General features: G+C 71.7%; 52 protein-coding genes, 1 tRNA gene and 1 pseudogene. 33 read left to right on the top strand and 21 right to left on the bottom strand.

Annotation, left to right across the window (positions count from 1 at the left end; genetic code table 11):
• Window positions 1-48: 48 nt before the first annotated feature.
• The 10 genes from QSK21_RS36270 to QSK21_RS32370 all read left to right on the top strand — a co-directional run bounded on the left by QSK21_RS36270 (window position 49) and on the right by QSK21_RS32370 (window position 11,085).
• The gene (locus tag QSK21_RS36270; RefSeq protein WP_352231356.1) at window positions 49-396 is read left to right on the top strand and encodes a mycothiol transferase; all 348 of its coding nucleotides are present in this window, start codon (window positions 49-51) and stop codon (window positions 394-396) included.
• Window positions 397-679: 283 nt separating this feature from the next.
• Window positions 680-1,786 (top strand): DegT/DnrJ/EryC1/StrS family aminotransferase, encoded by a 1,107-nt coding sequence (locus QSK21_RS32410; RefSeq protein ID WP_285701377.1) that lies wholly within the window; start codon window positions 680-682, stop codon window positions 1,784-1,786.
• The gene (locus QSK21_RS32405) at window positions 1,783-2,817 is read left to right on the top strand and encodes a Gfo/Idh/MocA family protein (RefSeq protein ID WP_285701376.1); all 1,035 of its coding nucleotides are present in this window, start codon (window positions 1,783-1,785) and stop codon (window positions 2,815-2,817) included. The genes QSK21_RS32410 and QSK21_RS32405 overlap by 4 nt, the downstream gene beginning before the upstream one ends.
• Window positions 2,807-4,393, top strand: coding sequence for a glycosyltransferase family 2 protein (locus QSK21_RS32400; RefSeq protein ID WP_285701374.1), 1,587 nt, complete (start codon window positions 2,807-2,809; stop codon window positions 4,391-4,393). Before QSK21_RS32405 ends, QSK21_RS32400 begins: the two co-directional genes overlap by 11 nt.
• A 3-nt stretch (window positions 4,394-4,396) precedes the next feature.
• Complete coding sequence (locus tag QSK21_RS32395; protein ID WP_285701372.1) at window positions 4,397-5,713, top strand: nucleotide sugar dehydrogenase; 1,317 nt, start codon at window positions 4,397-4,399, stop codon at window positions 5,711-5,713.
• An 8-nt stretch (window positions 5,714-5,721) separates the two neighbouring features.
• Window positions 5,722-6,939 carry a glycosyltransferase gene (locus tag QSK21_RS32390; RefSeq protein ID WP_285701370.1) on the top strand — a complete coding sequence of 406 codons (1,218 nt, stop codon included), beginning with the start codon at window positions 5,722-5,724 and terminating at the stop codon, window positions 6,937-6,939.
• Window positions 6,936-7,454 carry a hypothetical protein gene (locus tag QSK21_RS32385; protein WP_285701369.1) on the top strand — a complete coding sequence of 173 codons (519 nt, stop codon included), beginning with the start codon at window positions 6,936-6,938 and terminating at the stop codon, window positions 7,452-7,454. Before QSK21_RS32390 ends, QSK21_RS32385 begins: the two co-directional genes overlap by 4 nt.
• Window positions 7,455-7,486: 32 nt before the next feature.
• Complete coding sequence (locus QSK21_RS32380; RefSeq protein ID WP_285701368.1) at window positions 7,487-9,076, top strand: glycosyltransferase family 4 protein; 1,590 nt, start codon at window positions 7,487-7,489, stop codon at window positions 9,074-9,076.
• Between the two features lie 72 nt (window positions 9,077-9,148).
• The gene (locus QSK21_RS32375; protein ID WP_285701367.1) at window positions 9,149-10,522 is read left to right on the top strand and encodes a glycosyltransferase; all 1,374 of its coding nucleotides are present in this window, start codon (window positions 9,149-9,151) and stop codon (window positions 10,520-10,522) included.
• A gap of 2 nt (window positions 10,523-10,524) precedes the next feature.
• Window positions 10,525-11,085: a hypothetical protein gene (locus QSK21_RS32370; RefSeq protein WP_285701366.1), complete on the top strand. Its 561-nt coding sequence runs from the start codon at window positions 10,525-10,527 to the stop codon at window positions 11,083-11,085.
• Window positions 11,086-11,088: 3 nt separating this feature from the next.
• Here the strand turns inward: QSK21_RS32370 and QSK21_RS32365 are convergent, their stop codons facing one another.
• The 7 genes and pseudogenes from QSK21_RS32365 to QSK21_RS32335 form a co-directional block, all read right to left on the bottom strand.
• The gene (locus tag QSK21_RS32365) at window positions 11,089-11,706 is read right to left on the bottom strand and encodes an acyltransferase (protein WP_285701365.1); all 618 of its coding nucleotides are present in this window, start codon (window positions 11,704-11,706) and stop codon (window positions 11,089-11,091) included.
• Complete coding sequence (locus tag QSK21_RS32360) at window positions 11,703-13,679, bottom strand: glycosyltransferase family 2 protein (protein WP_285701364.1); 1,977 nt, start codon at window positions 13,677-13,679, stop codon at window positions 11,703-11,705. The genes QSK21_RS32365 and QSK21_RS32360 overlap by 4 nt, the downstream gene beginning before the upstream one ends.
• A 23-nt stretch (window positions 13,680-13,702) precedes the next feature.
• The gene (locus QSK21_RS32355; RefSeq protein WP_285701363.1) at window positions 13,703-15,502 is read right to left on the bottom strand and encodes a CDP-glycerol glycerophosphotransferase family protein; all 1,800 of its coding nucleotides are present in this window, start codon (window positions 15,500-15,502) and stop codon (window positions 13,703-13,705) included.
• 80 nt (window positions 15,503-15,582) lie between these two features.
• Window positions 15,583-17,004, bottom strand: coding sequence for a bifunctional cytidylyltransferase/SDR family oxidoreductase (locus QSK21_RS32350; RefSeq protein WP_285701362.1), 1,422 nt, complete (start codon window positions 17,002-17,004; stop codon window positions 15,583-15,585).
• Between the two features lie 240 nt (window positions 17,005-17,244).
• The gene (locus tag QSK21_RS32345) at window positions 17,245-18,333 is read right to left on the bottom strand and encodes an acyltransferase family protein (RefSeq protein ID WP_285701361.1); all 1,089 of its coding nucleotides are present in this window, start codon (window positions 18,331-18,333) and stop codon (window positions 17,245-17,247) included.
• A gap of 126 nt (window positions 18,334-18,459) precedes the next feature.
• A tRNA-Glu gene (locus QSK21_RS32340) sits at window positions 18,460-18,532 on the bottom strand.
• A 431-nt stretch (window positions 18,533-18,963) separates the two neighbouring features.
• Window positions 18,964-19,689 (bottom strand): annotated as a pseudogene (locus QSK21_RS32335) (metallophosphoesterase family protein); the annotation flags it as partial.
• 587 nt (window positions 19,690-20,276) lie between these two features.
• Between QSK21_RS32335 and QSK21_RS32330 the strand changes: the two are divergent.
• Window positions 20,277-20,618: a metallopeptidase family protein gene (locus QSK21_RS32330; RefSeq protein WP_285701360.1), complete on the top strand. Its 342-nt coding sequence runs from the start codon at window positions 20,277-20,279 to the stop codon at window positions 20,616-20,618.
• A 180-nt stretch (window positions 20,619-20,798) separates the two neighbouring features.
• Window positions 20,799-22,652 carry an MFS transporter gene (locus QSK21_RS32325; RefSeq protein ID WP_285701358.1) on the top strand — a complete coding sequence of 618 codons (1,854 nt, stop codon included), beginning with the start codon at window positions 20,799-20,801 and terminating at the stop codon, window positions 22,650-22,652.
• Window positions 22,653-22,830: 178 nt separating this feature from the next.
• Here the strand turns inward: QSK21_RS32325 and QSK21_RS32320 are convergent, their stop codons facing one another.
• Window positions 22,831-23,181 (bottom strand): PspC domain-containing protein, encoded by a 351-nt coding sequence (locus QSK21_RS32320; RefSeq protein ID WP_285701357.1) that lies wholly within the window; start codon window positions 23,179-23,181, stop codon window positions 22,831-22,833.
• Window positions 23,182-23,333: 152 nt separating this feature from the next.
• Between QSK21_RS32320 and QSK21_RS32315 the strand changes: the two genes are divergently transcribed.
• Window positions 23,334-24,485 (top strand): acyl-CoA dehydrogenase family protein, encoded by a 1,152-nt coding sequence (locus QSK21_RS32315; protein WP_285701356.1) that lies wholly within the window; start codon window positions 23,334-23,336, stop codon window positions 24,483-24,485.
• Window positions 24,486-24,673: 188 nt separating this feature from the next.
• A complete protein-coding gene (locus QSK21_RS32310; protein ID WP_285701355.1) occupies window positions 24,674-25,696 on the top strand; it encodes an aspartate-semialdehyde dehydrogenase in 1,023 nt (340 codons plus the stop codon).
• A 59-nt stretch (window positions 25,697-25,755) separates the two neighbouring features.
• Here the strand turns inward: QSK21_RS32310 and QSK21_RS32305 are convergent, their stop codons facing one another.
• Together QSK21_RS32305 and QSK21_RS32300 are read right to left on the bottom strand one after the other, a co-directional pair.
• Entirely contained in the window at window positions 25,756-25,971 is a 216-nt protein-coding gene (locus QSK21_RS32305; protein WP_285701354.1) for a DUF2277 domain-containing protein, read from the bottom strand.
• Between the two features lie 69 nt (window positions 25,972-26,040).
• Entirely contained in the window at window positions 26,041-27,078 is a 1,038-nt protein-coding gene (locus QSK21_RS32300) for an alpha/beta hydrolase (protein WP_285701352.1), read from the bottom strand.
• Window positions 27,079-27,331: 253 nt separating this feature from the next.
• Here QSK21_RS32300 and QSK21_RS32295 point away from each other — a divergent pair, with 253 nt between their 5' ends.
• From QSK21_RS32295 to QSK21_RS32280, 4 genes are all read left to right on the top strand, one after another.
• A complete protein-coding gene (locus tag QSK21_RS32295) occupies window positions 27,332-27,751 on the top strand; it encodes a T3SS (YopN, CesT) and YbjN peptide-binding chaperone 1 (protein ID WP_285701351.1) in 420 nt (139 codons plus the stop codon).
• 41 nt (window positions 27,752-27,792) lie between these two features.
• Window positions 27,793-28,551 (top strand): isocitrate lyase/PEP mutase family protein, encoded by a 759-nt coding sequence (locus QSK21_RS32290; protein WP_285701350.1) that lies wholly within the window; start codon window positions 27,793-27,795, stop codon window positions 28,549-28,551.
• A gap of 195 nt (window positions 28,552-28,746) precedes the next feature.
• Entirely contained in the window at window positions 28,747-29,133 is a 387-nt protein-coding gene (locus QSK21_RS32285) for a hypothetical protein (protein WP_285701349.1), read from the top strand.
• Window positions 29,134-29,147: 14 nt separating this feature from the next.
• Window positions 29,148-30,413 (top strand): D-arabinono-1,4-lactone oxidase, encoded by a 1,266-nt coding sequence (locus QSK21_RS32280; RefSeq protein ID WP_285701348.1) that lies wholly within the window; start codon window positions 29,148-29,150, stop codon window positions 30,411-30,413.
• A gap of 71 nt (window positions 30,414-30,484) precedes the next feature.
• Here QSK21_RS32280 and QSK21_RS32275 read toward each other — a convergent pair whose 3' ends face one another.
• Window positions 30,485-31,939 carry an aldehyde dehydrogenase family protein gene (locus QSK21_RS32275; RefSeq protein ID WP_285701347.1) on the bottom strand — a complete coding sequence of 485 codons (1,455 nt, stop codon included), beginning with the start codon at window positions 31,937-31,939 and terminating at the stop codon, window positions 30,485-30,487.
• Between the two features lie 133 nt (window positions 31,940-32,072).
• Window positions 32,073-32,393, bottom strand: coding sequence for a hypothetical protein (locus QSK21_RS32270; RefSeq protein WP_285701346.1), 321 nt, complete (start codon window positions 32,391-32,393; stop codon window positions 32,073-32,075).
• Between the two features lie 93 nt (window positions 32,394-32,486).
• On the opposite strand from QSK21_RS32270, the gene QSK21_RS32265 reads away from it, so the two are divergent.
• The 3 genes from QSK21_RS32265 (at window position 32,487) to QSK21_RS32255 (ending at window position 34,627) form a co-directional block, all read left to right on the top strand.
• Window positions 32,487-33,131, top strand: a complete 645-nt coding sequence (locus QSK21_RS32265) for a TetR/AcrR family transcriptional regulator (RefSeq protein WP_285701344.1) — start codon at window positions 32,487-32,489, stop codon at window positions 33,129-33,131.
• 100 nt (window positions 33,132-33,231) lie between these two features.
• Window positions 33,232-33,603: an effector-associated constant component EACC1 gene (locus tag QSK21_RS32260; RefSeq protein ID WP_285701343.1), complete on the top strand. Its 372-nt coding sequence runs from the start codon at window positions 33,232-33,234 to the stop codon at window positions 33,601-33,603.
• 13 nt (window positions 33,604-33,616) lie between these two features.
• On the top strand, window positions 33,617-34,627 hold the full coding sequence (locus tag QSK21_RS32255) for a caspase family protein (protein ID WP_285701342.1): 1,011 nt from the start codon (window positions 33,617-33,619) through the stop codon (window positions 34,625-34,627).
• Window positions 34,628-34,665: 38 nt separating this feature from the next.
• Here the strand turns inward: QSK21_RS32255 and QSK21_RS32250 are convergent, their stop codons facing one another.
• Together QSK21_RS32250 and QSK21_RS32245 are read right to left on the bottom strand one after the other, a co-directional pair.
• Entirely contained in the window at window positions 34,666-35,757 is a 1,092-nt protein-coding gene (locus QSK21_RS32250; protein ID WP_285701341.1) for an ATP-binding protein, read from the bottom strand.
• Window positions 35,757-39,797, bottom strand: coding sequence for a hypothetical protein (locus QSK21_RS32245; RefSeq protein ID WP_285701339.1), 4,041 nt, complete (start codon window positions 39,795-39,797; stop codon window positions 35,757-35,759). Before QSK21_RS32245 ends, QSK21_RS32250 begins: the two co-directional genes overlap by 1 nt.
• A 590-nt stretch (window positions 39,798-40,387) precedes the next feature.
• On the opposite strand from QSK21_RS32245, the gene QSK21_RS32240 reads away from it, so the two are divergent.
• Window positions 40,388-40,777, top strand: coding sequence for a cupin domain-containing protein (locus tag QSK21_RS32240; RefSeq protein ID WP_285701338.1), 390 nt, complete (start codon window positions 40,388-40,390; stop codon window positions 40,775-40,777).
• 7 nt (window positions 40,778-40,784) lie between these two features.
• Here QSK21_RS32240 and QSK21_RS32235 read toward each other — a convergent pair whose 3' ends face one another.
• The 5 genes from QSK21_RS32235 to QSK21_RS32215 form a co-directional block, all read right to left on the bottom strand.
• The gene (locus QSK21_RS32235) at window positions 40,785-42,158 is read right to left on the bottom strand and encodes a bifunctional DedA family/phosphatase PAP2 family protein (RefSeq protein ID WP_285701336.1); all 1,374 of its coding nucleotides are present in this window, start codon (window positions 42,156-42,158) and stop codon (window positions 40,785-40,787) included.
• A gap of 76 nt (window positions 42,159-42,234) precedes the next feature.
• On the bottom strand, window positions 42,235-42,873 hold the full coding sequence (locus tag QSK21_RS32230; protein ID WP_285701334.1) for a methyltransferase domain-containing protein: 639 nt from the start codon (window positions 42,871-42,873) through the stop codon (window positions 42,235-42,237).
• Between the two features lie 45 nt (window positions 42,874-42,918).
• The gene (locus QSK21_RS32225) at window positions 42,919-43,557 is read right to left on the bottom strand and encodes a TetR/AcrR family transcriptional regulator (protein WP_285701333.1); all 639 of its coding nucleotides are present in this window, start codon (window positions 43,555-43,557) and stop codon (window positions 42,919-42,921) included.
• A gap of 19 nt (window positions 43,558-43,576) precedes the next feature.
• Complete coding sequence (locus QSK21_RS32220) at window positions 43,577-43,816, bottom strand: hypothetical protein (protein ID WP_285701332.1); 240 nt, start codon at window positions 43,814-43,816, stop codon at window positions 43,577-43,579.
• Between the two features lie 2 nt (window positions 43,817-43,818).
• Entirely contained in the window at window positions 43,819-44,655 is an 837-nt protein-coding gene (locus tag QSK21_RS32215; protein ID WP_285701331.1) for an endonuclease/exonuclease/phosphatase family protein, read from the bottom strand.
• Window positions 44,656-44,769: 114 nt separating this feature from the next.
• On the opposite strand from QSK21_RS32215, the gene fdxA reads away from it, so the two are divergent.
• From fdxA to QSK21_RS32180, 7 genes are all read left to right on the top strand, one after another.
• Window positions 44,770-45,114, top strand: a complete 345-nt coding sequence (gene fdxA, locus QSK21_RS32210; RefSeq protein WP_285701330.1) for a ferredoxin — start codon at window positions 44,770-44,772, stop codon at window positions 45,112-45,114.
• Window positions 45,111-45,872, top strand: coding sequence for a helix-turn-helix transcriptional regulator (locus tag QSK21_RS32205; protein ID WP_285701328.1), 762 nt, complete (start codon window positions 45,111-45,113; stop codon window positions 45,870-45,872). The genes fdxA and QSK21_RS32205 overlap by 4 nt, the downstream gene beginning before the upstream one ends.
• Window positions 45,869-46,288 (top strand): hypothetical protein, encoded by a 420-nt coding sequence (locus QSK21_RS32200; RefSeq protein ID WP_285701327.1) that lies wholly within the window; start codon window positions 45,869-45,871, stop codon window positions 46,286-46,288. The genes QSK21_RS32205 and QSK21_RS32200 overlap by 4 nt, the downstream gene beginning before the upstream one ends.
• Window positions 46,289-46,519: 231 nt before the next feature.
• Window positions 46,520-47,668, top strand: a complete 1,149-nt coding sequence (locus tag QSK21_RS32195) for a glycosyltransferase family 4 protein (protein WP_285701326.1) — start codon at window positions 46,520-46,522, stop codon at window positions 47,666-47,668.
• On the top strand, window positions 47,647-48,939 hold the full coding sequence (locus QSK21_RS32190; RefSeq protein ID WP_285701324.1) for an MFS transporter: 1,293 nt from the start codon (window positions 47,647-47,649) through the stop codon (window positions 48,937-48,939). The genes QSK21_RS32195 and QSK21_RS32190 overlap by 22 nt, the downstream gene beginning before the upstream one ends.
• A gap of 134 nt (window positions 48,940-49,073) precedes the next feature.
• On the top strand, window positions 49,074-49,643 hold the full coding sequence (locus QSK21_RS32185; protein ID WP_285701323.1) for a TerD family protein: 570 nt from the start codon (window positions 49,074-49,076) through the stop codon (window positions 49,641-49,643).
• Between the two features lie 6 nt (window positions 49,644-49,649).
• Complete coding sequence (locus QSK21_RS32180) at window positions 49,650-51,299, top strand: TerD family protein (RefSeq protein WP_285701322.1); 1,650 nt, start codon at window positions 49,650-49,652, stop codon at window positions 51,297-51,299.
• Here QSK21_RS32180 and QSK21_RS32175 read toward each other — a convergent pair.
• Window positions 51,296-52,450 (bottom strand): low temperature requirement protein A, encoded by a 1,155-nt coding sequence (locus tag QSK21_RS32175; protein WP_285701321.1) that lies wholly within the window; start codon window positions 52,448-52,450, stop codon window positions 51,296-51,298. The genes QSK21_RS32180 and QSK21_RS32175 overlap by 4 nt on opposite strands.
• Window positions 52,451-52,505: 55 nt before the next feature.
• On the opposite strand from QSK21_RS32175, the gene QSK21_RS32170 reads away from it, so the two are divergent.
• Window positions 52,506-52,952 (top strand): hypothetical protein, encoded by a 447-nt coding sequence (locus QSK21_RS32170; protein WP_285701319.1) that lies wholly within the window; start codon window positions 52,506-52,508, stop codon window positions 52,950-52,952.
• A gap of 12 nt (window positions 52,953-52,964) precedes the next feature.
• Window positions 52,965-53,528 carry a DUF421 domain-containing protein gene (locus tag QSK21_RS32165; protein ID WP_285701317.1) on the top strand — a complete coding sequence of 188 codons (564 nt, stop codon included), beginning with the start codon at window positions 52,965-52,967 and terminating at the stop codon, window positions 53,526-53,528.
• An 18-nt stretch (window positions 53,529-53,546) separates the two neighbouring features.
• Here QSK21_RS32165 and QSK21_RS32160 read toward each other — a convergent pair whose 3' ends face one another.
• Complete coding sequence (locus tag QSK21_RS32160) at window positions 53,547-54,413, bottom strand: fumarylacetoacetate hydrolase family protein (RefSeq protein ID WP_285701315.1); 867 nt, start codon at window positions 54,411-54,413, stop codon at window positions 53,547-53,549.
• Window positions 54,414-54,550: 137 nt separating this feature from the next.
• Between QSK21_RS32160 and QSK21_RS32155 the strand changes: the two genes are divergently transcribed.
• Both QSK21_RS32155 and sigJ read left to right on the top strand, forming a co-directional pair.
• Entirely contained in the window at window positions 54,551-55,393 is an 843-nt protein-coding gene (locus QSK21_RS32155; protein WP_285701314.1) for an alpha/beta fold hydrolase, read from the top strand.
• The gene (gene sigJ / locus QSK21_RS32150; RefSeq protein WP_285701312.1) at window positions 55,393-56,262 is read left to right on the top strand and encodes an RNA polymerase sigma factor SigJ; all 870 of its coding nucleotides are present in this window, start codon (window positions 55,393-55,395) and stop codon (window positions 56,260-56,262) included. Before QSK21_RS32155 ends, sigJ begins: the two co-directional genes overlap by 1 nt.
• The last annotated feature ends 154 nt before the right edge of the window (window positions 56,263-56,416 follow it).

Raw genomic sequence — 56,416 nt, 5'->3', positions numbered from 1 at the left:
AGGAGCAGGCGCGGCGGTCGCTGGTGGCATCCAAGACGACGTTGCTGGCTGCTCAAGCACGCCACCTTCGTTGAGAAGGTGTGGTTCGACGAGGCGATCACGTGCCGGTCGCGGGACGAGATCGGCATTCCCGGGTCGCCCGATGAGTCGTTCGATCTGGGGGAGGTCGACACGATTGCTTCCGTCCAGCGGGTCCACAGGGAGGCTTGCGCGGCGTCACGTCGGGCTACCGCTGGGCTGGCGTTGGACGACGTCGTGCGAGGCAACCGGCGAGGTCCGCTGCCGCTGCGTTGGGTCTACCTGCATGTGTTGCGGGAGTTGGCCCAGCACTGCGGGCACGCGGACATCCTTCGTGAGCAGATACTCGGCGACGTCCCACGCGGGGACGACGTGTAGGTCGGTCCGTTGCCTCGCGGGCTCGGGTAGGTTTGTGCTCTATTGCTCCCTAGCATGTGGGTATCAGGGAGTGATGGGGAGGTTTGTGGAAGGTTCCATGAAGGGCGTAGGGACGGCCTGGCTCTGAGGGTTGGCTGACAATCGTCACTCGCCGTGGTTGGGTTTGGCTAGAATCCGACCGTTAGGTGTGACCTTCCGCGAATATGTGCGCTGATCATTGCGCTCCGTTTCCCCCGTTGAGGAAGTCGCCCGCTTACGCAGTCGTGCCATGAGGAGCGTGTGCATGCCCGAGGAAGAGGAGCGGCCGATCCCCGCGGCGCGTCCCGTGATAGGGGATGCGGAGATCGAGGCCGCGGTACGGGTACTTCGTACCGGACGGGTCGTCCAGGGGCCCGAGGTCGCGGCCTTCGAGGAGGAGTTCTCCGCCCTGGTGGCGGGACGGCATTGCGTCGCGGTCAACTCCGGTACGTCGGCGCTGCACCTGGCCCTGATGGCGCTCGGTATCGGACAAGGGGACGAGGTGATCGTGCCCTCGTTCACGTTCGCTGCCACGGCTAATGCCGTGAGGCTGGTCGGCGCGGAGCCTGTGTTCGTCGACATCGAGCCGGGGTCGTTCTGCGTGGACGTCGATGCGGTCGCGGCGGCCATCGGGCCGCGGACGGCGGCGATCATGCCCGTCCATCTGTACGGGCATCCGGCGGCGATGGATCGGATCGGCGCGCTGGCGGAGCGGCATTCGCTCGCCGTGGTGGAGGACGCGGCGCAGGCGCATGCCGCGCAGTTGAACGGCTCGCCCGCGGGCGCCATGGGGACGGCCGGGTGCTTCTCCTTCTACCCGACCAAGAACATGCACACCCTTGAGGGCGGCATGATCACCACGGCGGACGCGGAGACGGCGCGGATGCTGCGGTTGCTGCGTAACCAGGGCATGGAGCAGCGCTACGCCAACGAGGTCGTGGGCGCGAACGTGCGGCTCACCGATGTCGCGGCGGCCGTCGGGCGCGAGCAGCTCAAGCGGCTTCCGGAGTGGACGGAGCGGCGAAGGGCCAACGCCGCGTTCCTGGACGCGAAGATCACCGGGGCCATCACCCCGCCCGTGGCGCCGGGTGTGCGACACGTCTACCACCAGTACACCGTCCGCGTGCCGGACGGCCGCCGGGACGCGGTGCAGAAGCATCTGGAGTCGCGGCGGATCGGGAGTGCCGTCTACTACCCGACGCCCGTCCACCGGCTCCTGCCGTTCCTGAAGGACGGGAAGCCGGATCCGCGCTGGGACCTGCCGGAAACCGAGCGGGCGGCTGCGGAGGTGCTGTCCCTGCCAGTGCATCCGTCGCTCACCGAGGACGAGCTGGCGCGCGTCGCCGACGCCGTGAACGAGGCGGTCGAGTGAGCGCCCCGCTGCGCGCCGGCCTGGTCGGGCTCGGCGTGATGGGACGTAACCACGCGCGGGTCCTGTCGGGGCTGGACGGTGTCGAGCTGGTCGGCGTGGTCGACCCGGCGGGCAAGCCTGAGGGCGCGCCGCACGGGGTGCCGCTGCTGGACGAGCTGGACGAGCTGCTGAAGCTCGGCGTCGACTACGCGGTGGTGGCGTGCCCGACCGCGCTGCACGAGGAGGTCGGGCTCGCGCTGGCCGAGGCCGGTGTGGGAGCGCTGATCGAGAAGCCGCTGGCGGAGTCGGTGGAGGCGGCCGAGCGGCTGGTGAAGGCGTTCGAGTCGCGCGGCCTGGTCGCGGGCGTCGGGCACATCGAGCGCTACAACCCGGCGTTGCAGAGCATGCGGAAGCGGTTGGAGGCCGGTGAGCTGGGCGAGGTGTTCCAGGTGGTCACCCGCCGGCAGGGGCCGTTCCCGCACCGCATCTCGGACGTCGGCGTCGTCAAGGACCTCGCCACCCACGACATCGACCTGACCGCGTGGGTGACCGGCCAGGACTACGTGTCGGTCTGCGCGCACACCGTGGCGCGCAGCGGACGGCCGCACGAGGACATGGTGTCCGCGGTGGGGCGCCTGTCCGACGGCTCCATGGTCAACCACCTGGTGAACTGGCTGAGCCCCCTCAAGGAGCGGACGACGGTGGTCACCGGGGAACGCGGCTGCTTCGTCGCCGACACGCTCACCGCCGACCTGACCTTCTACGCCAACGGGGAGCTGAGCACGGAATGGGAGGCGCTGCGGACGTTCCGCGGCGTGTCCGAGGGCGACATGATCCGGTACGCGATCCCCAAGCGGGAGCCGCTGCTGGTCGAGCATGAGCGGTTCCGGGACGCGGTCCTCACGGGCGCCGCCGGCGGCGAGCCTCCCGCCGACATCGTGACGTTGCGGCAGGCGCTGCGGACGGTCGAGGTGTCGGCGGCCGTTCTGGAGTCGGCGAAGCTCGGCCAGACGGTCGCGCTTCCGGCCCCGGGGGTGGCCGGTGCCGTCTGACCGGGTCGACGTCAGCGTCGTCGTCGCCGTCTACAACACCATGCCGTACCTGACGGCGTGCCTGAACTCGCTGGTGGAGCAGAGCATCGGGCATGACCGGATGGAGGTCATCGCGGTCGACGACGGATCCACCGATGGCAGCGGCGAGGAGCTCGACCGGTTCGCCGAGAAGCATCCGAACCTGTTCACGGTGCTGCGGCAGCCGAACTCCGGTGGCCCGGCCCGTCCCAGCAACCGCGCCCTGGACGTGGCGTCCGGCCGTTACGTGTACTTCGTCGGCGCCGACGACTACCTCGGGCCCGAGGCGCTGGAACGGATGGTGGCGGCGGCCGACGAGTGGGGGTCGGACGTCCTGGTCGGGAAGATGGAGGGCGTCAACGGGCGCTCCATCCACCAGGGGCTGTTCGACGGGAACCGGCCCGACCTCGACCTGTACGACTCGCCCCTGAAGTGGCTGCTGTCGAACTGCAAGCTGTTCCGCCGCGACCTGGTGGAGACGCACAAGCTGCGGTTCCCCGAGGACATGCGGATCGGCAGCGACCAGCCGTTCACCATCGAGGCGCTCGTCCGCGCCAAGAGGATCTCGGTCCTGGCGGACTACACCTGCTATTACGCGGTGACGCGCGAGGACGGCGGCAACATCACCCAGGGCGAGGTGGAGATCTACACCCGGCTGGAGTGCGCCGAACGCCTGTTCCCGTTCATCGCCGGAATACTCGAACCCGGCCCGCGACGGGACGCGATCCTGCACCGCCATACCATGTGGGAGCTGACCAAGCCGCTGCGGGAGAACCTCCTCGAACTCGACGAGGACGGCCGCAAGGACGTGTGCGCGCGGGTCGCGACCATCGTCGACCGTTACGTGACCGATGACGTGATGGCCCTGTTGCCCATCTGGCGCCGCGTCCGGTTGCGCTTGGCGCAGCGCGGCGACCTGGAACGCCTGTACGAGGCGATCCGGGCCGACGCCGCCAAGACCGCGTACCCGATCACGCTCAAGAAGGGCCGCGTGTACCTCGGCTACGTGGGCTTCGAGGATCCCGCCGCCGGCCTGCCCGACGACCTGTTCGAGATCACCAAGGGGCTGCGCAGGCGCCTGAAGGAGCAGGTCAGGGCGGTTGAGGCGAAGCGTGTCGGAAACGACGTCAAAGTGACCGTGCGCACCCCGTTCACCGGCCCCGACGCGGACGACCCCGCGACGGTCGGCCTCGCGCTCGCCCCGAGGGGCGTCCAGGAACGGACGCCCGTGGAGGGCACGACCCTCACCCGCGACCCCGGCGGGCAGGGTGTGACGCTGACCGCGCGGATCCCCCTGATGCCGCTGATCGCGTCGGGCAGGGGCAAGCACACGCTGAGACTGATCGTCCGGACGTCCGCGGAGGACTACGATGTGGCGATCCCGGCCGGTATGACCGCCGTCAAGGGGATCATGTGGCACCGGGCCATGCCGTACCTGCTGACGGTGAACGGCGACGCGCGCGGCTCCACCGCGATCCTTACACGCAGGATCGGTCCCCGTGCCGTCGCCGGACGGGTCCGGCGCGCGACGTCCAAGCTCCGAGGCGGAGGTAACTAGCACATGCGGATCTGCGTGGTCGCGCTCGGCAAGATCGGTCTCCCGCTGGCGGTGCAGTTCGCCCGCAAGGGACACCGGGTGATCGGCGCCGATGTGGACGAACGGGTCGTCGCCGAGGTGAACGCCGCCCGCGAGCCCTTCCCCGGCGAGGCCGATCTCGGCATGTACCTTGCCGAGACGGTCGGGGCCGGGCTGCTGACGGCGACCACCGACACGACCGCGGCCGTCGCCGAGTCCGAGGCGGTCGTCGTGGTCGTGCCGCTGTTCGTGGACGAGGCGGGCACGCCCGACTTCGGCTGGATGGACGCGGCGACCCGTTCGATCGCGGCGGGCCTCAAGCCCGGCACGCTGGTCAGCTACGAGACGACGCTGCCGGTGGGCACCACCAGGAACCGCTGGGCGCCGATGCTCGAAGAGGGCTCGGGGCTGGCCGCGGGGACCGGCTTCCACCTGGTGTTCAGCCCGGAGCGGGTGCTCACCGGACGGGTGTTCGCCGACCTGCGCCGCTACCCGAAGCTGGTCGGCGGGATCGACGCGGCCTCGGCGCGGCACGGCGTCGAGTTCTACGAGCAGGTGCTCGACTTCGACGAGCGCCCCGACCTGTCCCGCCCCAACGGCGTGTGGGACCTGGGCTCCGCCGAGGCGTCCGAGCTGGCCAAGCTCGCCGAGACCACGTACCGGGACGTCAACATCGGTCTCGCCAACCAGTTCGCGCGCTACGCCGACACCGTCGGGGTGGACGTCACCAAGGTGATCGAGGCGTGCAACACCCAGCCGTACAGCCACATCCACCAGCCGGGCATCGCCGTGGGCGGCCACTGCATCCCCGTCTACCCGCGGATGTACCTGTGGAACGACCCGTCCGCGACCGTGGTGCGGGCCGCCCGGGAGGCCAACGCCGCGATGCCCGAGTACGCCGTGGGTCTCCTCGCCGACGCCTACGGCGATCTCACCGGAGCCGGGGTCCTGGTGCTGGGCGCGTCGTACCGGGGCGGTGTGAAGGAGACCGCGTTCTCCGGCGTCTTCCCGACGGTCGCCGCGCTGAGGGAACGCGGGGCCGTCCCGTACGTGTCCGACCCGATGTACACCGACGCCGAGCTGGAGAAGCTGGGCCTGCCGCCGCACCGGGGCGAGCCGGTGTCCGCCGCGATCGTCCAGGCCGACCACGCCGAATACCGCGACCTGGGCCCGGACGACCTGCCGGGCGTCAAGGCCCTGGTGGACGGCCGCCGCGTCACCGACCCCGCGAGATGGGCCGGCGTGGAACGCATCGTCATCGGCGGCCCGGCCGAGGACTCGACGACATCCACCGAGAGGTGAGAACGAGCATGGCCGACAACCGGGACGTGGCCGTCGTCACTCCCTGGTATCCCATCCCGCAGACCCCGTTCGCCGGTGCCTTCGTCGCCGCGATGGTCGAGGCGACGGCACCCGGATGCGGCGAGGTCACCGTGTACCACACCGACGCGTGGCGTGCCCGGATGAAGAGCGCGGAGGAGCGGGAGGCGGCGGAGGAGGCGTACCGCCGCCTGCTGCCGACCGCGTTGCGGCGTGGGAAGACCGTCGGGGGCGCCGAGCTGCTGCGGGTTCCGGTGCCGTGCCCGAAGGGCAGCTTCGACGAGCTCGCCAGGCTTCACGCGTCCTGGCTGGGCGAGGCGCTGGGCGGCGAGCCGATCCCCGCCCCGGTCGTCCACGCGCATGTGGGCCTGCGGGGCGGCTGGACGGCGCTGGAGAACGCTCGGCCGGACGCGCGGGTGTTCGTCACCGAGCACGCCTCCTACATCGACACGGTGCTCGACCACCCCGGCTGCCGGGACATGTACGGGCAGGTGCTGGAGCGCTGCACCGGCTTCTTCGCGGTGACCGAGGCCCTGCGGGACAAGCTGGTCGCGGCGTTCCCGTCGCTCGCCCACAAGATCGAGCTGATCTCCAACCCGATCTCCTTCGAGGAGCGCCGTCCCGAGCCCGTCACCGAGCTGCGCCGCTGGCTGTACGTGGGCACCCTGATCGAGCGCAAGGGCGTCGGCTGGCTGCTGGAGGCGTTCGCCAAATGCCACGCCGAGGACCCGAAGCTGACGCTGACGATCGCCGGGTCCGGGGCGCTGGCCGACGAGCTGGCGCGGCGGGCCGGTGAGCTCCAAGTCGACCAGGCCGTGACCATGCTCGGCGCGGTCCCGCCCGACGAGGCGACCCGGCTGATGCGCGAGCACGACCTGCTCGTGCATCCAGCGCGCTGGGAGACGTTCGGGGTGTCCATCATCGAGGCGGTCGCCGCGGGCATGCCGGTACTGGTGACCCGGTGCGGCGGCCCCGAGCACACCCTCGCGGGGATCGAGGACGCGGCCGGGCAGATGGTCGACGTCGAGGAGAGCGCCGACTCCCTTGTCGAGGGGTACCACCGGCTGCGCGAGCGCTTCCCGCACGACCTGGACCTGGAACGGGCGCGCCGTACGCTGGACGACCGGTTCGGCTACCGGACGGTCGCCGAGGCGCACTACGAGCACTGGTTCCCCGAGGACACGGCCGGCGGAGGTGACGAGGGATGAACGTTCTGTTCCTGGCCCTGGGCGGCACCCGCAGGCCCGCGGTCGCCGCCGAGGCGGGACGGATCGTCGCCGACGGCGGCACCGCGACCGTGCTGGTCCGCAAGGCCGCCTCATGGGAGAAGGACCCGCTGCCCAGCGGTGTCAAGCTGGTCGAACTGAGCACGTACCAGCGCGATCGTCCCTGGTGGGTGCGGTTGCCTCTGTACCGGGTGCCCCGGCTGCTGCTGCGCGTCTGCCTGCCCGGTCCGCTGAGCGGGACCCGTGAGCGGGTGGACAACGCCTACCGGCGCCGTGTCGCCCGTCCCATCGACCGCCGGCTGGCCCGCTTCTACCGCCGCGACCCCGCCGAGGTCCTGCGGCGGGCGGTGCTGGCGGTCGGGTCGCCCGACCTGCTGGTGGTCGCGGACGTGCAGTCGTTCGCCCCCGCCAGTGGGCTGCTGGCCGGGACGGCGCGAACGTCCGAGGGCTGGGGGAAGGATCTCGACGTGGCGTTCTACGGCCGACTGGCCGTCTGATCCGCCCAGGCCCGAACGGCAGAGGAGAAGTGATGCAGGGCGAAGACGACGCGGCCACCCCCGCGGCATCGCGTGGCCGGATCGTCATGCTCGTCGACAACGGGGTCACGATCGACTCGCGGGTGCAGAAGGCGGCGCAGTCGGCCGCCGAGGCCGGCTGGGAGGTCCACCTCATCGGCTGCACGTTCGGCGGGAGACCCAAGTCCTGGACGCTGGGGAAGGCCAAGGTACGGCTCGTGCCCGTGCCGACGACGCTGGAGGGGCCTCCGCGGCGCTGGGTCCGCTCCCAGCTACGGCGCCCGCTCGCCTACGCGGACGCGGGCACGGCCGCGTACCGCCGCAGGCTCGTCCAGTCCCGCAGGTCCGATCTGGCCGCGAGCCGGCTCACGCTCAAGGCGGGCCCGGCCTCGCCGCGAGCCGTGTGGCTGATGGGCCGCCGGGTCGCCGCGAAGGTCCAGCAGCGCTGGGTCGGGCTGCGCGAACGCCAGACCCGTTCGCTGGCCAAGGCCCGGAGCAATCCGGACTCGCCCGTGGAGCGGCTCGCCATCGGCTTCTGGCAGCGGCTGCTCGGCGACCGCTGCTGGCGGGTGCTGGACCGGAGCCTGTGGGACTGGGAGACGGCCTACGGGAAGGTGATCGACAAGCTGCGGCCGGACATCATCCACGCCAACGACTTCCGCATGCTCGGCGTCGGCGCCCGCGCCGCGCTCCGAGCCCGCGCCAAGGGCCGGGACGTCAAGCTCGTGTGGGACGCGCACGAGTTCGTGCCCGGCATCAGGTCGTGGAGCGTCAGCCCGCGGTGGCTGCCCGCGATGTGCGCGCACGAGCGCGAGTACGCCGGGATGGCCGACGAGGTGGTGACCGTGTCGGAGCCACTGGGCGATCTGCTGGTCGAGACCCACGGATTGCGCAAGCGGCCCACCGTCGTCCTCAACGCCCCGATCGTCGGCGCGCCGGCGTCGGACGACGGCGAGCCCGTGCCCGACCTGCGGGAGCTGTGCGGCATCGGCCCCGACACCCCGCTCGCCGTCTACAGCGGCGTCGCGTCCCCTCAGCGCGGCCTGGACGTGATGGTCGAGGCGCTGCCGAAGCTGCCCGACCTGCACGTCGCGCTCATCGTCTCCAAGCCGAAGGTCGAGTACGTCCAAGAACTGCGCGCCCGAGCGCGGGAACTCGGCGTCGCCGACCGCCTGCACGTTCGGGGGTACGTGCCGTTCCACCAGGTCGTGGAGCTCCTGTCGGTGGCCGACCTCGGGGTGATCCCGATCCACCACTGGCCGAACCACGAGATCGCGCTGATCACCAAGTTCTTCGAGTACTCCCACGCCAGGCTGCCGATCGTGGTCAGCGACGTGAAGGCGATGGGCGAGATGGTCAGGGCCACCGGGCAGGGCGAGGTGTTCCGCGCCGAGGACGTCGCCGACTACGTGCGCGCCGTCGAGGCGGTGCTGACCGACCCCGCCAGGTACCGGAGCGTGTACGACGACCGCCCCGACCTGCTCCGGGAGTGGACGTGGGAGGCACAGGCCGAAGTGCTCGACGGCGTCTACGGCCGGCTGCTGGCCGGGACCGCCGGTTCCGACCGATCCTCCTCGTCGCCGGGGAGGTCCGGTCGCTCGTGAACGCGCCCGTACCGCCCGTCCACACGACCGACCGGGATCGGCCCGCGGCCGGTCAGAGCAAAGGGTGACATCATGTCCGAACGCCGTCCGCGCGTGCTCTACCTCGCGTTCTACTTCCCGCCTTCGCGGGCCAGCGGGGTGTACCGGGCCCGCGCCACCGCCAACCGCCTCGCCGAGCAGGGCTGGGACGTCACGGTCTTCGCGGCGCCGCTGCCCTTCCTGTACGACACCATCGGGTCGGTCGACGAGAAGCTGCTGGAGACCGTCGACCCGCGGATCACGGTGGTGCGGCCCCGCCTGAACCGGTACTCGTGGCAGACGGACCTGCACGACTTCAGCCGGTTCCGCGGCATGTTCCCACACCTCGCGCACTCCCTGTACCTGTGGGGGCAGAAGCGGATCTTCCCAGAGCGCTATCTGTCCTGGGCGCGCGCCAGCGTCGTCAAGGCGCTGCGGATGCACGCGCGGCGCAGGTTCGACGTGGTGCTGGCCACCGGGAACCCGTTCGCGTCGTTCGGCGCGGCCTGGCTGTTCAACCGGCTGACCCGCACCCCCTTCGTCATCGACTACCGGGACTCCTGGACGCTCGACCAGTTCGACGAGTGCCCGATGTTCGACGACGACCATCCGGCCTGGCGGTGGGAGCCGCGGATCCTCCGGCGGGCGGCCAACTCCGTGTTCGTCAACGAGGCGCAGCGGGCCTGGCACGCCGAGCGCTACCCGCAGGCGGCCGACCGGATGATGATCGTCCTGAACGGGTGGGACACCGACACGCTCGCGGAGATCGCCGAGCCGCCCCCCGCGGCCCGGGCCGAACGGGGCGGGCGCCCACTGCGGTTCTCGTTCGTCGGGACGATCACCGAGAAGCAGCCCATCGAAGAGCTGGTGGAGGCGTTCGTCCGCGCCCGCGAGTATCCCGACGTGGCGGGGGCCGAGCTCGACCTCTACGGGTACTTCGGGTTCTTCAGGGGCGCCGTCGAGCCGCTCCGCCGGCGGTTCGCCGAGGCGGCGTCCGGCGAGGAGCGACGGGACGAGGGGTACATCGCGCCGGGCGTCCGCTACCGCGGCCCGGTGTCCAAGACCGACCTCGCCGACGTCTACCGGGACTCCGACGTCCTGGTGTTCCTCAACGGCGGCGGCCGGTACGTCACCTCCGGCAAGATCTTCGAGTACATGGCGGCGGGGCGTCCCATCGTGTCGGTGCACGCGCCGGGCTCGGCGGCCGAGGAACTGCTGAAGGACTACCCGCTGTGGTTCAACCCGGGCGGCCTCGACCCGGCGGACATCGCCTCGTCGATGGTGGAGGCGGCGAAGGCGGCGGCCGGTCTCGACCAGCGGCAGGTGGACGAGGCCCGCGCCTACGCCGAACGGTACGAACGCAGCATCACGCTGGAACCGCTCGTGCGGCGGCTGAGCGAACTGGCCGGACGCGGCGGCGGGGAATGAGCATGCAGGGGGCTGACGTGAACGAGGCGAAATCCCCGCGGGTGCTGGTGCTGGCCATGGACCCCGGAGGCGGGCGCAGGGCGGAGGTGTCCGAACTGGCCGGGTACTTCCTGAACGAGGGCGCGCAGGTCGATCTGGTGACCGCCCGGGAGAAGGGCTGGGACGAGCTGGACGAGCGGGTCCGCTTGCACCAGCTCCGGCCCATCGAGGCCAGGCATCCGCTGCCCTGGCTGGAACGCGCCCTGGTCATCAGGGCTCCCCGGCTCGTGTCCCGCCCGGTGAAGCGGCTGGGACCGCCCGGGGCGTTCCTCGACCGCGTGCGGAGCCGGATCAGCGGCACGATCCACCGGCGGCTCTTCCTCCCGTTCTACAAGCACGTCCGGCCGCTGCTGCTGGCACGGCTGGCACGCCGGCGCGTCCTGCCGCGGATCGACATGTCCCAGGTCGAACGGGTCGTCGTGGCCGACAGGACCGCGATGACGCTCGGCTGGCGGCTGGCCCGCAAGCACAAGGACCTCACCATCACCACGCGCAGGGACAAGGACCTCCACGGCCGCCCTTGACGGTCAGCGGGGCTTCTCCGTGAGCACCACCGTGTCCGGATCGTCGCCCGCAGGGGCCTCGATGTAGGTTTCGCCGGTACGCGGGCACTCCCACGTACCGTCCGGGCGCTGGGTGAGGCGCGCCCCGGCCCTGCCGACCCAGCCGATGCGGCGCGCCGGGACGCCGGCGACCAGCGCGAAGTCGGGGACGTCACGGGTCACGACCGCGCCGGCCGCGACCATCGCCCAGCGGCCGACCCGTACCGGCGCGACGCACACGCTGCGGGCGCCGAGCGACGCGCCCTCGGCGACGTGCACCCCGACCGCCTCCCAGTCGCCGCCGCGCTTGAGCTTCCCGTCCGGGTCCACCGACCGCGGCTCCCGGTCGTTGGTGAGGACGACCGCCGGGCCGACGAAGACGCCGTCCTCCAGGATGGCGGGCTCGTACACCAGCGCGTGGTTCTGCAGCTTGACGTTGTCGCCGATGCGCACGCCGGCGCCGACGTACGCGCCGCGTCCCACGATGCAGTTCGCGCCCAGCCGGGCGTTCTCGCGGACCTGCGCGAGATCCCAGATCGTGGTGCCGTCACCGAGCTCGGCGCTAGGGTCGACCTGCGCGCTCGGCGTGATCCGGTGGCTCATGCCCCGCCTTTCTCAACGTCGTGCCGTCGTGCTCGGAAACGCCCTGCCGCCCGCCGGAGCCGTGCCACCAGCGGTGTCGCGACCCGCACGGTCATCGGGTCGAGCCGGACCATCGCGCGGCGCGGTGGCAGCAGCGACGTGATCACCGGCCCGCGCGCGCCGCCGCCTGGAACGCGGATCGCGACCGGGTCAGCGACGCCGTCGATCCGGAACGATACCCGCCACGTGCCCGACCGGGCACCGGCAAGGGGGACTTCGGCGACATGGCGCGACGGGCTACCGGGGTCGGGCACGAGCGGTGTGCGGATCGCGGTGCCGTCGTACCCGTGGCGCTGGAGCAGAACGCTCATGCCGGGGCGCGGGTCGCCGAGCGGCGGCTCACCGGTCACCCGGAGGCGGCGGCCCTTCGACCATTCGACCTGGACGTTCCGCAGGTCGGACGGGATGAGGGCACCGCCGACCTCGATGGCGAGCGTACCGTGCTTGGCCGTCTCCGGCAGCGGACGGACGAGGCGCCGGCCCGCGTCCGCTGGGAGGAGGGCCGTCGGCGGGACGGCCATGCCGCGCGGCTTCTCCAGCGGCGCCGTGAGGGTGTGTCCTTCGATGGCCGCCTCGACGCTCAGCTCCCAGCGGCCGTCCTCCCAGGTGGCCGGGAGATGGATCGTTCCCGTGAAGGCCGTGGCCCGTCCCTCGCCGGATGCGCCGGACACGTCCTCCGGAGAGGTCTCGCAGAGGATCCGGTGGCGCTCGCCCTCGCCGTCGTTCATCAGCAGATGGACCTCGGGCGTTCCCTCGTCCACCCCAGGAATCGTGACGGTGCCGGTGACCGCAAGGCCGTCTTGCTCCCAGGTGACCCCGGTCACGGTGGGGCGGAGCTTCGGGGACGTCTCGAAGCGCGCGTCGGGAATGCCCACCGACTCGTCCCGGAAGAACGGAAGCCGGACGTAGGCGCGACCGCTCTCCAAGAGGATCCCGGGACGAGACTCCTTCCTGTGGAAGCGCAGAAGGGTTTCGAGCTGCGCATCGAGGTCGTGCTGTATGCAGTAGGCGACCACCCGGCGGAACGGATTGAAGCGGGCCAGCAGCCCTGGCGTCAGCCAAGCGTCCAGAAGCTCCCGGCACCCGACTCTGGCGACCTTCCGCTCGTCCGTGGAAGAGTCCAGGTAACGCCGTTCGAGCCGGGCGAACACCTCCTGGTGCAGGTAGCGGTAGTGCAGCCGCTCCCGGTGCTCGCCCGGCTCGGTGTGCTCGGCGATCATCGCCATCGCCTGTGCGGTGATGGCGTGGACGTCGGCGGTGGCCGCCCCGCCCATCTGGGTGCTGCTCGTCCCGTCCGCCCTGGCGGTCCAGTAGTAGCAGTCGTAGTCCGCCAGCACGGACACGCCGTTCGCCTTCAGATAGGCCCCTGTGGTGAACAGGTGGTCCTCGTGGGAGAGCAGGCCCTCGGTGAACCGCAGCCCCGCCCTGTCGATCAGCGATCGGCGGAACAATTGGAGGGCGGCCATCGACATCCTGGGCAGCAGGTCGCAGCCCGGGTCGAGCGGATGGGCGCGCTCGATGTTCACCTCGGAGACCTGGCTCACCACGCGCCCGCCCGTCCCGACCCGCCTGCCGAGGACGACATCGGTGCCGTTGCGTTCGGCCATCGCCGTCATCCGCGCCAGCGCCTCGGGGCCGAGCCGGTCGTCGGCGTCCAGGAAGAACACGAACGTCCCCGACGCCAGCTCCAGCCCCCGGTTGCGCGGCGCGCCCGGTCCGCCGGAGGCCGGCTGGTGGACGACCGTCAGCCTGTCATGGATCCGGGCCAGCTCGTCCAGCAGTTCGGCGGAGCCGTCGGTCGAGCCGTCGTCGACCGCGATCACCTCGACCTGACCGGGCGGCAGGGTCTGGGTGAGGGCCGACTCAAGCGCGGCCTCCACCGTGTGCCGACAGTTGTGGACCGGCACGATCACGCTGACAAGCGGTGGTGCCAAGGCTTCCCCCGATTCGGCCCCCGCTAGGCGGGCTCCAGGGTGGCCGGCTGGGCGGGGACACCGTACAGGGTGGAACGCGGACCCGCCTCGGCCAGGGCGTCGACGGCGGCGGCGAACCGGGTCATGGCGTCCGGGCTCTCGGGGCCCAGGAGGTAGTCCCTGAGCTCGCGCCGCTTTTCGGCCAGGGCGTCCTGGTCCGGGGCCGCCAGCACGCCGGGGATGACGCCCAGCTCGGCGCAGTCCGGGTTCAGCAGGTACGCGGCCGACGCGGACGGGAACGCGGTGCGGAACTCGGCCTCGTCCAGGCCGTTCGGGTTGGACACCATGTACGGCTTCAGGCTCGGCATGTAGTCGGAGATCACGCTGGAGATGTCGGTGATCAGCATGTCCGACCGGTTGAAGCAGTCGTGCAGCGACGCCTCGGCGCCGGTGACCACGCTGTGCGCGCCGCCCGCCCGGTTCGCCCGCTCGATCAGCTCGATGACGCGCTCGTGCGCGGCGCGGGCGGCCGCCATGCGCGTCCCCGTGTACGGGTGCGGCCGGTAGATGACCCGCAAGGAGCCCTGCGCCAGCAGCGTGGTGATGATCTTCTCGCCCATGGTGAGCAGGGAGCAGTAGCTGTGCTCGCTGTCCCAGCCCTCCCAGGTCGGCGCGTACAGGACGGTGGGCACCTCGTTGCCGGACGGGCCGGTCTCGATACCGGTGAGCTGCGGGCGGCCCACCTCGACGATGGCCTCGTCCCGGACCCCGGCGTCGGAGTTGCGGTAGCGGTCGCGCCCGGCCGGGCCCGCGACCCAGACCTGGTCGAAGACCTTGCTCACCGGGTTGGAGCTGGAGTCCTTGTCGCTGTCGCCGTGGCCGACGAACACGTGCTTGATGTGGGGTTCGCGCAGCAGGTGGAGGTTCTTGCCGGTGTTGCCGGTGTAGAGCGCGACCCGGACGCTGGACCAGTCGAAGTTCATGACGTCCTCGGCGCGGGTGACGCACACGATCGGCAGCGGCGTGGGGGCCAGCGCCCTCGCCAGCTCCGGCGTGCGGACCACCACCATCGCCTTGCGGTCCAGCCGCTCCAGCGCCTCCAGCCACATGTTGGCCTGGTAGGCGTTGGAGGTCAGGCCGGTGAAGTACAGCACGACCTCCGGCTGGTAGGCGGTGACGCGGCGCTGCACGTCCTTGCCCACGTGGGCGCCGTTCAGCAGGTAGCGGAGTCGGCGCAGGCGCGGGAGCTGCCCGGCGCAGACGGCCAGCGCGGCGGCCGCCGTCACCCCGAGCCCGGCGAGCAGCGACGGCAGCGGGGCGCCCGTCAGCAGGCCGGCGGCGCCGAACACGAGGGGAAGGGCGTCGCCGTGCTGTTCGAGCAGGCCGACCAGCCGTGGCTGCCAGGCGGGCGGCGGGGCGGGGAACGCCGGCTCGCCCTTGCCCAGGTTCCGGGTGGCGTACGGGATCCTGCCGACACGTTCGAGCGAGGCCGAGCCGGCCAGCGCCATCGCCCGCGTCCAGTCCAGGACGAACAGGCCCGCCACCGCCGTCACGACCGTCGCGTCCGACACGTCAGCGGCACGGACGAGCAGCAGCACGAGCGCGGCCTGCCGGGCCATCAGCCGCGCGCCCGCGGCCATCCCGCCCCAACGCAGCGGCCGGTCCGCCTCCGGCGCCAGCCGCTCGACGAGCAGCTCGGCCATGTGGCACAGGACCGCCGCGCCCAGGAACCAGCCGGGTGACCCCACCACGGCGGCCACGAGCAGCAGCGCCAGCGTTCCGGGCAGGGTCAGCACGGGTGAACCCCGCAGAAGGATCCTGTACAGGGAGACGAGTCGCCGCACGGCGTACCTCCGACTGATCAGCGCGGCCTCTGGGGGGAGGCGGAGGATGGGGGAAGGGGGTTGTTGGTCAGGTTTCGGCGTCAGCCGGAACGGCCGCCGTTGAGCAGCGGGTCCTCGCGGCGCACGTCGATGACCTGACCGGTGAGGTCGGACAGCAGGACGTTCAGCGACGTCCGGGCCACCTGGTCGGCGCTGAGCAGGGTGTGGGGCGGCTCCTGCCCGAACGCCGCCGTCCGCATCGGGGTGCTGGTCCGTTCCGGGTTGATGCAGTTGATCCGGACCCCGTCGGCCGACCACTCGTCCGCCAGCGCCTGCGTCAGGTTCACCGTGGCCGCCTTCGCGGACGAGTACAGGCTGTAGTCGGCGCGCCCGCGGGTGTACGAGCTGGAGGTGTAGAGGAGCAACTGCCCCTTGGTCTTGGCCAGGTACGGGAACGACGCGCGGGCGATGTGGATCGGCGCCAGGTAGTTCACCCGCAGCGCCTCCTCGATCGCCTCCGGCGCGATCGTGTCGAGCCGCCCGATGCGCAGCACGCCCGCCGTGTTGACGACGAAGTCGACGCGCCCGGTCGCCGAGTACGCCTGGGCGAGGGCGGCGGCCACGTCGTCCGGCCGTTCGACGTGGGTGCGGGTGGCGCCCCTGCTGTAACCGAACACGCGGGCGCCGGACCGCTGGGCGAGCTCGCGGACGGCGGCGCCGATGCCCTGGCTGGCCCCGAACACGATCATGGTCTTGCCGGCCAGCGCCTCGGCGTACTGCTCCTCGGTCAGGTCCGGGGCGTCCGACGAGGCGAGCTGGAACAGCTTGTCCGCGACGAACATGTCGACCGGCTCGGTGACCTTCATGTTGTGCTCGTCGCCCCGGACCACGTAGATCGGCGTGCCGGGCAGGTAGCGCAGCACCACCGTGCAGTCGTCGGTCGCCTCGAAGTCCTCGTCCTGCCACGCCTTCTCGTACGCGGCGCGGATGGTGGCGAGCCGGAAGCCCTGCGGGGTCTGCCCGCGCCGCAGGCTCGCCCGGCGCGGCACGTCGACGATCACGTCCTCGTCGACCTTGATGATCGTGTCGGCCGAGGGGATGGCCACGTCCACGGCCAGGTGCTCGCGCAGGGCGGCGACGCAGTCGCGGATGATGCGCTGCGACAGCAGGGGACGCACCGCGTCGTGGAAGAGCACATTGGTCGACTCCGCGGGATGGTCCGCCAAGGCGTCGAGCGCGAGCTGGGTCGTGGCGTTGCGGGACGTCCCACCGGGCAGGACCGCCGTGACCTTGGTGCAGCCGGCCTTCTTCACGCACTCCGCCGCGTCCTGGAGGAACCCGGGGTTCATCAGGACGAGGATCTCGTCGATGTCCGGGGCGTCCTCGAAGACGCGCAACGTGTGCTCCAGGATCGTCCTGCCCGCGATCTTGAGGAGCTGTTTGGGGGTGCTGAGCCCCATCCGCTGCCCGCTGCCACCCGCCAGGATGACGGCAACGGTACGACGCTCACCCTGCGGTGCCATGACCAATACGTCCGTCCCTTTCCTCGAAGGCAGCGCTGACCGACCGCCGGCGTCGCTGTGACCGGGTGGGGATCCCGAAGGGGGGCGGGCGGGCGCCGTGGTATCGCGGGGCCTGCGGATCCGCACATGGAAACTGAGGGTTAACTTTACCTGGCCAGCGGAGGTGTGTGGGGATTTCGGGCATTCCGAAGGGGTTCGTGATCTCCGTGTGACTGGCCGGGACCACCGTGGCGCGGGAGGTCACTTCCGGGTGAACAACGCCCGCAGATCGGGTTCGACCGCCCACCGGGTCACCTTGCGGACGGGTGCGGTGCACAGCACGGTCACGAGCACGAAGCACACCGCCACCACGAGCAGGACCCCCGGGACGCTGTCGATCCAGGACACCTTGTTCCAGCCCTGGAACGCGAAGAACCGGGTGAAGAACCCGTGCAGCAGGTACCCGTACAGGGTCGCGGTGCCGAGGTCGGTGTACCAGGTGCGGCGGGACGGCGTGACGGCGAGGAAGGCCATGAGCAGCACTGTCGCCGTCAGCAGCAGCCCGATCCGCATCATCGTGCCGGTCAGCTCGTCCACGCCCATGTCGGCGTTGGAGGTGTTCCAGAACAGCCAGCGGTTGTTCATCCGGTCGTGGGTCAGGTAGGCGACGCCGAACCCGGCGACCAGCGTCACGGCCCCCGCGATCCGTACCGGCGGCCGCCGGAGGAACACCAGCACCTCCGGCCCGATGCGCAGGCCGAGCACATAGAACGGCAGCAGCCCCAGGATCCGGTAGATGTCCAGCGTGTTGCCCATGTCGCCCATGTACGCGAGCAGGCAGACCAGCACCGCCGTCGCCAGCGGGTACTTGAGCCGCCGCCACATCGGGGTGAGCAGCCGCCACACGAACAGCGCCAGCAGGAACCAGGTCACGTAGTACGGGTCGAGCAGGTCGAACTGGAACTTCCGCTCGCCCGCGGCCCACGCGAACAGCGCGTAGCCGCTCTGGAAGATCAGGTACGGGGCCAGGGTGGACCCCACCAGCCCGATCACCCGCTCGTCGGTGAAGCTGAACCGCTTCGACAGATAGCCGCTGATCACCAGGAACACCGGCATGTGGAACATGTAGCAGAAGGTCCAGATCACCGCGCCGAGCCGGACGTCCTTCATCCCCGCCAGACCGTGCGCGGCGGCGACGAGCAGGATCGCCAGGAACTTGGCGTTGTCCAGATGCGGGTCGCGCGGCTTGCGCGCGGCACCGCCCGGCGCCCGCCGCGCCTCCGGCGTACGTTCCGCGGAAAGCTCAGCGGTCCCCCGGCCCACGACGGACGCCTCAGATGTCTGTGTCATAGAGAACCCTGAATCCTGAGAGGGCTCGCAGAGCATACCGGAAACGCCCGCCCCCACCCCCCAGGACAACCCGCCGACCAGCGAATTCAAGCCCTAAAGGGCCGACACGGCGACAGGAAGAACAGGTACCCCCTACCGGATTCGAACCGGCGCTACCGCCTTGAAAGGGCGGCGTCCTAGGCCGCTAGACGAAGGGGGCCCTTGTGGCAGGGTCGGCTGCCACTCGACCGGTCCAGCATAGGGGACAACCAGGCTGGAAGCATAAACGGTTAGTCGCCCTCGGGTTGGACGGGTCGGGGATGGGCTGGTTGGCGGGGTTGTCTCGGTGGGCCATTGGGATGGGGGCAGGGACGGGAAGGTCGGGGAGCTGGTGGGTGGGGTGGTCCTGGGGATGCCGATGGTGCGGTCGGGGTTGGGTTCCAGGCGGCGTTCGATCTGGGCGGAGGTGAGGCCTAGGCCGCCTAGGCGGATGTCGTCCCAGCCTTGGAGGCGGTGGGTGGCGCGGCTGAAGTAGAGGACGGACAGTTCGATCGGGGTGGGTTGTTCGTGTTCGAGGCCGCGGAGGCCGGCGCCGCCGGTGGAGCCTTGGACGAAGACGCGGGTGCCGGTGGGGAGCAGGCGTGTGGAGCGCTGGTGGCTGTGGCCAGATAGGACGAGCGGGGTGACGCCGGAGAAGCCTTCGCCTTCCGCGGGATCGTGGGTGACGACCATGTCGGGGGTCTCGCCGGTGTTGCGAAGCTTCTGGGCCAGTTGCGCGCCGCGTGTACGGAGTTGGGCGGTGCCCAGGTTGTCGTCGCGGGTCGTCTTGTCCGGGGTGAAGCGGGGGTCGCCTACGCCGTAGATGCGCAGGCCCTCGACTTCCTTGAGGTCGTCGTCGAGGACTATGGCGTTCTTCTGGCGGTCTACGGCGCGGGCGACTCCCGTGGAGTCGTGGTTGCCGCGCACGAAGACGTAGGGGACCTTCAGGGATTTGATGTCGTCGGCGAACCGTTCCTCGGGGTCGCTGCCGTGGTCGGTGAGGTCGCCGCAGTCGATGATGAGGTTGGCCTTGAACTGGCTGCTGACCGAGCGGATGACCGACCAGGCGGCGGGGTTGAGGTGGATGTCGGAGACGAGCAGGACGCGGAGGGTGGACGGGTCCGGTTCGTAGGTGGGGAGGGTCGAGGTGGCGGCGTACAGGCGTGAGACGTTGCCCACCAGGCGTGCGAGCTGGGCGCGGTAGGCGGAGAAGCGTTCGACGATGCTGCGGGCGTCACCTACGACCTGGGGTGCGTTGGCGAGGAGGCCCGTGTAGCGGGGTTCCGCGATCGCCTGGGGGTTGAACGTGAGCCAGGTGAGGAGCGTCAGGGCGAGCATCCCGGCGAACGCGGAGCCCAGGCCGACCAGGGCCTTGCGCCAGGAACGGAAGACGACCAGGCCGGTGAGGAAGGAGAGGGCGAAGGCGAGGGCGGTCGCGCGGAGGAGGAGGACGATGACGCCGTGCCGGAGCTGGTCGCCTATCTGGTCGGTGAGCTCGTCCAGCCCGGTGGGGTTCTCTATCAGCTCGCGGGCGGGTTCGGGACGTAGTTCGGTGACGCGGGCCTCAAGGGATATGGGGCCCCAGTGCGTGTCGAGCTGCAACGCTCCAAGTGGGGGAATCTGGATGGTCGTGCCGCCGCCCCAGTGGGTGCGTAGGAGCAGGGAGACGTCGGTAGGGCCGATGGGGGTTTCGATGCGTCCCCCTAGGAGGAGGCCGACGAGGCCACCGGCGAGGCCGGCGAGCACCACTGCGGTGGCGCGGCTCCAGCGGCGGACCCGGGGGCCGGTGAGGTACGGGGGGAGCCGTGAGAGGTGCCTGGCTAGGGGGGTCCAGGCGTTGGCCAGCGCGGTCCGGGCCTTGCCTAGCGCGGTCCGGAGGTGCGCTACGAGCACGGTCTCTCCTTTCCGTCGAGCACAATGATGTCGTGATCGAGATGACGCGCGAAGCGTTCGAGGAACTGGTCGGTGAGGCACTCGACACGGTTCCACCGGAGCTGGCCGCGCACATGCGGAACGTCGTCATCGTCGTTGAGGACGACGCGCCCGAGCCCGGCCTGCTCGGCTTGTATCAAGGAGTACCCCTGACCGAGCGGGGCGACTGGTACGGCGGCGTACTTCCCGATCACATCGCCATCTATCGCAACGAGATCCTGCGGATCTGCGATACCGAGCAGGACGTGGTGGAGGAGGTCCGGATCACCGTGGTCCACGAGATCGCCCACCACTTCGGGATCGACGACCGCCGGCTGCACGAGCTCGGCTACTGACCGTTCCGGTCTTTTTTTGGCGCCGTCCGGTGAGATTCGGCGCGTCCAATTTCCCGGCATTTGGGGCAGGCAGGGCAAATCCCTTCACGAAATGGGCACGGTAGGTCACATAACTGCCACGCAGCGTGAGTTAATAGGAGGGTCGTCGCCCTCGGGCGGGCGGACCGAACTGGAGCGTGCGTGGCGGAGAGGCAAGCCGGTCGGCACCGGCGTCCACCGGAGTCCCAGGCCACCTATCGCGAGGTCTTCGCGGTGGGTGAGTTCCGCGCGCTCTGGTTCGCGCAGGCGCTGTCGTTCGTGGGCGACCAACTGGCCCAGGTCGCGCTGGCCGTCCTGGTGTACGAGCGGACGCGCTCGCCGCTGCTCACCGCGCTCGCCTACGCGCTGACCTACCTCCCCTCGATCGTCGGCGGGCCGGTGCTGTCCGGACTGGCGGACCTGTTCCCGCGGCGGCGGGTCATGATCGTCTGCGATGTCCTGCGGGCCGTGCTGGTGGCGGTCATGGCGCTGCCGGCCATGCCCTTCTGGGGGCTGTGCGCGCTGGTCTTCCTGATCGTGCTGATGGGGGCGCCGTTCAGCGCGGCGCGGGCGGCGGTGCTGCCGGACGTTCTGGACGGGGACCGGTACGTCGCGGGCTCGGCGATCACCAACATCACCCACCAGGCCACCCAGGTCCTGGGGTTCCTGGCCGGAGGCGCCGTCGTGGCGACCGTCGGCGCCCGCGGCGCGCTCGGCCTGGACGCGATCACCTTCCTGGTGTCGGCGCTGATCCTGCTCGGCGGGCTGCGCAGGCGTCCCGCGCCCAAGCGGCGGGAACGGGAGTCGCTCGGCCTGTGGAAGGGCACCGTGGAGGGCGGGCGGCTGGTCTTCGGCGACCGCATGCTGCGTTCCCTGGTGTCGTTCGCCTGGCTGTGCGGGTTCTACGTGATCCCCGAGGGGCTGGCCGCGCCCTACGCCGCCACGTTCGGCGGCGGGGCGGTGACGGTGGGGCTGCTCATGTCGGCGATGCCCACCGGCATGGTCATCGGGGCGTTCCTGTTCAGCCGTTGCGTCAGGCCCTCGAACCGGATCCGGTCCCTGGGGTGGATGTCGATCCTGGCGTGCGCCCCGCTCATCGGGTCCGCGGCCTATCCGCCCTTGTGGGTGGTCGTGGCGCTCTGGGCGCTGTCCGGGATAGGCAGCGCCTACCAGCTCGCCGCCAACGCCGCGTTCGTCGCCGCCGTCCCGCCGTCCGGGCGCGGGCGCGCGTTCGGGCTGGCGCAGTCGGGCATCCTGGCCGGTCAGGGCCTCGGCATCCTGATCGGCGGCGCCGCGGCGCAGGTGCTCGGCCCCGAGACCGTCGTCGCGTTCGCCGGGGCGCTGGGCCTGGCCGCCGCCACGACGCTCACCTTCTCCTGGAACCAGATCCGCGGCCGTGTGATCGCCACCATGCACGAGCGCGCCTCCCTGCGTCCCGAACGGCCGGAAGGGGGAGCGCCGCGGCCGGAGGCCGCCGCCGGAGTCACGAGCGGACCCGCGCCCGGCCCGCCACGTACCGAGGCCCTCGGCCCCGAGGCGCGAGCCGGTGCCGAGCGCGTCTCGGCGCTGGTCCATGCCGCCGCCCGGCACACCGGCGAGGGGCCGCCGGGCGGGGAGGAGGGCGCAGGGGCCGGTGTGGTGCCTGGGGCGCCGCGCTACGCACGGCCCGCGATCGGGGACATGCGCGCCCACCCGACCGGAAGCCCGGCCGGTGCCGCGATGGGGCGTCCCCGCGTCCCGTACGGGCTCGCCAGGACGCCGGGCACGTCCCCGCAAGCCCCGGAATCCCGCGTGTCCGGCGCGGCGTCCGGGGTTCCGGACGACCAGGAGGCCGGGGCGGAGTCCGGCGACGCTGGGGCCGTTCCTGAGGATGCCGTGGATGGGCGGCCGGGGGACGAGAAGGCCCGTCCCCGCGACGACGATGTCGAAGGGGAGTTCCGCCAGGTCGTGCGTGGCGCGGTGCCGCGTCAGGGACGCGCGCCCCGCTATGGGGCGGAACGGCGGACGCAGGGCTGACGCGCCCCGCAGGCAAGACGCGGGCAAGCGGGCGTCCCCTCTCGCCGCTGCTCCTGCCGTCGCGTTCCTCGTTCCGTCGTGAGCCGCCCGGGTTCCTGTGGGACGCGGGCCGGAGGCGGGGTCACGGCTCGGGGCGGCTCACGTGTGGCTTCGGTGGTTCAGGTGTGGTTCTGGTGGCTCAGGTGTGGCTGTGGTCCTTGGACTCCTTGTTGAGGTTCCGGTTCACGGCGTCCTTGGTCTTCTGGACGGCGTCCTGGACGGTCGGGTTCTCGTTGGCCTTCTTGATCATGTCCTCGGCGATGGAGGACGGGCGGCCCTCCTCGGGGATCAGGACCCAGGCGAGGGCGTAGACGAGGACGCCGGCGCCGCCGAAGACCGTGAAGGCGGCCAGGCCCAGCCGCAGGATGTTGGCGTCCACTCCGAGGTAGCGCGCGGCGCCGGAGCAGACGCTGGCGATGATCCTGCCGTCGCGGGTGCGGCGCAGCCGCTTCTCGGTGGGGCTGTTCTCGGTGCTCTTCTCCATGTCCATGTTTTGATCCTGCCCATCCGGCGAACGGTATGACATCGGGATTCACCCTGATTCGTCCCTGAAAGGGCCCCTGGCCGGGTGGCGTTCGTCCCTGGCCGTACCCTGACGGCGATACCCGGACCGCGGCGGAGCCGGACCGAGGAGGAAGCTCCATGGACATTCTGCGCGTCGACGACGCTCTGAGCGACGAGGAACGGATGATCCGCGACACGGTCCGGGCGTTCGTGGCCGAGCACATCGCCCCCAGGGTGGCCGAATGGTTCGAGGCCGGTGCCTTCCCCGCCCGGGAGCTGGCCCCTGAGCTGGGCAAGCTCGGGTTGCTCGGGATGCATCTCGACGGGTACGGCTGCGCGGGGATGAGCGCGGTGGCGTACGGGGTGGCCTGCCGGGAGCTGGAGGCGGCCGACTCCGGGCTGCGCAGCTTCGTGTCCGTCCAAGGGTCCCTGGCCATGTCCGCGATCCACAAGTACGGGTCGGAGGAGCAGAAACGGGAGTGGCTGCCGCGGATGGCGGCGGGCGAGGCCATCGGCTGCTTCGGCCTCACCGAGCCCGACCGCGGCTCCGACCCCGGTGACATGCGGACCCGGGCCCGCCGGGACGGGCCGGACTGGGTGCTGAACGGCGCCAAGATGTGGATCACCAACGGGTCGCTCGCGGACGTCGCCGTGGTGTGGGCCCGGACCGACGAGGGCATCAGGGGTTTCCTCGTGCCCGCCGGGACGCCCGGGTTCTCCGCCGGGAGCATCCACCGGAAGCTGTCCCTGCGGGCCTCGGTCACCTCCGAGCTGATCCTGGAGGACGTGCGCCTTCCCGCCGACGCCGTCCTTCCGGGCGTGACCGGGCTGAAGGGCCCGCTGAGCTGCCTGTCCGAGGCCCGCTACGGGATCGTGTGGGGGGCCGTCGGCGCGGGGCGCTCCTGCTACGAGGCGGCCGTCCAGTACGCGAAGACGCGGGAGCAGTTCGGCAGGCCCATCGGCTCGTTCCAGCTCACCCAGGAGAAGCTGGCCTGGATGGAGGTCGCCCTGGGCCAGGCGGGGCTGGTCGCGCTCCGGCTCGGAAGGCTCAAGGACGAGGGTGCGATCACGCCGCAGCAGGTGTCGTTCGGCAAGCTCGCGAACGTCCGTGCCGCGCTGGACGTGGCCAGGGAGGCCCGCACGATCCTCGGCGCGAACGGGATCACCCTCGAATACCCGGTGATCAGGCACATGAACAACCTGGAGTCCGTGCTCACCTACGAGGGCACGCAGGAGATCCACCTGCTCACCCTGGGCAAGGCGATCACCGGTCTGGACGCGTTCCGCTGATCCGGCACCTCCCGTGGACCCGGGCGCACGCCCCGCCTCTGGACGGCCGTGGCGTCCTCGAAGCCTTGCTTAAGGTTGGGTGGTAGGCATTCTGATTGGACGTGCCGGTGCGGATCCGGGCAGACTCTCGTTGTGCCAGGTCAGTGACGTACGTCGGATGTCAGCGGACAGGCGAGCGAGGGAGCGGCATGAGAATCGGGATCGTCGGCGCCACCGGGCAGGTCGGGAGCGTGATGCTCAGGATCCTGGCCGAACGCGGATTCCCGGTGGACGAGCTGCGGCTGTTCGCCTCGGCCCGTTCCGCCGGGCGCAGGATCGCGTGGCAGGACGCCGAGGTGACGGTGGAGGACGCGGCCACCGCCGACTACCACGGGCTCGACATCGTGCTCTTCTCCGCCGGGAAGGTCACGTCCAAGGCGCTGGCGCCGCGGGTCGCCGACGCCGGGGCCGTCGTGATCGACAACTCCTCGGCCTGGCGGATGGACCCGGACGTCCCGCTGGTGGTGTCCGAGGTCAACCCGCACGCGGCGGCGGTACGCCCCAAGGGGATCATCGCCAACCCGAACTGCACCACCATGGCCGCGATGCCGGTGCTGCGGCCCCTGCACGCCGAGGCGGGGCTGACCGCGCTGGTGGTGTCCACGTACCAGGCGGTCTCCGGCAGCGGGCTGGCCGGTGTGGCGGAGCTGCACGACCAGGCGAGCAAGGTCGTCGAGGGCGCGGACCGGCTGACCCACGACGGGCGGGCCGTGGAGTTCCCCGAGCCCCGGGTGTACGTCCGGCCGATCGCGTTCAACGTGGTCCCGATGGCCGGTTCGATCGTCGAGGACGGGCTGGCGGAGACCGACGAGGAGCAGAAGCTCCGCAACGAGAGCCGCAAGATCCTGGAGATCCCCGATCTGAAGGTCTCCGGCACCTGCGTGCGCGTCCCCGTGTTCACCGGCCACTCGCTGCAGATCAACGCCAGGTTCGAGCGGCCGATCGGCCCGGAGCGCGCCGCCGAGCTGCTGTCGGGCGCCGCGGGCGTGGTGCTGTCGGACGTGCCGACGCCGTTGCAGGCCGCCGGCCAGGACCCGACCTATGTGGGACGGATCCGGCGGGACGAGACCGTCGAGAACGGGCTCGCCCTGTTCTGCTCGGGCGACAACCTGCGCAAGGGCGCGGCGCTCAACGCCGTCCAGATCGCCGAGCTGGTGGCCGCCGCCGGCTGACCGCGACCGAGCCGCGTCCGATCCGCGACCGGCCGCCCCGGCGGTCGGCGCCTCGCCGTTCAGCTACGGGCGCCCCTGATCTCCAGGGATTCCAGGAGGACGGCGGACGCCCGTGTGATCTCCTCGACGGCCCGGTCGAACGCCTCGGCGTTGTGGGCGGCCGGGGCGCGGAACCCGGAGATCTTGCGGACGTACTGGAGCGCGGCGGCCCGCACGTCCTCCTCGGTGACGCCCTCGGTGAACGGTGGCCTGAGGGTCTTGATGCTGCGGCACATGCCCCCATTGTGGCCAACGCCTCGGACGGTCCGGCCCCCGCCGATGAGCGGAGGGGGCCGGGACGGAGATCACGGCGCCGTGGGGGCGATGCGTTCGCAGAGCCAGGCGAGGGCGAGCGGGTAGCGGTACTCGATGCCGCCGTGCTGGGCGTCGAACAGCTCGAAGTAGATGTTCTTCTCGTCCACGCCGTTGTCGAGCAGGGCCTGGTGGAACGCCTGCGCGCCGATGTCCAGGTACCACTCGTCGCGGGTGCCGCCGTCGATCCAGATGGCCCGCTGGGAGCGCATCGCCTCGGCGTGCCGCGGGACCATCCGCACCGGGTCGAGGTCCAGCCAGCGCTGCCAGACGTCCGGCTTGAGCACGCCGGTGACGGTGTCGAAGGGCAGCTCGGGGGTGCCGTCCTCGCGGGCGGAGTAGCACGCCGTGTAGCCGAGAAGCTCCAGCAGCTTGGCGTCGGCCGGCTTGGTGAACGACACCCGCGCGTTGAAGTCGTCCCACCAGCGGCCGATGTCGCCGTCATAGTCGCGCAGGGAACGGACCGCGTCCGGGAAATCGGAAAGGTAGCAGTATTCGAAAAGCGCGTCACCCGCGTGGGTGGCGAGCGCGCCGAAGAGATCCGGCCGGAGCATTGGCGTGATCATGGCGCCGTAGCCGCCGGACGATTTCCCGGAAATGGCGCGATGCCGGGCCTCCGGCAACGTCCGGTAATGCGCGTCCACCCAGGGGACGATTTCGTCGCAGAGGTAGGAGTGGTAGCGGCCCGTCCCGGGCGAGTCGAGGTACTGGCTGCCGCCGTAGGACGTCCAGGTGTCGACGTACACCACGATCGCGGGGGGCGCCTCGCCGCGGGCGAACACGGCGTCGGCGGTCTCGGGAAACGGCCGCCGGAACGCGGTCCGGTTCCGCCACATCGCGATATGCCCGGTGAACCCCATGATCACGTACACGGACGGGTAGCGCCTGAGGGGGTCGTCGTCGTAGCCGGGCGGCACGTACACCCACAGCGGGCGCTCGTGCGGGTCGTCCAGCGGGTTGCCGCGCAGCAGCTCGCTCGTGACGACGTGCTCGTCGATGCGTCCCGCGAGGTCGGCGGACCAGGGCAGCATGGCCACTCCTTCGTGGAGGTCGTCCGTTGTCCGTACCCGGCGACGCTATCCCATGCGCGTGTTTCGTGCTCTCACGTTCCCGTTATGGCAATTATTCCGAACGTTAATCGCGGCAAGCGTTTAAGACGCGATTGTCGTTGTCTGCTAGCCTTCCGGGCCATTGGCGCCACGCCCGGTGCCCGGCCGAGCGGTCGGCCGGGCGGCCGGCAGAGCAGCCGACAGAGCGGTACGAGACCCAGCAGAGGGATGCCCCATGAGCCGAGAGAGCACCGTCGCCCACGTGGAGAAGATCCTCCGGGCGTACCTGGAGACCGACGAGCTGGTCCGCGACGAGGAGGGGGACGTCCCGATCCGGCGGGGCAGCGCCCTGTACTACGTCCGCGTCGGCCGCCATGAGCCGTACCGCGTCGAGGTCGTGTCCTCGGTGCTGAGCGAGGTCGAGGAGAGCTACGAGCTGCTGCGCGCCCTCAACGAGATCAACGCCGGGATCTACGGCATCCAGGCGTACTACCGCAAGGGCCGGGTGATCTTCAGCGCCGACCTGCTCGCGGAGACCCTGAGGGCCGAGGAGCTGGAGCGGGCCTGCGCGCTGATCAGCGGTGCCGCGGACAAGTACGACGACGAGCTCCAGGCCAAGTTCGGCGGGAAGAAGACCTTCGAGGACGGCGAGTAGCGCCCCCCGGCCGTTCACCGTCCGACCCATCGGGGGAGAGCATGACCGACCACAACGAGAAGGCCGCCCTGCTTCGGGAGCTGCACCGTCCGGGCGACCCGCTGATCCTGCCGAACGTCTGGGACGCCGGGAGCGCGGCGATCGTCGAGCAGGCGGGCTTCCCGGCGCTGGCGACCGCCAGTGCCGCCATCGCGGCCATGCTCGGGTACCCCGACCACGAGGGCGCCCCGGTGGACGAGATGTTCGCCGCCGCGTCCCGCGTGATCCGCGCCGCGACCGTCCCGGTGACGGTGGACGCCGAGGCCGGGTACGGGCTGCCGGCGGCCGAGCTCGTCGAGCGGCTGGCCGGCATCGGCGCGGTCGGCTGCAACCTGGAGGACACCGACCACGAGACGGGCGAGCTCGTCCCCGCCGCCCGCCAGGCCGACTACATCGCCGCGGTGCGGGCGGCGGCCACGGCCGCGGGCACCGACCTGGTCATCAACGCCCGCGCCGACACGTTCATCACCAGATCGCCGGAGCCGGTCCGCGGCGCCATCGAACGGGGCCGCCTCTACCTGGAGGCGGGCGCCGATTGCGTGTACCCCATCATGGCGTCGGCCGAGGACGACATCGCCGCCCTCACCAAGGGCATCCCGGGCCCGGTCAACGCCAACGCCATCAGCGTGACGCCCGGCCGCCTGGCCGAGCTGGGCGTCGCGCGCATCTCGTACGGCCCCATGCCGTATCTGCACGCCTTGGACGCCCTGAAGTCCTTCGTCACCGGCCTCCGGGAAGGGGATTCCTCCGAGGGTTCCTGAAAATGGCCCACGGTGGCCGTGCCAGTCTGGGTTTCGGACGGACATTCCGTCCTTTTGTAGCGTTCAATTGGGGTGTCACTCAGACCTCGGAGAACGCAGATGGCACCTTCCCCTCCTCCGTCCCCGCGGCCCTCGCCTTACCCGCCTCCGCAGCGGTCGCATGCGGCGCCGAAACAGCACCGCAAAGGGATCTGGTTGGCAGGTGCCGCCGTCTTCCTGGCGGGGCTCGTCCTCGGGGCGGTCGTCCTCGCCGACGACCCGGAACCGGAACCCCTCGCGGGCCTCGGCACGCCGACCGCGCCGGTGACGGTGACCGAGTCCGTGACCGTCACGGCCAGTCCGGTCGTGACGGCCACGGCGACCGCCACCGCAACGGTCACCGCCTCGCCGTCCCCGACCCGTACGCCCAGCCCGACGCCGGGGGACAGGGACCGCGACCCCTGGGGGCCGCCACGGGACGACGCCAGGCGGCCTCGCGCGGTCGACCCGGGCGACTACTGCGACCAAGCGGGCGCGATCGGTTTCGCCTACGGCCGCATCTACACTTGCAAGGGACCTGGCCCGCTCAGGTGGCGCCGCTAGGGAAGGACGCGGACATGGCGGTGACCAACTGGTCCGGCAGCGTCACCTACGGGGCGGCGCGGACGCACCGCCCGCGATCGGTCGACGAGCTGCGCCGGATCGTCGCCGGGGCACGGCGCGTCCGGGCGCTGGGCAGCCGCCATTCCTTCAGCCTCGTCGCGGACACCGTCGATGACCTCGTGCGCCTCGACGGGCTGCCTCCCGAGGTGGAGGTCGGCGAGGGTCGTTCGACGGCGACGGTGAGCGCCGGCATGCGGTACGCGGAGGTCGCCGCGGACCTGCACCGGCGGGGGCTCGCGCTGGCGAACATGGCCTCCCTGCCGCACATCTCGGTCGCCGGGTCGTGCGCGACGGGCACCCACGGCTCGGGGGACGGGCAGCGCTCCCTGTCGGCGTCGGTCGTCGCGCTCCAGCTCGTCGGCCCGGACGGCGACCTGCTCGAACTGCGCCGCGACACCGATCCCGGGACCTTCCCCGGCGCGGTCGTGGCGCTGGGCGCGCTGGGCATCGTCACCCGCCTCACGTTACGGGTGGAGCCCGCGTTCGAGGTGGCGCAGCAGGTCCGCGTGAACGTCCCGCTGGACGAGATCGCGTCCCGGTTCGGCGAGGTCTTCGGCGCCGCGTACAGCGTCAGCGCGTTCACCGACTGGCGGAGCGGCGAGGCGAACGTGTGGCTCAAACGCCGCACCGACCGGCCCGAACACGATGGCGGGGCCGAGCGCAGGGTGTGGAACGGCGGGCGTCCGGCTTCGGAGCCGCTGCATCCCGTGCCGGGCATGCCCCCGGCCGCCTGCACCGTCCAGATGGGCGTTCCCGGGCCGTGGCACGAGCGCCTGCCGCATTTCCGTCCCGAGTTCACGCCGAGCGCGGGCGAGGAGCTGCAATCGGAATGGCTGCTGCCCCGCGAGACCGCGCCCGAGGTCATCGCCGCGATCCGGGACCTCGGCGACCTGGTCGCGCCCGTCCTCCACATCTCCGAGATCCGTACCGTCCGCGCCGACGACCTGTGGCTGAGCCCGGCGCAGGGACGGGACTCGGTGGCGTTCCACTTCACCTGGATCAGGGACCCGGACGGCGTCCTTCCGGTGGTCGCCGAGCTGGACGCGCGGCTCCTCCCGCTGGGCGCCCGCCCCCACTGGGGCAAGCTCACCACGGCGGCGCCGTCCGAGATCGTCGCCGCCTACGGCCATGCTCCCGACTTCGCGCGGCTGATGCGCACCCTCGACCCCGAGGGCAAGTTCCGCAACGCCTACGTGGACGGACTGTTCCCGCCCGCCTGAACCGGCCGCCCGTACCGCCCACCACCGCCCCGAGAGCGGAGGGACGGGCTCTCGGGGCGGTGGTGCGCCGGTCACCAGGTGATGGAGTGCGGCTCGGTGTAGGCGAGCAGGCCGTCCGGGCCCATCTCGCGGCCCAGCCCGCTCTGCCGGAAGCCGCCGAACGGAACGCGGTCGTCGCAGGCGACGGCGTTGGCGTTGTTGATCCAGGTGGTGCCCGTCCGCAGCCGCCGCGCGACCTCGGCGGCGCGGGACGGGTCGGCGCTCCACACCGAGGAGCACAGCCCCGACCAGCCGGTGTTCACCTCGGTGAGGACGGCGTCGAGGTCGTCGAACGGCAGGATCGGCAGCGCCGGGCCGAACTGTTCCTCGGTGACGATGCGCAGCGACGGGTCGGGGTCGAGCACCAGCGAGGGACGCAGGTAGTGGCCTCCGGAGGACGCCGCCTCGGGGGCGAGCGTGCCCAGCTCGCGGATCTCGGCGCCCGCGTCGCTCGCCTCCTGGAGCATCGAGGTCACGATGTCGCGCTGGGCCGCGCTGTTGAGCGGGCCGAGGGTGGTGGACGGGTCCTGGCCGGGCCCCACCCGGTGGGCGTTCAGCGCGCCCGTCATGGCCTCGACGAGCTCGTCGTACCGGGACCGGTGCACGTAGACCCGCTTGACGGCCATGCAGACCTGGCCGGTGGTGAGGAAGGCGCCGAGCGTGAGGCGGCCGATGTTCTCCTCACCGAGGTCGGCGTCGTCCAGCACGATCGCGGGGTCGTTGCCGCCCAGCTCCAGGGTGACGGAGGTGAGGTTCGGCGCCGCCGCCGCCATGATCCGCTTGCCCGCCGCGGTGCTCCCGGTGAAGACGATCTTGGCGACCCGCGGGTCGGAGACCACCGGGGACACCGCCTCGTTGCTGCCGGTCACCACGTTCACCACGCCCGCGGGCAGCCCGGAGGCGAAGCGCTCGATGGTGCGCACCAGCGACAGCGGCACGCTGGGCGGCGGCTTGATCACGACGGTGTTGCCGGCCGCCAGCGCGTACGGCAGGCTCGCCGCCAGGATCGCGATCGGCCAGTTGAACGGCACGATGATGGTGACGACGCCCATCGGCAGTGTGTGCAGTTCGGAGGTGAGCGGCGGGCCGTCGAAGCGCCGCACCTCACCGAGCGTGTCGACCAGGCTGAGCGCGTGCCGGGTGCGGATGCCGAACACGTCCATCTCGACGCTCGACTCGAAGGCGATCTTGCCGTTCTCGCGGGTCATCAGCTCCGCGCGTTCCTCGGCCGTGCCGTCCAGCAGGCCGAGCGCCGCTTCGATGATCTCCGCGCGCCGCTTGGCGGGCGTCGCCGCCCATGCGGGGAAGGCGTCGTAGGCGGCGGTGACCGCGTCCCGGGCCTGCTCCTGCGTCGCGGCCGCGGCGTAGCCGACGACCTCGTCGGGGGACGCGGGGTTGTGGATGGCCGTGTGGTCGTCGGTCTCCACGGTCGTGCCATTGACGATCAGGCCCGTGTGGACGGCGGGCCGGTCGGCGAGTTCGGTCATGGTGAAGCCTCCAGGGCGAGGTGGTGACCGAAGTCTTGCCCTTCGGCCCGTCCCCGTCCAGATCGTCTGCCGGCAGGCGAAAGAGGGGTTTGCGCACCTCTCGCCGTTCGTTTATAGGAGTGGCCGGGGACGGTCAGGAATTCTCGTCCCAGATGCGCTCGGCCCCTTCGGGCGCAGGTCCCTCGATCCGTCCTCGAACATCACGGGCCTGGACGACAGGGCCGTGCACGACGCCGCTGATCGAGTTCCGGAATCCCGCCGCGTCGTCACCGCGCCGAGCCACCCTCAGCCCGTGAACCGCCACCGCGAGCCCGCCGATCCCGATGAACGCGCCGAACACGCTGGCCATCTTGTCCGCCCTGTCGAGCCCGGCCGAGGCGAAGACGATCCCCAGCGCGACAACGCTTCCCACCCCGGCGACGACCGCGCACCACACGAGAACCCTCTTCGCCATACCGCCATCCTCGACCGGCTCCGCTCCGCGCGAAAGGCGCGGGCGTAGGGTGAAACCGGATTCCGGCTCCGTCAACCGTGCGCGAGGTGACCCATGGCCGACGCGGAGGCCGGCACCGTCGCGGGCGGACGTCCCGTCGCGGAGACGCCCGTGGCGGAGATGCCGGGCTGGCAGGCCGCGCGGCGCAACCGGATCGTCGAGGCGGCGCTCGAAGCCCTGGAGCGCCAGGAGTACGAGCGAATCCGCATCGGCGAGGTCGCGCGTGCGGCGGGCGTGGCGCTGGGGACGCTCTACCGCTACTTCTCGTCCAAGGAGCACCTGTACGCCGCGGTGCTCCAGGCATGGCTCGACTCCGGGCGGCGGCTGCGCGGGCGCACCGCCTCGCGTACCCCGGAAGAGCGGGTCAGGGCGCGGGTGCGCGCCGCCATCTCCGCCTTCGAGCGCCGTCCCCAGTTCTTCAAGGTGACCGTGCTGCTCCAGGGGAGCACCGACCCGAACGCCAGGCTGCTGCTCGCCGAGTTCGCGACGTCGGCGCGGGCGATGCTGGCGGAGGAGGTCGCGGTGCTGGGCCCGGACGCCGACGACGCCGCGACCATGCTGTGGTCGATCATCCACTCCAACCTCACGGCGGCGCTCTACCACGGCCACGACATGAGCGAGGTCTACCGGATCGCCGACCGCTTCATCGATCTCCTCGCCGACCGGCTCGCCGCGCCCGGACCCGGCCACGTTCCCTGAACCCGTGAGCCCACCGGAGGCCCCACCGGCGCCGCGCCCGGCGCTTAGGATGGGCGTGATCGGTGCGGGACCGACCATTTCCGGATGCGGGGAGCGGGCGATGGAACTGACCGTCCATACCGGCGGCGAGGACGTGGGCCGGGACCTGTACGACTGGCTGGTCAACGACGCCGAGGTCGTCCGCGACGTCCGCGTCACCGCGGCGGGCCACACGTCCGAGGGGACGATGGGGTCCGGGTTCGAGCTGCTGAACCTCATCATCCCCAACGTGATCGCGCTCAGCAGCCTGGGCGTGTCCATCGCCACCTACCTCCAGCAGCGGCGCGCCGGAGGCGGCCCGGAACCGAAGATCCAGGTGCGGGTCGACGGGGATCTCGTCCTTCTCGGCACCGACGCCGAAGAGGTGCTCCGGCGGCTGTTCCGGGACGAGCTGGAGCGTGCCCGCCAGGCCGAGACGGCCGACGATCGGTGATGGGCGATCGGTGATGCCCGCCCCGGCCCTCCCGGACCCACGCGCGTCCCGGGCGGTGCTCGTCGGGGTGTCGCACTATCCGAAGCTGGGGGACGAGCGGCAACTGCCGGCCGTCCAGAACAACCTGGAACGCCTGGCGGCCGTCCTGCGCGACGAACGGGTCTGGGGACTGCCGGACGGGAACTGCACGGTGCTGCACCAGCCCGACGACGAGGACGCCGTCATCACGGCGCTGCGCCGGGAGGCGGAGGCCGCCGAGGACACGTTGCTGTTCTATTACGCCGGGCACGGGTTCGTCGATCCCGCGGTGAGGAGCGATCTGTGCCTGGCGCTTCCCGGCGCGTACGAGCCCGGCGGCGCCCATGTCTCCATCTCCTACCGGCTCGTGCGTCACGAACTACGGCTGACCGCCGCCCGGGTCCCGCACAGGATCGTGATCCTGGACTGCTGCTGGAGCGGCCTGGCGCTGGACGGCGGGCTGGGCGAGACCGGCATGCCGGCGACCGCGATCGAGGGCAGCGCCGTGCTCACCGCCGCGGCCTCGACCAGGCAGGCGCTGTCGCCTCCCGGCATGACGTACACCGCGTTCACCGGCGCGCTGCTCGGCATCCTCGAAGGCGGCGTCCGGAACGGCGAGCCGCTGCTGGACGTCGGCACCGTCTTCACCGCGCTCAAGAGCGAACTGGAGGACCGCGCGAAGAAGGACAGGCGCATCCCGATGCCGCAGCTCGCGAGCACGGGCGACGGATCGCGGCTCATCCTGGCTCGCAACCCGGCCGCCGCACGTCCCCCGGAGACGCCTCCCTCAGAGCCGCCGCCTCCCGAGGCTCCGGCCCTCACCGGGCGGGCACTGGCCGACCGGGTCCTGGAGCTGCGGCGCAACGGCCGCTACGAGGAGGCGCACCGTCTCCAGCGGCAGGCCGCCCGTGCCGGCGACGCCCAGTCGGTACGGGGCGTCGCCGCCGAACTGCGGCGCAGCGGCCACTACTCCCAAGCGGCGGAACTCGAAAAAGGCGCGAACTGAGGTCGGCCCCCGCCCAGGGTTCGGCCGTCGCCCGAAGTTCAGCCTTCGCCCAGGGTCAGGACGTGCCGCCCGAACTCACGGGAGAAGAGGCTGAGCCCGCCCTCCGGTGTCCGGGAGACCACCCCCATCTGGATCAGCCGGGACAGGTCCGCCGACGGCTGGATCCCGGGGGCTCCCGCGGCGATCCGGCGCAGCAGCGCGGAACCGTTGCCGCCGGTGTCGGCGTCGATGTTGCCGATCAGCCGGTCGAACTGGGCGTGGAACTCGATGGCCTCGCTCTCGTAGCAGGCCGCCACGTCCACCTTGCCGGTCTCCGCGTACGCCTGCACGACGCGGTTGCACATCAGCTCCAGCAGGAACGGGTGCAGCCCGGTGCGGTCGACGATCTCGTCCCGTACCGAGGCCAGGCCGATCCCGGCGGACGCCGCCCGCGCCAGCATCAGGTCGGCCTCCTCGTCGGTGAACATCCCGACGTACAGCGGGTTGATCACCACGGCGCCGAGGATGGAGCCCGCCTGGGACGCCGCCTCGGCCGACTCGATCACCTCGATCGGCCGCCGGGAGATCGTGATCAGGCCGAGCGGGAACTCCGGCTCGCTGGCCAGGTCGCGCAGCAACTGGAAGTCGGGGGGCTTGGCGACGCCCGCCGCGCGGTCGAACTCGTCCAGCACCAGGAGCACGTGGCGGCCCGCCTTGCGTACCGCCTTGAAGAACGCGCGCACCCCTTCCTTGAGGTCGTACCAGCCGTCGGCCATCTGCACGCCCGACCCGATCGCGGCCAGGGCGCCGTCCACGCCCGGGGCGTCCTCAAGCTGCTCCATCACCGACCTGACCATCGAGCGGAACATGTCGTCGCCGCTCGCGCAGGTGCCCACGTTGATCACGACGGCGGTCAGGTCCGGGCGGTCGGCGGCCGTGCCGAGCGCGCGCCGGACCAGGCTGGTCTTGCCGACCCTGTGGTGGCCGAGCACCCGGAGGTTCGCGGGCCGGCCCGGCTCGGCCCAGGTCGCCCGCACCCGGCGCAGCAGATGGGCGCGCCCGATGAACCGGTCGCCCTCGGCGACCTGGCCGACCAGCCGGTACGGGTTGACGTGGACCGTGCCGCCGGAGGGCTCGCCGGACGGCGCCATCAGCCCCGTCCCCCGGACTTCTCACCGAAGTGCTGCAACAGCCAGTCCTGGTAGATGCGCACCACGATCCGGTACGAGCCCGCGTCCCTGCGGATGACGTCGCGCAGCACCAGGTCGGCGAGGATCTCGTCCAGCCGCGGCCCCTGGTACTCGGCCCTGATCGCCGCGATGGTCGCCGCCTGGTGCCGGGACGCCCGCGCGATCGCCAGCAGGACCTGCTGGTAGTCCTGCGGCGTGAACTCCGGATCGGTGTACCCGGGCGACTCCAGGTTGTCGAAGTCGTTGGCGCCCAGCCCGCTGATGAACTCGTCCCTGACCCGCTCGATGTCGGCCTCGGTGACCACCGGCGCGTGCTCGGCGTTCATGTAGTTGACGAGCTGGTAGCAGAAGCGCTGGATGTAGAAGGCGCTGCCGCCGGTCAGCTCCAGGATCCGGTCGACGGCACGCTCCTGGTAGCGGCTGATCTGCTTCTCGGCCCCGCCGATCCAGATCGGCTCGACGATGAGCCGCCTGGCGTCGGAGTCGGCCAGGTAGGTGACCCGCTCGATGGCGAACACCCCGAACACGTTCGGGTCGGCCTGGATCAGCCGGTCCAGCGCGTCCTGCCCGACGATCACCAGGTGGAACAGCCGGCGCTCGATCAGCGCCTTGAACGCCTGCATGAACGAGGGGGACAGCCGCCCCTCCCGGATCCACTGGTCGATGTACTGGAACTCGTCGATCAGCACGACCAGCGGAGGCTGGCGGCCCCCGGTCCGCTCCCGGTACCGCTCGATCAGCATCGCGCAGTCGTACACCGGTTCCGGGCTCTCCAGGAACCGGGCCCGGTCGAGGTCGGGCGGCAGCAGCGGCTCGACGCCGCCACCGGGGTCGAGCTTGCGCAGCGCCGTGTCCGCCTGCTCCAGGATCCGCCACATCAGCAGCGCCAGCAGCCGGCTGTTCATCGTCTGCCGGGTCTCGGCGGGCAGCTCCTCGATGTCGGTGATGTTGCCCACCGGCAGGTCGCCGATGTTGCCGACGTCCACGACCGGAAGCCCGTCGTCCTGTTCGAGCTGCCCCTTCAGGTGGTGCCTGATGGAGGTCTTGCCGGCCCGCTTCTGGCCGAACACCGCGATGCCGATCCCGGGCGAGTGCGCGTCCCGGAGCTTGGCGCGGATCCTGGAGATCAGCTCGTCCCGGCCGAAGAACATGTTCTCGTCGATCACCGGGCGGCCGCTCGCGCCGTCCTGGAACGGGTTGGGGATCGCCTGGAACTCCTCCTGCCGGGCCAGCCGCACCGGCAGCGTCGCCTCGAAGACGACCGTCGTGTCGCTGGACCGCGGCTGGTAGCGCAGCTCCACCGGCAGGGAGAACGCGCCCGCCTCCACGCCCTGCTCGGTCACCCGCAGCCGCACCTGCTCGATCCGGTGGTCGCCGCCGCGCACCGCCGCGGGAAGCTGGATCCTCGGCTGGTCCACCTTGAACAGCAGCGGATCGGAATTGATCGTCAGCTCCGGCGACTCCAGCGGCGCGTGGCCGAACGCGTTGGCCACCTTGATCTGGACGGTCACGATGCCCTTCTGCGGCCCGCTGCTCTGCTCCAGCGCCAGCGTCAGGCCGGGCAGCGGCGGCTGGCTCTCCACGAGCTGCTGCTGGGTGTCCTTCACCAGGTGCTCGACCCGCTCGGCGATCGGCTCGACCAGTTCCACGGTCAGGCTGGTCGGCCCGCGCTCGACCTCGGCGCGCAGCCCGCGCGCCGTCTGCCCGGCGCGGCGCAGGCAGTTCTCGCGTTCCTCGAACGACTGCTCGTTGCCGTACCGGCGCAGCTCCAGCAGCGCCTCGCGGATCTGGCTGAGCGCGACCCGCAGCGGCTCGGACGCGGGCTGCTCGTGGTCGCCGAGCCGGTTCAGCGCCGCTTCCAGGTCCACTTCCGAGATCGTCAGGTTCCGCAGCTCGGCCAGCCCGTGCACGATCCTGCGGCGGCTGCGGCTCCACTGCTCACCGGCCTGCTGCCAGCCCTGGCGCACCTGCTGGCCGACCGGCTCGACCTCGATGCCGTACTCGTCCCGCAGGAAGCCCACGCTGGCCTCCATCAGCTCGGGACGCGAGGTCACCGCCGTCAGCACCAGGTCCCTGGCCAGGCTGGTGTCGGCGATGAGCTGCGGCATCAGCAGGAACGAGTCCCGCCCGTGCCGCCGCTCGTCGGAGAGGATCTTGCCGACCGCCTCGGTCAGCGGCGCCGTGCTCTCCCGGTCCCGCCGCCGGTTCTGCTTGGTCGTCCGGCCGCGCAGCGAGCGCAGATAGCCGATCAGGGCCCACCGCACGTCCGGGACCCCGTCGCTGTCCTCGCGCTCGTCGGCCGCGGCGAGCGCCGCGCAGTACAGGTCGCGCGCCGACTCGTGCTCCTGCCGGTCCAGGACGATGTCGGCCAGGGTCGTCAGGCCCAGGTAGAGGAACTCCTGCGCCCTGCGGTCGCCGAGGTCCTTGGCGATGCTCGCGGCGGTGATGTAGAACCGGGCGCTGTTCTCCGGGTGGGTCAGCGCGAACTGGCGGGCCGACTCGGCGATGACGTTCAGGTCGCGCTGGCTGAACGGCTTGCCGCCCTTCCCGGTACGGGCCTCGTCGGAGAACTTCCCCATGACGTAGGCGACCAGCGGGGGAGTCGGGTCGCCGAGGCCGGGCATCTCCGACTGCAACAGGTGCTGGACCAGGCTGGTCGTTCCCGAGCCCGGGTCCTCGCCCTGGAGCAGCGCCTCGATCTGCATCCGGATGTTCGCGGCCCGGTCGTCGGTGAGCCCTTCGATCGCCTGCTCGGCCTCGACCAGGTCCGCCGGGTTGCCGCGCTGGATCAGGGCCAGCGCCAGGCCGCGCTGCGCCGCCGGGTTGTCCGGCGCCTGGTCGAGGAGCTGCCGCCACTCCGTCGAGGAGTCGACGCCGGCGGCCAGCTTGACGTAGGCGATCTGGTGGCGGAGGTGGTACCGCTTGCTGCTGGTCAGGTCGCTGCGGCGGAACTGGCGGTCGAGGACCTTCAGCGCCTCGGTGTACCGGCGCGCCCCGGTCAGGAAGTCGATGAGGATGTTGTCCAGGCTGTCGCCGGGACGGACCATCCCCTCGCACTCCTCCTCGATGATGCGCAGCGCCGCCTCCGCGCCCTCGGTGCGCTTGGTCAGCCAGGCCAGGTCCTTGACGGCGCTCTCCCGCTTGGGCCCTCCCTTGCGGATGGCCTCGCGGTACGCCTTCTTCGCGGCGTCCAGGTCCTTCACCTGGTGTTCGAGGAACTTGGCGCGCTGGTACGGGTCCTCTCTGCGGCGGGCGTGTTCGGAGAGGCGCCGCGTCCCCTGCCGTGAGTTCCCGGTGTGCGTGGCTTGGGCGGTGTCCCGTGCGGGAGGGGGCGGGGTCTTGAAGACGGCCGCCTTCGGTACGGCACCGGCCGGCTTCGGCATCGGCGTCGTGACGGGCTGTTTGCCGGACAGCGCCCGCCGGACGACTTCCTCGGCGGCCTCGTCATAGGCGGAGGAGCCGAGCAGTTCCCCGAGCTGGTCGCGGTTGCCCTGCGCGTCCAGAAGGTCCAGCAGCGCGTCCCAGGCGGGCACGTCATAGTCGGGAGCGACCGCGTGGAAGTACTGGAGCAGCGAGTACTTCGCGGTCTCCCCGTCGCCGAGGCGTGCCGCCGCGATGGCCAGCAGCCTGTGCGCCGGAACGTCCCCCGCGTCGGCGGCGAACGCCAGGCGGCGCTGCGCCGTTTCCTCGTCCCCTTTGAGCAGCGCCAGGGCACCGAGCAGGCGGGTCAGCTCCGCATTCGTCTGGTCCCCGTTCCAAAGGTGCAGAGCGCGCATGTAGAAATGACCGACCCGGTTGAACTTGGGGTCCAGCTCATTGATCCGTTCCGCGTATTCGTAGGAATTGCGGATCTGCTGGAGGGCGGGGCGCGCGTCCGGCCTCACATAAACGTCGAAGTCGACCGGGACGGTATCCAGGGCCGCCACTTCGGCGAGTGCGTCCCGCAGATCCGGGGTGTCGCGCGCGGGCTTTCCTTCGGGCGCGGGACGTGCGGGCGGCACCGGAGCCAGGGGCTCTTCGGCGGCTGGTGGCGGCGGAGAGGGCTCCTCGGCCGGGACGGCGGCGGGGGCGGGTTGCGGGGCCGGCGGCTCGGGCGCGGCGGAAGGCTCAGGAGCGGGCGGCTCAGGAGCGGGCGGCTCAGGAGCGGGCGGCGCGGGTGCTGGCCCTACGGGTGCCGGAGGTGCCACAGGCGCCGAGGCCGTTACGGGCGATGCCGCTGCCGGCTCGGCGGCGGGCGGGGTCTTCGGCGTCGCCATCACCACGGACGGGAGGGCGATGACCACCGGCTGCTGATCAGGTTGGCGGAGTTTCAACCGGACGAGAGTGAGCTCTTCCAGTACGCCCTCGAAAGTCGCCCCGTTCATGAGGGACAGTTCGACGTAGTCGCCGACCCGAGCCACCGACTGGATGAACTCAGCGTCCACCGCGCCCCCATTCGACAACCGCGCCGCGCGGCCCCGGACCGGCCTCCAGCGCATGGCACGCTAGCCGCGCATACACACCTTAGTACCGCATCACCCCTTATATGGGGAGTGGAGCGGGTGCCGGTCGGCCGCCCGCGCACCCCTTCGTCGCCCTATGCTGCGGCCCCATGACCGAACCCTTCGCGACGGCGCGAGTCGACCAGGCCCCCAAGGTCACCGCGCCCGACGGTTCCACCGTCCGGCCGCTGTGCGTGCTCCCGGGAGCGGCCAGCTTCGCCCGGTTCGAGCTTCGACCGGGGCAGACGGCGAAGGCGGTGTCGCATGCCACCGTCGAGGAGATCTGGTTCGTCACCGACGGCGCGGGCGAGATGTGGCGCAGCCAGGACGGCCGAGAGGAGATCACGACGCTGGAGCCGGGCGTGTGCCTGACCATCCCGCTGGGCACGACGTTCCAGTTCCGCGCGGGCGAGCAGGGCCTGGGTGTGGTGGCGGCGACCGTCCCGCCCTGGCCGGTGGACAGCCCCGACGAGGCCACCGTCCGGCCCGGCCGCTGGTGAGCGGCGCTCAGCGGCGGGCAGCCGGGGGCGCCTGAGGTCTGTCGCGGCCTCGTCGGCGATGGACGAGGTCGAAGGCGGAGGCAAGCGCGAGCCAGGTTCCGCCGAGGATGTAGCCGCCGAGCACGTCGGTGGGCCAATGCGCGCCGAGATAGACCTGTGAGATTCCCACCAGCAGGATCACGGCCGCGGCGCCACCGAGAAGAGCGGCGCGGACGCGGGGCGGGCGACCGCGCGCCAGCACCAGGGCCAGGACGCCCCAGGCGGCGATGCTCATGGCGGCGTGGCCGGAGGGGTAGGCGGGACGCTGCGCGAGCATGTCCGCCACCGGAGGCGGCGGCCTCCCGACAAGGACGCGGACACTCTCGTTGAGGAGCCCGGCGCCCGCGAACGCCACCCACAGCTCGGCCGTACCGAGCCGGTCACGGCGGCGAAGCAGCGCCACGGACGCCACGACCAGGACGAACGTGAGAACGCCCCAGGAGCCGAACCACTGGATGACGTCCATGGCCACGGTGACTCCGCCGACGCGATGGTCCTGGGCGAACTGCATGATCCGCGGGTCCGGCCGAGCGATCTCCTCGTCCTCCCGGACGTCCTGGGCCAGCGCGGCGAACGTCCAGGCGCCGAGCGCCGCGACCGCCACAGCGGTGGTGAGGGGAAGCCCGGTCGGCTCGGCCGGGTCGAGCCGCCGCTCGACCCAGGCCGCCTGACGGGGGAGGCGACGGCGCAGGCGGCTGTCGCGCCACCGGCCCGCGATCGCGAACGGCCGGCGGTCCGACCGCCGCAGCCGCCTGACCAGCGCGCCCGTGGCGACGAACACCAGCACCAGGCCGAGGACGGCCAGACCGGTACGAGTGGCCAGGTGCTCGGCACGCTCCAGGCTCGCCCCCGCGAGGTACCCGATCGATGTGGTCGTGACCGCCCAGGCGATCCCGCCGGTGAAGTTGTAGAGGGCGAACGTCCGGTACGGCATGCGGGCCGTCCCCGCCAGGCCGGGAACCAGCACCCGGAGCGCGGCCGTGAACCGCGCGGCGAAGACCGCCTTTCCGCCGCGCTCGGCGAGGTACCGTTCGCCGCGGTCCAGATGCCGCCGTCTGACGAGGCGTCCCGCCGTCATGTGGATCAGGCGCCGCCCCCACCGCCTCCCGACCTCGTACCCGATGGTGTCGCCGACGATGGCCCCGGCCGAGGCGGCGGCCATCGCGGCCGCGAGAGAGACCCGATGCTGGGACGCCAGCACACCGCCGAGCAGGACCGCGATCTCCCCCGGGAAGACGAACCCGGCGAACACCGCCGACTCCAGCAACGGGAAGGCGAAGATGACGGCGAGCGCCGCGACGCCGTGCAGCATGAGGATGTAGTGGACGACATCACCGATCACCGCGTCCCCCCGGACCACCGACGCGCCCGCTCAGTAACCGCAACCCTACTGGTAGTGATCCGCTCGGCCGGCTCGGCTACGGCGTTTCGGGGGCCGTGTAGATCCTGAGCATGCGGTTCGCGCCGCGTTGGAGCTCGTACGGTACGGTCGGGCACTCGCTGTGCGCGCCGGTCGCCGCTTCGATGTCGGCGCGGAGCGCGTCGAGGAACCCGACCGGTTCGCCATGGCCCATGTGGACGAGCGGGAAGATCCTCACCTCGCGCCGGCTGACCCGGCACATCTCCAGGATCGCCCTGCGGTGCCAGTCCCGATCGTGGTCGCGGGCCCAGGTGAACAACAGGTGCGAGCACAGGACGAGGTCGGCGCTCGCGTCCGCCAGCGGCAGGCGGGGGAGGCCGGCGGCGACGTAGCGGCCCGGGTGCCGCCGCAGGTCGGCGAGGAACTCGGAAGCGGCCGCCCGGCGCATCTCCTTGTGCCGGTCAGGCGAGCCGTACCAGTCCCATACGAAACGCCTCCTCTCGGCCCGGAACATCTCCTCGCACCGGGCCAGATCGGCGGGCAGCCGACCGGCCACCGCCCTGGCCCCCTGCGCGTAGAGCGGGTCCATGGCGATCGCGCGGGCGCCGTCGCCGGCGGACTTGGCGGCGAAGCTCGACCCACCGGCCGCGCAGTCGAGCGTGACACCCGTCAGATCCGCGTCGGTGAGATCGAACATCGCACGGTATTCGGCATAGGAGCGCGACGTGAGCAGCATGCGCGGCTAGAGCCCCGCCTTCGCGCCGTCCAGGCCGAGGACGCCCGCCACCGCGCGGGCGCTCAGTTCCTCGTCATGGGGCGCGTGCCCGGCGACCGCGATGGCGGTGCCCTCCAGCGCCCCCATGTACGCCAGCGCGACCGCCCGGGCGGGCGGGCCGGACGGGATCGTCCCGTCCTTGCGTCCCGCGTTCACCAGGCGGGTGATGCGCTTGACGGCCGTCTCGACGGCCCGTTCGATCTTCTGGCCGACCGGATGGTCCTGGCCGCTGAACTCGACCCTGAGCGCCATGATCACCCGGGCGATGTCCCGCCGGCAGAAGACGGCGTGCCCGCGCGCCATCGCGAGGAGCTCGGCGACCGGCGTGGGTTCCCGCCGGGCCGGTTCGCCGACCTCGCGCAGCCAGTTCTCGTGCACCCAGTCGATCACGGCGAGCGCCAGGTCCTGCTTGTCCTTGAACTGGTGGTACAGGGCGCCGCGCGTGTATCCGGCATCGCGGGCGACCTCTTCGAGCACGAGGTGGCCGTAGCCGTAGCGGGACAGCCCTCTGGCGGCGGACTCGAGCAGGGCGGATCGCGTACGGGCGCTGCGCTCCGCCTGTGTCGGCCGGCGGCCCGCCACCCGGGCCGACTCACCTACGTTCATGTACGTACGTTATCCCGCGTCAGATGATCAGCCCGGCCACGATGTACGGGAGGGCGCCGGCGGCGATGCCCCCGAACACCGCGGCGGGCAAGGTGATACCCCGCCCGGCGATCACTGCGGCACCGAACCCCAGGGCGCCGATCAGCGCGGCGAAGATCGCCGTGATGGGTGACAGGAGCAGGGACAGCACGGCGCTCAGGCCGAACGCGAGCCCGCGCTTCCGAAGGGAGCCCGCCTGCTGGGACGGTGAGGGCGGCATGGTCACGTTCCTCCGTCATCGGGTCGGGTGGCGAGTTCGGCGAGTACGGCGGCGTGGTCGGAGGGCCAGACGCCGTTGACCGGGCCGTCGCCCACCCGGCGTACGGACAGGACACGGCCAATTCCGCCAGGACCGGCGGCGCCGACGTGGATGTAGTCGATACGTCCCGACGGCTCGTGGACGCGGGCGGCGTAGGGATTGGCCCTGTCCCAAGTATCGCCCGGCGCGGAAGGATCGGCGTACTCCCAGGCGTCCATCAGGGCCTGGCCGGGCACGACGGGGGCGGTCTTGTAGCCGCCCAGCAACCGGATCTCGTCGGAATCGGGCAGGGCGTTGTAGTCACCGGTGAGGACGACGGGGAAAGGGGTGTGCTTCCCGTGCTCGGCGACGAACCGGGCCAGGGCGGTGACCTGGGCGCAGCGGACCGCCGATTCGTGGAGTGCGGAGTTGAGGTGGGTCGTGAAGAACGCGATGGGATGGCCGGGGGCGTCCACGCGGACGTGAAGCGCCTGGTGGCCGTCGTCCCGGCCGCCCGCGGTGGGAAGCCGCAAGGTGGCGCGGTCGCCGATCGGCCACCGGGTCAGGACGGCGTCGCCGACATCGATCCCGTCCTCGCCCAACCGCTTGTGCCAGCGTCCGGGACGATCGGAGGCCGCCCACGTCCAGTGCATCCCGAGCCGGTCGGCGAGCCATCCGGCCAGATTCTCCTGGCCGTCGTCCCAGACCTCCTGCAGACCGATGAGGTCGCAGTCGAGCCGTTCAAGGGTGTCGGCGATCGCCTGCCGGCGAGCCTGCCAGGGCCCGAAACGCCACCACACGTTCCAGGTGAGTACCCGCATCCCGCACTCCCTTCCCACATACATACACGAGTGTATGTTACCGCCCGGTCGGGGGGTGCGACCCGACCGGGGGTCGCGAATTTATACAACAGGAGCTTGTGTAAACTCGGCCTCGTGACGTACGTGATCGCCGAGCCGTGCGTGGACGTGATGGACCGGGCGTGCGTGGACGAGTGCCCGGTCGACTGCATCTACGAGGGGGCGCGCAGCCTGTACATCCATCCGGACGAGTGCGTCGACTGCGGCGCCTGCGAACCGGTGTGTCCCGTCGAGGCCATCTACTACGAGGACGACCTCCCCCAGAAGTGGAGGCCCTACCTGGAGGACAACGCCAGGTTCTTCACGCTGACGCTGCCCGGCCGGGACGCGCCGCTCGGCTCACCCGGCGGGGCGTCCCGGCTCGGCCCTGTCGGCGTGGACGCCCCTCTGGTGGCGGAGCAGCCGAGGCCAGCGTCATGAAGGCACGCGGCGCGGGAACGTCCGAGCGGCGACCGCACGGGCGGCGCCAGGAGGTCCTCGCGACCGTCCGCGCGTCGGCGTCCCCGCTCAGCATCCTCGACATCGCCGGGCGCCTCGGCGTCCATCCGAACACCGTCCGCTTCCACCTCAACGCCCTGCTGGAGAACGGCCAGGTGGAAGAGGCCCGGCCGGAATCGGCCGGGCCGGGGCGACCGCCGCTGATGGTCCGCGCCCCCGCCGGCATGGATCGGGCGGGGCCGCGCAATTACCGGCTGCTCGCCGGGATCCTGGCGGACGCCTTCGCCTCCGAGCCCGACCCGGTGGAGAAGGCCACCGAGGTCGGGCGCGCTTGGGCACGGCGCACGGCCGCGCCGTCCACGCTGTCCGCGCCGTCCGGCCCGGCGCGCACCGGGACGTGTACCGAAGACGGGTTTACCGACCAGGGCGAGGCGATCGGCCATCTCATGACGATGCTGGACGACCTGGGCTTCGCCCCCGAGCACGAGCCGGAGCGCCGTCCCGGCCAGATCGGCCTGCGCCACTGCCCGTTCCTCGAACTGGCCTCGGACAGGCCGCAGGTGATCTGTTCCCTCCACCTTGGCCTGATGCAGGGGACGATGGCCGCCCTGAACACACCGATCACCGTCGAACGGCTCACGCCGTACGCCGAGCCGGATCTGTGCCTGGTCCACCTCGGCACGGCCCCCGACACTCCAGGCAAGGCCGACGACCCAAGCAGTGAAGGAGGGCGCCGATGATCTCGCTGGCCGCCGCCGCGACGTTCACCTGGCTCGGGATGGTTGTGGCCATCTCCTTCATGGAGGCGCCGCTGAAGTTCCGCGCCCCCGGAGTGACGATCCCCCTGGGACTGGGCATCGGGCGGCTGGTGTTCCGGGCGCTCAACGCCGCCGAGACCGTGCTGGCGGTGGTGGTCGTGGCCGGGCTCCTGCTCGGCGACCCGTCCACGACCGGTGTGGCCGCCCTGGCCGTCGCCATCGTGACGCTGGTGGCGCAGTTCGCGCTGGTACGCCCGCGCCTGACCCGCCGGTCGGACCGGATCCTGGCCGGTGAGGAGGCGCCGCGCTCACACGCCCACCACGCCTACGTCGCGCTGGAGGTGGTCAAGGTCGTCGCCCTCGTCACCGGGGGCGCCGCGGTCCTGGCCGCCTCCTGACCTCAGAAGTACCGGCGGATCTGGTCGATGAGGCCCGGAGTGGACGAACACGGGTTGTAACGTCACATGTCCGCGTCGTGATGGCCAGACCCAATCTCGCGACGGTTCCTTACCGCCGGATGACCTCCCTTTGGGCTTCCGGGTCCGCCCGGCGCCGGGCCTCCGTGTGGGCGCGTACGTCGGATGCACGCGTCGGCGCATGGCGGGGCACTCGGGGGGAAGCCCGGTGCTATGGGGGATTACCGTGCGCTGGTGCTCACCGGCCACTTTCCACCCGAGGTGGGCGGTGTCCAGACGTTCACCTGGGAACTGGTGCGCCGGTTGCCCGCCGACCGGCTGCTGGTGGTGGCGCCCGCGTGGCCCGGGGCGGCGGAGTTCGACGCCGGGCTGGACTTCCCGGTGGTGAGGCGGCACGGTTACCTGCTGTTCAAGGGGCTGCGGCGGCTGATCGCGCGGCATCGCGCCAAGGTCGGCTGGATCACCGCCGCCGCGCCGTTCGGCCTGTACGCGCCGCTGATACGGGCGGCGGGCGTGGAGCGCCTGATCTGCTCGACCCACGGGCAGGAGCTGGGCTGGTGCCGGGTGGCGCCCACCCGGGCGGCGCTCGGCGTGGCCGCCCGCCAGTTCGACGTCCTCACCTATCTCAGCGCGTCCACGCGGCAGGTCCTCGAACGGGTGGTCGGCGATCGGACGCGTCTGGTGCAGCTCGCGGGCGGCGTGGACACCGACCGGTTCCGTCCCGGCCTGGACGGCGGCACGATCCGCGCACGGCATGGGCTGGGCGACGGCCCCGTGGTGCTCAGCATCGCGCGCCTCGTCCACAGGAAGGGGCACGACGTCCTGATACGGGCCTGGCCCGAGGTCGTCCGGCGCTTCCCCGACGCGCGGCTGGTCATCGTCGGCGACGGCCCCATGCGGCCCCGCCTCAACGCCCTGGCGGACGAGCTGTCCCCCGGCGAGGTCACCCTCACCGGGGAGGTGCCGTCCGAAGACCTGCCCGCCTACTACGCCGCCGCCGACGTCTTCGTCCTGCCGTGCCGGGACGACCGCCGCGGGCTCCAGACCGAGGGGCTCGGGCTGTCCACGCTGGAGGCGTCGGCGTGCGGGCTTCCGGTCGTGGTGGGACGTTCCGGGGGCAGCCCTGAGTCGGTCGTGCCGGGGGAGACCGGCGTCCTGCTGGACGTGGAGCGCCCCGGCGCCCTGGTGGACGCGCTGAACGACCTGCTGTCCCATCCGGACCGGGCGCGGGCGATGGGCAGGTCCGGCAGCGCGTGGGTTCGCGAGCACTGGAGCTGGCGGCGGGCGGCCGATCGGCTGGACGCCCTCCTGAGCGGCGACCCGGTGGGGAAGACGTCCGGATGGGCCTCAAGGAGCAGCTGAACCGCCGGGACTTCCGCCGGCTCATGATCGGCCAGACGATCTCCGTGCTGGGCGACTGGATGGGCACCCTCGCCCTGATGTACCTCGTGCTGGAGCTGAGCGGCTCCACGACCGCGGTGGGCGGGGTGCTGGTGCTGCGGCTGCTGCCCTCGGCGCTGGGCGCGCCGCTCGCCGCGCGGGTGGTGACGCGGTGGCGGCGCCGGGACGTGATGCTGACCTCCGACCTGATCCGCGTCGGGATGGCGGTGCTGCTGCCCCTCCTGCCATGGCTGGGCTGGGTGTACTTCTGGGCGTTCGCCATCGAGGTGGTGAGCCTGTGCTTCCTGCCCGCCCGGGACGCCGCCATCCCGTTCCTCATCGAGGACGGCGAGAAGGAGCACGAGACCGGCACGCTGGAGGTCGCCAACGGGATCACCATGGCGACGTCCTACGGCATGATCCCCGTGGCGGCGGGGGCGCTGGGGCTCGTCCTGTGGTTCTCCGACAGCGTGGGCTGGGGCGGCCACTGGCGCTACGTGATCGTGTTCTGGATCAACGCCCTCACGTATCTGGTCTCCTACTTCGTGGTGAGGTCGATCCCGGACCTCGGCCCGGGTCCCGGAGAGCGGAGGGGGCCCGGAGAGCGACGGCCGGCCGCGGAGAAGGAGCCGTCCGGCGGCTTCGCCGCGGCGCTCCGGCTGCCCGTGGTCCGCGCCGTCCTCCCGGGGATGGCCCTTGTCGCGCTCGGACTGGGCGCGCTGTTCTCGATCGGCGTGGAGTTCGTCCGCAACGTCCTGGACGCGGGACCGATCGGGTTCGGTCTGCTGGTGATGCTGTTCGGCATCGGCGCGCTGGTCGGCCTGATCGCGCTGCGCAGGCGCAAGGGGCGGAACCTCCTCGCCCAGGTCCGGTTGGGGACGGCCACCCAGGGCGTGGTGATCGCCGCGATGGGCGGGCTCGGCTCGGCGGCCTGGGCCTACCCGGGAGCGGTGCTGTTCGGCGCGTCGGCCGCCGCGGCGCTGATCGGCGGGATCACCTACCTCCAGGAAAGCCTGGAGGGCGCCCGGCGCAACCTGGCGCTGACCGCCTTCCACGCCGTCCTGCGGTTCGGCCTGGCCCTCGCCGCGCTGGTCTCCGGGCTCGTGGCCGACCTGCTGAACCGTTCACACGTCGTCCTGTTCGGCCTGGAACCGTCGCAGGTCGTCCTGGTGGGGTCCGGCGCCGTCGTCCTCGCGGGCACCCTGCTGATCCGGCGCCCTCCCGCCGGTGCCATCGCTGGTCATCCGCAGTGAACGGGATGACAACCGGGTGGCCGGGCTGCAAGGCTTTCGTCGCACCCTGTTCGCCTTTGTGGTGATCGGGATGACGCGGCCGGCGCGCTCTCGGGGAGCGGCGCGGCACCTGGGACACGAGGAGGCGACGGGTTGTGACGGTCTCGATGGTGAAGGGCCAGCGGATCTCGCTGGACAAGGCGGGCGGGGCGTTGCGCATGGTCCGGATGGGCCTGGGCTGGGACGCGGTGCGCAAGAAGGGCTTCTTCGGCTCCCGGCAGCGGGAGATCGACCTGGACGCCTCCTGCGTGCTCTTCGCCGACGGCCGCATCGCCGACGTGGTCTTCTTCGGCAAGCTGGTCAGCGACGACGGCTCGGTCCGGCACACCGGGGACAACCTGACCGGTGCGGGGGACGGCGACGACGAGTCGGTGATCGTGGACCTGGCGCGGCTGCCGGTGCACGTCAGCTCGCTGGTGTTCACCGTCAGCTCGTTCAACGGGCAGACCTTCGACGAGGTGGAGAACGCGTTCTGCCGGCTGGTCAACGAGGTGGACGGCGGTGAGCTGGCCCGGTACACGCTGACCGGCGGCGGCGCGCACACCGCGATGGTGATGGCCCGGCTGTACCGGCACGGCCAGGAATGGAAGATGAACGCGATCGGCGAGCCGTGCCACGGCCGCACCTTCGAGGACATGCTGCCGACCATCGCCGGCCTGGCCTGAACGGCGATGCTCGAACTCGCGCGGGGCGCCAACACCCCGCTGCCCGCACGGCGGGTGACCGCCACCGTGTCCTGTGCCGTTCCCGTGGACGTCAGCGCCCTGCTGGTGGGCGGTGACCTGCGGGTGCGTTCCGACGCCGACCTGGTGTTCTACAACGCCCCCGAGGCGCCGGGCGTGCGCTGGAGCGACGGCGGTGCCCGCCAGCGCGTCGACCTCGACCTGGACGCCGTCCCGGCGGACGTGCAGGCGGTGCTGATCGCGGTCAGCCTGGCCGGGGGCGGCGTCTCGTTCGGGGCGGTGCCGCCGCCGCAGGTGCAGCTCACCACCGCGAACGGCGACCCGATGGCGCTGTTCACCGTCGCGGGCCTGGGCCCGGAGAAGGCGATCATCGGGCTGGAGGTCTACCGCAGGGCCGACCGGTGGAAGGTGCGCGCGGTCGGGCAGGGTTACGCGGGCGGGCTGGCCGAGCTGGTCGAGACGCACGGCGTCGAGGTGGACGACCCGGGCGACGCCGAGGCCGGCATGGGCGCGCCGCCGCCCGGCCCCGCCGTCGGGGCGCCGCCGGGCCCGCGGGTCCCGCCGCAGCCGGGACCACCGCACGCGACTCCCCCGCCCCAGCAGGCGCCGTCCTCCTCGGAGGTCGGGTACCTCGAACGGTGCTGGCTGGTCTGGGAGGACGCGAGCCGGTCGATGGCCGCGTTCCGCTCGTCCACCGAGCACGCGCTCAACATCCGCAACGAGGAGGTCGCGGGGCGGGCGCCGCGCGGGCGCTTCGACGAGCTGATGGCGGCGGCGAACCAGCGGCTCCGGGCCGACGCCGCGCAGCTCCGCGACGAGCTGGCCCGGGTGGAGCCGCACGTCGGCGCCGAGGCGGCGCCGTTCGACGCGCCGTCCTGGCTGACCTGGCGGCCCCGCGCCGACCTGGCCGAGGGCATCCTGCTGGGACGGCTGTCCACCGCGGAGCTGCCCGATCTGCGGGTGCCGCTCGTCCTGCCGGTGCCGTGGCGGCGCGGCGTGTGGATCTCGCGCGGCACGGTGCCGGGGGACGCCGCCGCCTACGCGTGGTCGCTGGTGACTCGGTTCCTGGCCGCCGTACCGCCGGGACTGGCCGGGCTCGAGGTGATCGACGCGGCCCGGCTGTCGGGCGCGGGCTGGCTGAACACCCTGGACCCGGTCATCGGCGGCATGCTGCTGGGCGGCGGGGTGGCGACCGGGCCGGCGGCGGCCGAGCGGCTCCGGCGGCTGCTCGACCTGGTGGACCTGCGCCGCATCGGCGGCCCCGAGGGCGACGCGCCGTCCGGTCCGGGCGGCGGCCCACCGGTGCGGCTTGTGGTGATCATGGACGCGGGGGCCGCCCTGGACGGCGACGACGCGCACCACCTGCTGCGCCTGGTGGAGGACGGACCGCTGGTCGGCGTCCCGGTGATGCTGGTGGAGACCGACACACCGGCCGCCGAGTCCGTGCGCGCCCTCCGAATCCGGCAGTCGTGCAACAACCTGCCGTCCAGCGAGGGCACCGTCGGCGACTCGTGGGTGGGCATCGACTGGACGCTCACCCCCGAGGTGCTGCCGGACGGCGGCGACGGCACACGTCCGCCGGCGCTGCTCACGCACGTCCTCGACGCCCACGCCCGCACCATCGCCTCCTACGACTAGGCCACGGCCCCGGCGTCCGCGGGCGCTCGCGCGAGTTGGCGGTGGTCGATGACGGCGATCACGACGAGGACGGCGGCGACGGCGCACAGGGCGGCCCAGCCGGTCCAGGACGCCACCGCGCCCAGGAGCACCGCGGCCGCCGCTCCGACGAGGCGGTCGATGGTGCGTCCGCTTTTGAGCAGGGCGCGGTAGCCGGCGTGCCCGAGCAGGTAGACGGCGGTGCCGCAGCCCAGCCACCACCGGTTCACGTGCTCGTGGAAGTGGTGGACGGCGTCGGTGATACCGGCCGCGACGAGGATGACGCCGATGGTCATCACCAGGTGGGCGCCGGTGAAGGCGTAGTAGGCCAGCATCTGGCGCCGGTGCTCGGAGGTCTTCTCGAACTGCGACTCGGCCCTGACCTCGTCCCCGTCGAAGTACGCCCACCACAGTCCGGCCGCCACCGCGATGCCGAGCGCGACCCCGACCGCGAGGGTCGCGTCGACCGCGTGGCTCTCCGGGCTCCCGGCACCGATCCCGATGGCCACCACCGACTCGCCCAGCACCACGATGAGGATCAGCGCGTGCCGCTCCACGAAATGGTGCGGCTCGATGACGAACCCCCGGATGCGTCCCAGGAGCGGGGAGAGGTAGAGCACCGGCACTGCCGCCACCCAGCAGACCCAGCCCCACTCCTCGGGCAGGTGCGGCGCGATGAGCACGAGCACGCCGGCCATGGCGTTGAACGGCAGGTTGCGCAGGATCGCCCGCCGTGCGGACGGGACGCTGGTCGTCAGGTACAGCACGCCGTGGATCGCGACCGCGGCCAGGTAGGCCACGGGGAACGCCCAGCCCTCGGGCTCGAACGCGTGCGGGACGTCCAGGCCCATGATGAAGAACGCCGTCATCGCGAGCAGCAGGAGCAGCCGTACGGGCACGGCGTCGGGCCGTACCGCGTTGGTGAGCCACCCGAACGCGCTGAACATCCACCACATGACGACCATGGGGAGCAGGCCCTTGAACAACCCCTCCCAACCGGGATGCGACTCCACGGCGTGGGTCACCTGGGTCACCACGAAGACGAACACCAGGTCGAAGAACAGTTCGGTCGGCGTCACACGGCCGCTGGTGCCCTCGGAGACCCACCGGCGTCGACGTGGTGCTGAGGTCATCCGCTCATGCTTCCAGAGCAGGTGACGCCGTCGGGACGGTGGGTAGGGCGCCCCCATGAAGAACTTGGTGGACGGAATCATCGCCGGGGCCGTCGGGACGACCGCGCTCAACGTCGCGTCGTACCTGGACATGGCCGTGCGGGGCCGGCCGGCGAGCAGCACGCCGGAGCAGAGCGTGGAGCGGCTGGCCGGCGCGGGCGGTATCGGCCTCGGGACGGGCGAGCAGGCCGAGAACCGCAAGTCGGGGCTGGGCGCGCTGCTCGGCTACGGCACCGGCGTGGGCGCGGGCGCGGTGTACGGGCTGCTGGCCCGCGGCAGGCACGTCCCCTGGCCGGCCTGCGCGCTCGCCCTCACCGCCCTGGCGATGGTCGGGTCCAACGCGCCGCTGACCCTGCTCGGCCTGACGGACCCCCGCCGGTGGACCGCCACGGAGTGGATCAGTGACGTGCTTCCCCATCTCGCCTATGGCATGGCCGCCGCCGGCGTGTACGAGCGCACCTGACGGGGCCGGGCCATGTGGCGCGACGTGTACCTCCTCCAAATTCCCGTGCTCGACAAGATCCTCCGCACGATCGTGGTGTACGCGCTGATCGTGCTGCTGTTCCGGCTCACCGGCAAGCGGGGGCTCTCACAGCTCAACACCTTCGACTTCGTCGTCATCTTCCTGCTGTCGAACGTCGTCCAGAACGCGGTCATCGGCCCTGACGACAGCCTCACCGGCGGGCTGATCGGCGCGGTGACCCTGGTGGCGGTCAGCAGCCTGCTGGACGCCGTGATCGCGCGCAGCCCCACCGCGGCACGGGTGCTGGAGGGCGCGCCGACCACGGTGATCGCGGACGGCAGGCCGCTCCGGCAACAGATCCGCCGGCTCTCCCTGCGGCGGCAGGATCTCGACCAGGCGGTGCGGGTGCAGAACGGCGAGTCGGTCGACCAGGTGGCCATCGGGGTCCTGGAGCCGAGCGGCCATCTGTCCGTGCGGCTCAAGCCCGAGTACCAGAACGCGACCAAGCATGACATCCAGGTGGTGCTGGCCCGACTCACCAGCATCGAGGAGCGGCTGGCACGCGACGGCCGCTAGCGCGGCGCCCGAGGGTGGTCAGCCGTTCTCGTCCACGAGCGTGGTCTCCAGCCGGCCGAGGCCGCCGACCTCGCAGACGACCTGGTCGCCCGCCTTCAGCCACACCTTCTCCTCCATGCCGAGGACGACGCCTTCCGGTGTGCCGGTGTAGATGAGGTCGCCCGGCTCCAGCGTCATGACGCGGGAGAGGTCGGCGACGAGCTCGGCGACCGAGAACACCATGTCGCGGGTGCTGGACTTCTGCCGCAGCTCCCCGTTGACCCAGGTCCGCAGGTCCAGGTCCTGCGGGTCGGGCACCTCGTCCGCGGTCACCAGGTAGGGGCCGAGCGGGGCGAAGCCGTCCAGGGCCTTCCCGTACGTCCACTGGCTCGACCGCATCTGGAGCTCGCGCGCCGACAGGTCGTTGCCCGTCGCGTACCCGAAGACGTGGTCGAGTGCCCGCGCCGCGGTGACATTGCGGACGGGGCCGCCCATCACGGCCACCAGCTCGACCTCGTAGTCGACCTGCGAGGTCGCCGCGGGGATGGCGACCTTGCCGCCGTGGCCCGCCAGGCCGTTGCGGTACTTGGGGAAGTAGACGGGGTGCTCGGGCACGGGGATGCCGGACTCCTCGGCGTGCCGCCGGTAGTTGAGGCCCACGCAGATGATCTTTGGTGGCTCGGGGACGCACGGCGCCAGCTCCAGCCCGTCCAGAGGCAGCGTCGGCGCCCCGGCCGCGAGCCTCGCGCGCACCCGTGCGAGGGCGTCCCCGCCACCGGAGACCAGCTCGCGAGCCGACCGGGGGACGCCGTCCCCGCCCGCGGCGGTCAGGTCGGCCACCACCCCGCTCTCCGTCTCGACCCCGAGGTGGACGCCGTCCCCGGCGAAGAAGGACACGAAACGCATAGGTCACCCGCCTGCCGTGTGTGATCGAACCGGACCTTCCCCAGTAATGCACAACGCCTTTGATAAAGGAACGCAAACGCCACGCCGCCCACAGCGCGCCGTGTCACAGTCGGAAGCGTCCATCTCGTCCATACGGCATGAGTCGAAGCAGCCGGAACTGGAAGACGATCCCGCCCGAGCGGACCCGTCACGGGCTCGCGTACGTCAAGGTCGGCGACGGCCCCCCGCTCGTGCTCGTACACGGCATCGGGGGCTCGCACCACGCGTGGGGGCCGGTGATCGACCGGCTCGCCGACTCGCACACCGTGTACGCGGTGGACCTGCCGGGCCACGGCGACTCCCGAGGGCTGGACGGCGACCGGCCGTGGACGCCGCGCCGTCATGCCGAGGCCCTGGCGACCGCCCTGGACGACTTGGACATCGACAACCCGCACGTGGCCGGGAACTCCCTCGGCGGCTGGGTGGGGCTGGAACTGGCCAACCTGAGACCGGTCGCCTCGCTCACCCTGCTCTCCCCCGCCGGTCTGTGGAAGCGGCGCCAGCCCGTGTACTGCGCCGTGAGCCTGTTCGCGACCTGGTTCGGGTGCCGGTACAACAGGCGGCCGCTCGCCGCGCTGTCCCGCCGGGCCTGGGGACGCAGGCTGGTGTTCTGGCAGGTCTACACCCATCCCGAGAACCTCACCCCCGAGCACGCGATCCGCGACCTCACCGTCATGGCGGGCAGCTCGGGCTTCCGGCCGACGATGCGGGCCTGCAAGCCCATCCGCTACCAGGCGGGGCGGGAGCTGATCGAGCCGGTGACGCTCGCCTTCGGGGAGTCGGACCGCATCCTGCTGCCCCGGCAGTCCCGCCACACCGACCAGCTTCCACCGCACACCCGGCGTCTCGACCTGCCCGATGCCGGTCACGTCCCGATGAGCGACAATCCCGAGCAGGTCTGTCGCGTCATCCTCGCGACCACGGGGAAGGCGGTGTCCTGATGAACGGCGACCGGGCGGGCGCGCTGTCGGCGGACTACGCTGCGGCGCGCCCCCGCCTGGTCCGGGTGGCGTACGCGATCCTCGGCTCGCTGTCCGAGGCCGAGGACGTGGTCTCGGACTGCTGGTTCAAGCTCGTCCGGGCCGACCGGCAGAGCCGCGTCCAGGACGTCGAGGGCTGGTCGCTCGTGGTCGTCGCGCGGGAGGCCATGGACGTGCTGAGGTCGGCGCGGGTGCGCCGCGAGACCTACCCGGGCCCGTGGCTGCCCGAGCCCGTCCTGAGTCCCGTGGAGGACCCGGCCGACCGGGTGACGCTGGACGAGTCCGTCAGCTTCGCGCTGCTGGTCGTGCTGGAGTCGCTCACCCCGGCCGAACGCACCGCCTGGGTGCTGCACGACCTGTTCGGCATGACCTTCGAGGACGTCGCCGCGACCGTCGGCCGCTCCCCGGCGGCGGTACGCCAGCTCGCCGCCCGCGCCCGCAGGCACGTCGGCCAGGGCGCGCCGCGCATCGACGTCGACCGCGACCAGCACCGCCAGGTCGTGGAACGGTTCCTGGCCGCGGCGGCGGGCGGCGACCTGCGGGCGCTCGTCGCGATGCTCGACCCCGCCGCCGTCCTCACCAGCGACGGAGGCGGGAAGGCCAACGCCGCCCGCCGCCCGGTGCGCGGAGCCGAGCAGGTCGCCCGGTTCATGCTCGGCGTCATGAACCGGATGGAGCCCGGCCACGTCCTGACCCCGATGGCCGTCAACGGGGTGCTCGGCGTGGCCGTCTACCACCACGGCAGGATCGACACCGTGGTGTCCTTCACCGTGTCGGGCGGCCTCCTGCATCGGATCGACTTCGTCCGCACCCCCGACAAACTGCGCTGACGTGGGCCAACGTGCCGCGTTTCCGCCCTCCGTCAGGGGAGTTGTTGGTTGATGTGGTCGGCTGTGGTGCGGAGGTGTTTGAGGATGGTGGTGCGGGTGGTGGGGGTCATGCGGGACAGGGGTGCTGAGGCGGTGATGGCGTGGGGTCCTGCGG

It is taken from the genome of Actinomadura sp. NBRC 104412, from assembly GCF_030269515.1.
Taxonomy (GTDB): Bacteria; Actinomycetota; Actinomycetes; order Streptosporangiales; family Streptosporangiaceae; genus Spirillospora.
This window is presented reverse-complemented; position numbering and strand designations above follow the sequence as displayed.

Coding starts and splice junctions, on each gene's coding strand:
- QSK21_RS32410 (WP_285701377.1), top strand. CDS start 680: ATGCCCGAGGAAGAGGAGCGGCCGATCCCCGCGGCGCGTCCCGTGATA.
- QSK21_RS32395 (WP_285701372.1), top strand. CDS start 4,397: ATGCGGATCTGCGTGGTCGCGCTCGGCAAGATCGGTCTCCCGCTGGCG.
- QSK21_RS32390 (WP_285701370.1), top strand. CDS start 5,722: ATGGCCGACAACCGGGACGTGGCCGTCGTCACTCCCTGGTATCCCATC.
- QSK21_RS32385 (WP_285701369.1), top strand. CDS start 6,936: ATGAACGTTCTGTTCCTGGCCCTGGGCGGCACCCGCAGGCCCGCGGTC.
- QSK21_RS32380 (WP_285701368.1), top strand. CDS start 7,487: ATGCAGGGCGAAGACGACGCGGCCACCCCCGCGGCATCGCGTGGCCGG.
- QSK21_RS32375 (WP_285701367.1), top strand. CDS start 9,149: ATGTCCGAACGCCGTCCGCGCGTGCTCTACCTCGCGTTCTACTTCCCG.
- QSK21_RS32370 (WP_285701366.1), top strand. CDS start 10,525: ATGCAGGGGGCTGACGTGAACGAGGCGAAATCCCCGCGGGTGCTGGTG.
- QSK21_RS32365 (WP_285701365.1), bottom strand. CDS start 11,706: ATGAGCCACCGGATCACGCCGAGCGCGCAGGTCGACCCTAGCGCCGAG.
- QSK21_RS32350 (WP_285701362.1), bottom strand. CDS start 17,004: ATGGCACCGCAGGGTGAGCGTCGTACCGTTGCCGTCATCCTGGCGGGT.
- QSK21_RS32345 (WP_285701361.1), bottom strand. CDS start 18,333: ATGACACAGACATCTGAGGCGTCCGTCGTGGGCCGGGGGACCGCTGAG.
- QSK21_RS32320 (WP_285701357.1), bottom strand. CDS start 23,181: ATGGACATGGAGAAGAGCACCGAGAACAGCCCCACCGAGAAGCGGCTG.
- QSK21_RS32315 (WP_285701356.1), top strand. CDS start 23,334: ATGGACATTCTGCGCGTCGACGACGCTCTGAGCGACGAGGAACGGATG.
- QSK21_RS32310 (WP_285701355.1), top strand. CDS start 24,674: ATGAGAATCGGGATCGTCGGCGCCACCGGGCAGGTCGGGAGCGTGATG.
- QSK21_RS32305 (WP_285701354.1), bottom strand. CDS start 25,971: ATGTGCCGCAGCATCAAGACCCTCAGGCCACCGTTCACCGAGGGCGTC.
- QSK21_RS32300 (WP_285701352.1), bottom strand. CDS start 27,078: ATGCTGCCCTGGTCCGCCGACCTCGCGGGACGCATCGACGAGCACGTC.
- QSK21_RS32295 (WP_285701351.1), top strand. CDS start 27,332: ATGAGCCGAGAGAGCACCGTCGCCCACGTGGAGAAGATCCTCCGGGCG.
- QSK21_RS32290 (WP_285701350.1), top strand. CDS start 27,793: ATGACCGACCACAACGAGAAGGCCGCCCTGCTTCGGGAGCTGCACCGT.
- QSK21_RS32280 (WP_285701348.1), top strand. CDS start 29,148: ATGGCGGTGACCAACTGGTCCGGCAGCGTCACCTACGGGGCGGCGCGG.
- QSK21_RS32275 (WP_285701347.1), bottom strand. CDS start 31,939: ATGACCGAACTCGCCGACCGGCCCGCCGTCCACACGGGCCTGATCGTC.
- QSK21_RS32270 (WP_285701346.1), bottom strand. CDS start 32,393: ATGGCGAAGAGGGTTCTCGTGTGGTGCGCGGTCGTCGCCGGGGTGGGA.
- QSK21_RS32265 (WP_285701344.1), top strand. CDS start 32,487: ATGGCCGACGCGGAGGCCGGCACCGTCGCGGGCGGACGTCCCGTCGCG.
- QSK21_RS32260 (WP_285701343.1), top strand. CDS start 33,232: ATGGAACTGACCGTCCATACCGGCGGCGAGGACGTGGGCCGGGACCTG.
- QSK21_RS32255 (WP_285701342.1), top strand. CDS start 33,617: ATGCCCGCCCCGGCCCTCCCGGACCCACGCGCGTCCCGGGCGGTGCTC.
- QSK21_RS32250 (WP_285701341.1), bottom strand. CDS start 35,757: ATGGCGCCGTCCGGCGAGCCCTCCGGCGGCACGGTCCACGTCAACCCG.
- QSK21_RS32240 (WP_285701338.1), top strand. CDS start 40,388: ATGACCGAACCCTTCGCGACGGCGCGAGTCGACCAGGCCCCCAAGGTC.
- QSK21_RS32230 (WP_285701334.1), bottom strand. CDS start 42,873: ATGTTCGATCTCACCGACGCGGATCTGACGGGTGTCACGCTCGACTGC.
- QSK21_RS32225 (WP_285701333.1), bottom strand. CDS start 43,557: ATGAACGTAGGTGAGTCGGCCCGGGTGGCGGGCCGCCGGCCGACACAG.
- QSK21_RS32220 (WP_285701332.1), bottom strand. CDS start 43,816: ATGCCGCCCTCACCGTCCCAGCAGGCGGGCTCCCTTCGGAAGCGCGGG.
- QSK21_RS32215 (WP_285701331.1), bottom strand. CDS start 44,655: ATGCGGGTACTCACCTGGAACGTGTGGTGGCGTTTCGGGCCCTGGCAG.
- QSK21_RS32205 (WP_285701328.1), top strand. CDS start 45,111: ATGAAGGCACGCGGCGCGGGAACGTCCGAGCGGCGACCGCACGGGCGG.
- QSK21_RS32200 (WP_285701327.1), top strand. CDS start 45,869: ATGATCTCGCTGGCCGCCGCCGCGACGTTCACCTGGCTCGGGATGGTT.
- QSK21_RS32195 (WP_285701326.1), top strand. CDS start 46,520: ATGGGGGATTACCGTGCGCTGGTGCTCACCGGCCACTTTCCACCCGAG.
- QSK21_RS32190 (WP_285701324.1), top strand. CDS start 47,647: ATGGGCCTCAAGGAGCAGCTGAACCGCCGGGACTTCCGCCGGCTCATG.
- QSK21_RS32180 (WP_285701322.1), top strand. CDS start 49,650: ATGCTCGAACTCGCGCGGGGCGCCAACACCCCGCTGCCCGCACGGCGG.
- QSK21_RS32175 (WP_285701321.1), bottom strand. CDS start 52,450: ATGACCTCAGCACCACGTCGACGCCGGTGGGTCTCCGAGGGCACCAGC.
- QSK21_RS32170 (WP_285701319.1), top strand. CDS start 52,506: ATGAAGAACTTGGTGGACGGAATCATCGCCGGGGCCGTCGGGACGACC.
- QSK21_RS32165 (WP_285701317.1), top strand. CDS start 52,965: ATGTGGCGCGACGTGTACCTCCTCCAAATTCCCGTGCTCGACAAGATC.
- QSK21_RS32160 (WP_285701315.1), bottom strand. CDS start 54,413: ATGCGTTTCGTGTCCTTCTTCGCCGGGGACGGCGTCCACCTCGGGGTC.
- QSK21_RS32155 (WP_285701314.1), top strand. CDS start 54,551: ATGAGTCGAAGCAGCCGGAACTGGAAGACGATCCCGCCCGAGCGGACC.
- sigJ (WP_285701312.1), top strand. CDS start 55,393: ATGAACGGCGACCGGGCGGGCGCGCTGTCGGCGGACTACGCTGCGGCG.